The 57671-nt window shown below is 37.9% G+C and carries 55 protein-coding genes, 2 tRNA genes and 1 pseudogene (1 of these 58 running past the window's edge); 24 read left to right on the top strand and 34 right to left on the bottom strand.

What is annotated here, in order from left to right; translation table 11 throughout:
• The 10 genes from lepA to ACT4_RS01740 all read left to right on the top strand — a co-directional run.
• Window positions 1-477, top strand: the final stretch of a protein-coding gene (gene lepA, locus ACT4_RS01785; RefSeq protein WP_004878526.1) for a translation elongation factor 4. Its footprint begins 1341 nt before the window's first position; only the last 477 of its 1818 coding nucleotides appear in the window; its start codon lies beyond the left edge, outside the window; it ends in the stop codon at window positions 475-477.
• A 69-nt stretch (window positions 478-546) separates the two neighbouring features.
• Window positions 547-1410 (top strand): signal peptidase I, encoded by an 864-nt coding sequence (gene lepB / locus ACT4_RS01780; protein WP_007479311.1) that lies wholly within the window; start codon window positions 547-549, stop codon window positions 1408-1410.
• 23 nt (window positions 1411-1433) lie between these two features.
• The gene (locus ACT4_RS01775) at window positions 1434-1811 is read left to right on the top strand and encodes a DUF4845 domain-containing protein (RefSeq protein ID WP_004878528.1); all 378 of its coding nucleotides are present in this window, start codon (window positions 1434-1436) and stop codon (window positions 1809-1811) included.
• Window positions 1780-2475 (top strand): ribonuclease III, encoded by a 696-nt coding sequence (gene rnc / locus ACT4_RS01770; protein WP_004878529.1) that lies wholly within the window; start codon window positions 1780-1782, stop codon window positions 2473-2475. Before ACT4_RS01775 ends, rnc begins: the two co-directional genes overlap by 32 nt.
• 4 nt (window positions 2476-2479) lie before the next feature.
• Window positions 2480-3520: a GTPase Era gene (gene era, locus ACT4_RS01765; protein WP_004878530.1), complete on the top strand. Its 1041-nt coding sequence runs from the start codon at window positions 2480-2482 to the stop codon at window positions 3518-3520.
• Window positions 3521-3531: 11 nt separating this feature from the next.
• Entirely contained in the window at window positions 3532-3717 is a 186-nt protein-coding gene (locus tag ACT4_RS01760) for an NF038104 family lipoprotein (protein ID WP_004878531.1), read from the top strand.
• A 9-nt stretch (window positions 3718-3726) separates the two neighbouring features.
• Complete coding sequence (locus ACT4_RS01755) at window positions 3727-4434, top strand: DNA repair protein RecO (protein WP_007479307.1); 708 nt, start codon at window positions 3727-3729, stop codon at window positions 4432-4434.
• A gap of 52 nt (window positions 4435-4486) precedes the next feature.
• Window positions 4487-5215 (top strand): pyridoxine 5'-phosphate synthase, encoded by a 729-nt coding sequence (gene pdxJ / locus ACT4_RS01750; RefSeq protein ID WP_007479305.1) that lies wholly within the window; start codon window positions 4487-4489, stop codon window positions 5213-5215.
• A gap of 4 nt (window positions 5216-5219) precedes the next feature.
• A complete protein-coding gene (locus ACT4_RS01745) occupies window positions 5220-5882 on the top strand; it encodes a tRNA-(ms[2]io[6]A)-hydroxylase (RefSeq protein WP_007479303.1) in 663 nt (220 codons plus the stop codon).
• A gap of 47 nt (window positions 5883-5929) precedes the next feature.
• Window positions 5930-6586 carry a TonB C-terminal domain-containing protein gene (locus ACT4_RS01740; protein ID WP_007479301.1) on the top strand — a complete coding sequence of 219 codons (657 nt, stop codon included), beginning with the start codon at window positions 5930-5932 and terminating at the stop codon, window positions 6584-6586.
• Between the two features lie 81 nt (window positions 6587-6667).
• On the opposite strand, the gene ACT4_RS01735 is transcribed toward ACT4_RS01740, so the two are convergent.
• From ACT4_RS01735 to ACT4_RS01720, 4 genes are all read right to left on the bottom strand, one after another.
• A tRNA-Asn gene (locus ACT4_RS01735) sits at window positions 6668-6743 on the bottom strand.
• 9 nt (window positions 6744-6752) lie between these two features.
• Window positions 6753-6828 (bottom strand) — tRNA-Asn (locus tag ACT4_RS01730).
• Between the two features lie 146 nt (window positions 6829-6974).
• Window positions 6975-7601 (bottom strand): superoxide dismutase, encoded by a 627-nt coding sequence (locus tag ACT4_RS01725; RefSeq protein ID WP_007479299.1) that lies wholly within the window; start codon window positions 7599-7601, stop codon window positions 6975-6977.
• A gap of 165 nt (window positions 7602-7766) precedes the next feature.
• Window positions 7767-8525: a Nif3-like dinuclear metal center hexameric protein gene (locus tag ACT4_RS01720; RefSeq protein ID WP_007479297.1), complete on the bottom strand. Its 759-nt coding sequence runs from the start codon at window positions 8523-8525 to the stop codon at window positions 7767-7769.
• A 187-nt stretch (window positions 8526-8712) separates the two neighbouring features.
• Between ACT4_RS01720 and ACT4_RS01715 the strand changes: the two genes are divergently transcribed.
• Window positions 8713-9894 carry a trypsin-like peptidase domain-containing protein gene (locus ACT4_RS01715; protein ID WP_004878538.1) on the top strand — a complete coding sequence of 394 codons (1182 nt, stop codon included), beginning with the start codon at window positions 8713-8715 and terminating at the stop codon, window positions 9892-9894.
• 185 nt (window positions 9895-10079) lie between these two features.
• On the opposite strand, the gene ACT4_RS01710 is transcribed toward ACT4_RS01715, so the two are convergent.
• From ACT4_RS01710 to map, 4 genes are all read right to left on the bottom strand, one after another.
• Window positions 10080-11294: an alginate export family protein gene (locus tag ACT4_RS01710; RefSeq protein ID WP_007479295.1), complete on the bottom strand. Its 1215-nt coding sequence runs from the start codon at window positions 11292-11294 to the stop codon at window positions 10080-10082.
• Window positions 11295-11369: 75 nt separating this feature from the next.
• Window positions 11370-12716, bottom strand: a complete 1347-nt coding sequence (locus ACT4_RS01705; RefSeq protein WP_007479294.1) for an MFS transporter — start codon at window positions 12714-12716, stop codon at window positions 11370-11372.
• 400 nt (window positions 12717-13116) lie between these two features.
• The gene (locus ACT4_RS01700) at window positions 13117-14172 is read right to left on the bottom strand and encodes an OmpW family protein (protein ID WP_007479293.1); all 1056 of its coding nucleotides are present in this window, start codon (window positions 14170-14172) and stop codon (window positions 13117-13119) included.
• A gap of 205 nt (window positions 14173-14377) precedes the next feature.
• The gene (gene map, locus ACT4_RS01695) at window positions 14378-15202 is read right to left on the bottom strand and encodes a type I methionyl aminopeptidase (protein WP_007479292.1); all 825 of its coding nucleotides are present in this window, start codon (window positions 15200-15202) and stop codon (window positions 14378-14380) included.
• 213 nt (window positions 15203-15415) lie between these two features.
• Here map and rpsB point away from each other — a divergent pair, with 213 nt between their 5' ends.
• Entirely contained in the window at window positions 15416-16168 is a 753-nt protein-coding gene (rpsB, locus tag ACT4_RS01690; protein ID WP_004878543.1) for a 30S ribosomal protein S2, read from the top strand.
• 138 nt (window positions 16169-16306) lie between these two features.
• Window positions 16307-17188, top strand: coding sequence for a translation elongation factor Ts (tsf, locus tag ACT4_RS01685; RefSeq protein ID WP_004878544.1), 882 nt, complete (start codon window positions 16307-16309; stop codon window positions 17186-17188).
• A 76-nt stretch (window positions 17189-17264) separates the two neighbouring features.
• Here tsf and ACT4_RS01680 read toward each other — a convergent pair whose 3' ends face one another.
• The 8 genes from ACT4_RS01680 to gloB form a co-directional block, all read right to left on the bottom strand.
• Window positions 17265-18491: a multifunctional CCA addition/repair protein gene (locus ACT4_RS01680; RefSeq protein ID WP_007479289.1), complete on the bottom strand. Its 1227-nt coding sequence runs from the start codon at window positions 18489-18491 to the stop codon at window positions 17265-17267.
• Window positions 18492-18586: 95 nt separating this feature from the next.
• Window positions 18587-20857, bottom strand: a complete 2271-nt coding sequence (locus ACT4_RS01675; RefSeq protein ID WP_007479288.1) for an NADP-dependent malic enzyme — start codon at window positions 20855-20857, stop codon at window positions 18587-18589.
• 191 nt (window positions 20858-21048) lie between these two features.
• On the bottom strand, window positions 21049-23925 hold the full coding sequence (locus tag ACT4_RS01670) for an EAL domain-containing protein (RefSeq protein ID WP_007479287.1): 2877 nt from the start codon (window positions 23923-23925) through the stop codon (window positions 21049-21051).
• 112 nt (window positions 23926-24037) lie between these two features.
• Window positions 24038-24760 carry a 16S rRNA (uracil(1498)-N(3))-methyltransferase gene (locus ACT4_RS01665; protein ID WP_004878549.1) on the bottom strand — a complete coding sequence of 241 codons (723 nt, stop codon included), beginning with the start codon at window positions 24758-24760 and terminating at the stop codon, window positions 24038-24040.
• 22 nt (window positions 24761-24782) lie between these two features.
• Window positions 24783-25619, bottom strand: a complete 837-nt coding sequence (gene metF / locus ACT4_RS01660) for a methylenetetrahydrofolate reductase [NAD(P)H] (RefSeq protein WP_004878551.1) — start codon at window positions 25617-25619, stop codon at window positions 24783-24785.
• A 73-nt stretch (window positions 25620-25692) separates the two neighbouring features.
• Window positions 25693-27075: an adenosylhomocysteinase gene (gene ahcY, locus ACT4_RS01655; protein ID WP_007479284.1), complete on the bottom strand. Its 1383-nt coding sequence runs from the start codon at window positions 27073-27075 to the stop codon at window positions 25693-25695.
• Window positions 27076-27372: 297 nt separating this feature from the next.
• Window positions 27373-27579, bottom strand: a complete 207-nt coding sequence (locus ACT4_RS01650; RefSeq protein WP_004878555.1) for a hypothetical protein — start codon at window positions 27577-27579, stop codon at window positions 27373-27375.
• Between the two features lie 296 nt (window positions 27580-27875).
• Entirely contained in the window at window positions 27876-28607 is a 732-nt protein-coding gene (gloB, locus tag ACT4_RS01645) for a hydroxyacylglutathione hydrolase (protein WP_007479282.1), read from the bottom strand.
• Window positions 28608-28976: 369 nt separating this feature from the next.
• On the opposite strand from gloB, the gene ACT4_RS01640 reads away from it, so the two are divergent.
• Together ACT4_RS01640 and ACT4_RS01635 are read left to right on the top strand one after the other, a co-directional pair.
• Window positions 28977-29963, top strand: a complete 987-nt coding sequence (locus tag ACT4_RS01640) for a hypothetical protein (RefSeq protein ID WP_007479279.1) — start codon at window positions 28977-28979, stop codon at window positions 29961-29963.
• Window positions 29957-30823, top strand: a complete 867-nt coding sequence (locus ACT4_RS01635; RefSeq protein WP_007479278.1) for an acetoin utilization protein — start codon at window positions 29957-29959, stop codon at window positions 30821-30823. Before ACT4_RS01640 ends, ACT4_RS01635 begins: the two co-directional genes overlap by 7 nt.
• 53 nt (window positions 30824-30876) lie before the next feature.
• Here the strand turns inward: ACT4_RS01635 and ACT4_RS01630 are convergent, their stop codons facing one another.
• From ACT4_RS01630 to ACT4_RS01590, 9 genes are all read right to left on the bottom strand, one after another.
• Entirely contained in the window at window positions 30877-31572 is a 696-nt protein-coding gene (locus ACT4_RS01630; RefSeq protein ID WP_007479276.1) for a methionine ABC transporter permease, read from the bottom strand.
• The gene (locus ACT4_RS01625) at window positions 31569-32594 is read right to left on the bottom strand and encodes a methionine ABC transporter ATP-binding protein (protein ID WP_007479275.1); all 1026 of its coding nucleotides are present in this window, start codon (window positions 32592-32594) and stop codon (window positions 31569-31571) included. Before ACT4_RS01625 ends, ACT4_RS01630 begins: the two co-directional genes overlap by 4 nt.
• 70 nt (window positions 32595-32664) lie before the next feature.
• Window positions 32665-33540: a MetQ/NlpA family ABC transporter substrate-binding protein gene (locus ACT4_RS01620; RefSeq protein WP_007479273.1), complete on the bottom strand. Its 876-nt coding sequence runs from the start codon at window positions 33538-33540 to the stop codon at window positions 32665-32667.
• Window positions 33541-34138: 598 nt separating this feature from the next.
• Entirely contained in the window at window positions 34139-35425 is a 1287-nt protein-coding gene (gene purD / locus ACT4_RS01615; RefSeq protein WP_007479272.1) for a phosphoribosylamine--glycine ligase, read from the bottom strand.
• Between the two features lie 104 nt (window positions 35426-35529).
• Window positions 35530-37104: a bifunctional phosphoribosylaminoimidazolecarboxamide formyltransferase/IMP cyclohydrolase gene (gene purH / locus ACT4_RS01610; RefSeq protein WP_007479271.1), complete on the bottom strand. Its 1575-nt coding sequence runs from the start codon at window positions 37102-37104 to the stop codon at window positions 35530-35532.
• A 74-nt stretch (window positions 37105-37178) separates the two neighbouring features.
• Window positions 37179-37448, bottom strand: coding sequence for a DNA-binding transcriptional regulator Fis (gene fis, locus ACT4_RS01605; protein WP_001086304.1), 270 nt, complete (start codon window positions 37446-37448; stop codon window positions 37179-37181).
• 375 nt (window positions 37449-37823) lie between these two features.
• On the bottom strand, window positions 37824-38687 hold the full coding sequence (locus ACT4_RS01600) for a DUF3426 domain-containing protein (protein ID WP_007479221.1): 864 nt from the start codon (window positions 38685-38687) through the stop codon (window positions 37824-37826).
• 14 nt (window positions 38688-38701) lie between these two features.
• Window positions 38702-39607 (bottom strand): 50S ribosomal protein L11 methyltransferase, encoded by a 906-nt coding sequence (gene prmA / locus ACT4_RS01595; RefSeq protein WP_007479219.1) that lies wholly within the window; start codon window positions 39605-39607, stop codon window positions 38702-38704.
• Between the two features lie 175 nt (window positions 39608-39782).
• Window positions 39783-40175: a hypothetical protein gene (locus tag ACT4_RS01590; RefSeq protein ID WP_007479217.1), complete on the bottom strand. Its 393-nt coding sequence runs from the start codon at window positions 40173-40175 to the stop codon at window positions 39783-39785.
• Between the two features lie 252 nt (window positions 40176-40427).
• Here ACT4_RS01590 and mnmG point away from each other — a divergent pair, with 252 nt between their 5' ends.
• Window positions 40428-42308 carry a tRNA uridine-5-carboxymethylaminomethyl(34) synthesis enzyme MnmG gene (gene mnmG, locus ACT4_RS01585; protein ID WP_007479215.1) on the top strand — a complete coding sequence of 627 codons (1881 nt, stop codon included), beginning with the start codon at window positions 40428-40430 and terminating at the stop codon, window positions 42306-42308.
• Window positions 42309-42381: 73 nt separating this feature from the next.
• Here mnmG and ACT4_RS01580 read toward each other — a convergent pair whose 3' ends face one another.
• The 3 genes from ACT4_RS01580 to ACT4_RS01570 all read right to left on the bottom strand — a co-directional run bounded on the left by ACT4_RS01580 (window position 42382) and on the right by ACT4_RS01570 (window position 44484).
• Entirely contained in the window at window positions 42382-43005 is a 624-nt protein-coding gene (locus tag ACT4_RS01580) for a sterol desaturase family protein (RefSeq protein WP_007479214.1), read from the bottom strand.
• 86 nt (window positions 43006-43091) lie between these two features.
• Window positions 43092-44102, bottom strand: coding sequence for an AraC family transcriptional regulator (locus ACT4_RS01575; RefSeq protein ID WP_034604455.1), 1011 nt, complete (start codon window positions 44100-44102; stop codon window positions 43092-43094).
• A gap of 160 nt (window positions 44103-44262) precedes the next feature.
• Complete coding sequence (locus ACT4_RS01570) at window positions 44263-44484, bottom strand: DUF6500 family protein (protein WP_007479210.1); 222 nt, start codon at window positions 44482-44484, stop codon at window positions 44263-44265.
• A gap of 601 nt (window positions 44485-45085) precedes the next feature.
• Here ACT4_RS01570 and ACT4_RS01565 point away from each other — a divergent pair.
• The 4 genes from ACT4_RS01565 to ACT4_RS01550 all read left to right on the top strand — a co-directional run bounded on the left by ACT4_RS01565 (window position 45086) and on the right by ACT4_RS01550 (window position 50585).
• Window positions 45086-47293 carry a TonB-dependent siderophore receptor gene (locus ACT4_RS01565; RefSeq protein WP_007479208.1) on the top strand — a complete coding sequence of 736 codons (2208 nt, stop codon included), beginning with the start codon at window positions 45086-45088 and terminating at the stop codon, window positions 47291-47293.
• A 333-nt stretch (window positions 47294-47626) separates the two neighbouring features.
• Entirely contained in the window at window positions 47627-47827 is a 201-nt protein-coding gene (locus ACT4_RS17425; protein WP_004878590.1) for a hypothetical protein, read from the top strand.
• A gap of 325 nt (window positions 47828-48152) precedes the next feature.
• Window positions 48153-49472 carry an NCS2 family permease gene (locus tag ACT4_RS01555; RefSeq protein ID WP_004878594.1) on the top strand — a complete coding sequence of 440 codons (1320 nt, stop codon included), beginning with the start codon at window positions 48153-48155 and terminating at the stop codon, window positions 49470-49472.
• A gap of 114 nt (window positions 49473-49586) precedes the next feature.
• Window positions 49587-50585, top strand: coding sequence for an adenosine deaminase (locus ACT4_RS01550; RefSeq protein ID WP_007479205.1), 999 nt, complete (start codon window positions 49587-49589; stop codon window positions 50583-50585).
• 42 nt (window positions 50586-50627) lie between these two features.
• On the opposite strand, the gene ACT4_RS01545 is transcribed toward ACT4_RS01550, so the two are convergent.
• Window positions 50628-51182 (bottom strand): cytochrome b, encoded by a 555-nt coding sequence (locus tag ACT4_RS01545; protein WP_004878597.1) that lies wholly within the window; start codon window positions 51180-51182, stop codon window positions 50628-50630.
• Between the two features lie 212 nt (window positions 51183-51394).
• Between ACT4_RS01545 and ACT4_RS01540 the strand changes: the two genes are divergently transcribed.
• The 3 genes from ACT4_RS01540 (at window position 51395) to rnhB (ending at window position 52919) form a co-directional block, all read left to right on the top strand.
• Window positions 51395-51769 (top strand): hypothetical protein, encoded by a 375-nt coding sequence (locus ACT4_RS01540; RefSeq protein WP_007479203.1) that lies wholly within the window; start codon window positions 51395-51397, stop codon window positions 51767-51769.
• Between the two features lie 150 nt (window positions 51770-51919).
• Window positions 51920-52144: a hypothetical protein gene (locus tag ACT4_RS17420; protein ID WP_007479201.1), complete on the top strand. Its 225-nt coding sequence runs from the start codon at window positions 51920-51922 to the stop codon at window positions 52142-52144.
• A 208-nt stretch (window positions 52145-52352) separates the two neighbouring features.
• Window positions 52353-52919, top strand: a complete 567-nt coding sequence (gene rnhB, locus ACT4_RS01530) for a ribonuclease HII (protein ID WP_007479199.1) — start codon at window positions 52353-52355, stop codon at window positions 52917-52919.
• Between the two features lie 70 nt (window positions 52920-52989).
• Here rnhB and csrA read toward each other — a convergent pair whose 3' ends face one another.
• The 4 genes from csrA to ACT4_RS01510 all read right to left on the bottom strand — a co-directional run bounded on the left by csrA (window position 52990) and on the right by ACT4_RS01510 (window position 55468).
• Complete coding sequence (gene csrA / locus ACT4_RS01525) at window positions 52990-53253, bottom strand: carbon storage regulator CsrA (RefSeq protein WP_004878605.1); 264 nt, start codon at window positions 53251-53253, stop codon at window positions 52990-52992.
• Window positions 53254-53491: 238 nt separating this feature from the next.
• Window positions 53492-54772 (bottom strand): aspartate kinase, encoded by a 1281-nt coding sequence (locus tag ACT4_RS01520; RefSeq protein ID WP_007479197.1) that lies wholly within the window; start codon window positions 54770-54772, stop codon window positions 53492-53494.
• A gap of 209 nt (window positions 54773-54981) precedes the next feature.
• Window positions 54982-55161 (bottom strand): hypothetical protein, encoded by a 180-nt coding sequence (locus ACT4_RS17645; protein ID WP_007479195.1) that lies wholly within the window; start codon window positions 55159-55161, stop codon window positions 54982-54984.
• A gap of 76 nt (window positions 55162-55237) precedes the next feature.
• On the bottom strand, window positions 55238-55468 hold the full coding sequence (locus ACT4_RS01510) for a hypothetical protein (RefSeq protein WP_007479193.1): 231 nt from the start codon (window positions 55466-55468) through the stop codon (window positions 55238-55240).
• 287 nt (window positions 55469-55755) lie between these two features.
• Here ACT4_RS01510 and ACT4_RS01505 point away from each other — a divergent pair.
• Window positions 55756-56475: pseudogene (locus ACT4_RS01505) on the top strand (hypothetical protein); the annotation flags it as partial.
• A gap of 42 nt (window positions 56476-56517) precedes the next feature.
• Here the strand turns inward: ACT4_RS01505 and ACT4_RS01500 are convergent.
• Window positions 56518-57558 (bottom strand): acyltransferase, encoded by a 1041-nt coding sequence (locus ACT4_RS01500; RefSeq protein WP_007479190.1) that lies wholly within the window; start codon window positions 57556-57558, stop codon window positions 56518-56520.
• Window positions 57559-57671: the final 113 nt, after the last annotated feature.

The raw sequence follows: 57671 nt of genomic DNA, 5'->3' as shown, positions 1-57671 counted from the left end.
GTTTCAGTTACCTTTGAGATTCCGATGGCTGAAGTGGTGATGGATTTCTTTGATAAATTGAAATCTTGCTCGCGTGGTTTTGCTTCGTTGGATTACAACTTTGTACGTTTTGAGAGTTCATCTTTAGTTAAGGTGGATGTGTTAATTAATAGCGAGAAGGTGGATGCGTTGGCAATGATTTGCCATCGTCAGGATGCGCGTCATCGTGGGATCGCATTGGTTGAGAAAATGAAGGATCTCATCCCTCGTCAAATGTTTGATGTTGCAATTCAAGCCGCTATTGGTGCGCAAATTATTGCACGTTCTACTGTAAAGGCGATGCGTAAAAACGTATTGGCTAAATGTTATGGTGGTGACGTTTCGCGTAAGAAGAAACTTCTTTCTAAACAAAAAGAAGGTAAGAAACGCATGAAACAAGTGGGAAGTGTTGAAATTCCACAAGAAGCGTTCTTAGCTGTATTGAAAGTAGATCGATAAAAAATAAGGCTAGAGAATCTTATCATTCTCTAGCCGTGAGACGAGCAGCAGGGCTGCGAGTGAGGGTTTGTGGATTTTGATTTTAATTTGATTCTAGTGCCTGCTACGCTGATTTTTTTCTTGGTGTGGTTGCTTGATAAGTTTGTGTTTAAACAGCGAGCGAATAAAGGGCGTGATCAGGAAAATTTTGTTATTACTTGGGCATATGATTTTTGGCCAGTCTTAGCTGTCGTCTTAATTCTTCGATCTTTCTTGTATGAGCCTTTCAATATTCCTTCGGACTCTATGGTACCGACCTTGGAGACAGGGGATTTTATTTTAGTTAATAAGTTTGATTATGGTGTGCGTTTACCTATTGTCAATACTAAAGTGCTGAATGTTGGTGAGCCTAAACGTGGTGAAGTTATTGTATTCCGTTATCCGCCTCAACCAACAATTAGCTATATCAAGCGAGTAGTTGGTCTACCAGGTGATCATATTCAGTTTAAGGCAGGACAGTTGATTATTAATGGTAAACAAATTGCAAAAGTTGCGACTGAGTTTACGCGTGAGAAAGATCAGCTAGAAACACCTACGGTTTATTATTTTAAAGAAACTTTAGGGGAACACCAGCATTTGATTCGTTATTTAGATGGACGAAATCCTTTGGCTGAACAATTCCAGTTTGCACAATTAAAAGGTGCTGAATCTTTAGTTCCTTTTGTTGCGAAAGAAAATGATGTGTTTATTCAAAGTAATGGTCAAGATTGGGAAGTGACAGTTCCTCAAGGACAATACTTTGCAATGGGTGATAATCGAGATCAAAGTGCGGACAGTCGTTTTTGGGGTTTCGTACCAGAAGCGAATTTAACGGGTCGTGCTTTTTATGTATGGATGCATAAAGAACCTGGGTTTCATATTCCAAGTTTTAACCGAAATGGTAAGATTGACTAATAAAAATATAAAGGAAATATCAAATGCGTAAATCTCAACAAGGGGCTTCGTATATTGCAGTTTTATTTGGGGTGATTTTATTTGCGATTGCAGTTAAGGCTGCTGTAGCAATATGGCCAGTATATTGGGATGATAAAATCATTGATACGCAGATCAAAGGTTTACTCAAAGATAGTCCTGAGAATATTTCTCCAACAAAATTTTATAACCAAATGGATCAGCGTTTGGAAATGAATAATGTTCGTGAGATTCATTTTAAAGATATTGCTTTAGTAACCTATAAGAATGATTTGTTGGTAAAGAAGAAATATGAAGTGCGTAAGCCATTCATGTTTAATGTTAGTTTAGTTATGACTTTTGAGAAGACTTTTGACCAAAAATCTGCAAAGCAAGCTGAATGATTCAAGATTACAAGGGCGAATAGGGTACCAGTTTAAGCAGATTGATTTGCTAAAACTTGCCTTAACCCATCGTTCCGTGAGTCATAAGCACAATTATGAGCGCCTAGAATTTCTAGGCGATTCATTATTAGGAATGATTGTCGCCAATTATTTATATTGTACTTACCCGCAAGAAAATGAAGGGCGTTTAACGCGTATGCGTGCGACGTTAGTTCGTCAAGAAGCGCTAGGGAAAATTGCAAATGATTTACAGCTTAGTCAGTCATTAATTCTAAGTACTGGCGAGTTAAAATCAGGTGGTCACCATCGAGAATCCATTCTTGCTGATACGGTGGAAGCAATTATTGGCGCTATTTATTTAGACTGTAATGATCTGAACTTGCTACAAAGCATTGTGCTAAAATGGTATGAACCTTATTTAGATCATATCGAACCGACTGATCAACTTAAAGATCCCAAATCACGGTTGCAAGAGTATTTACAAGCACGTAAAAAACCTCTCCCAGTTTACGAGGTTGTAGATATTCAGGGTGATGCCCCAAATCAACATTTTAAAGTGGAATGTTTGATTGAGGGATTGCCAAAAATTCAAGGCGAGGGCTCAAGTCGTCGTTTTGCCGAACAAACGGCAGCGGCAGAAATTTTAAAATTATTGGAGCAATAACCTGATGTCTCATTCAAATGAAAATCCTTTACCTCAAAATCCATCTGAAGCTACTGAACAGCAAGATGGTAATGATTTAATTAATCAATTTTTTAGTTCGCAAGGAACGACTATTCCTTCTGATTTTAAAAGCGGTTTTGTTGCAATTGTTGGTCGACCTAATGTTGGAAAATCAACATTAATGAATCACCTGTTGGGCCAAAAGCTTTCTATTACATCCCGTAAGCCACAAACCACGCGTCATAAGATTGTGGGGATTGATTCGCGCGAAAAATCACAAGCAGTATTTGTAGATACGCCAGGTATGCATAAGAAAGAAGTACGTGCGATTAACAAGATGATGAATCGTGCAGCACATTCGGCGTTACGTGATGTGAATTTGGTTTTATTTGTTGTTGATGCACAAAAGTGGACTCAAAACGATGAGCTTGTTTTGGAAAAGCTGAAAAATGCAGATATGCCAGTGATTCTTGTAATTAATAAGTTAGATACTTTTGAAAACAAAAATGAAGCATTGCCGCTGATTCAAGAACGAGCGAAGTTAATGAATTTTGCTGAAATTGTTCCCGTATCCGCTTTACGCGGCGCGAATTTAGAACATTTGCGTGACACGATTGAAAAGTATTTACCTTATCAGCCACCTTTGTATTCATTGGATCAAATTACAGATCGTTCTGAGCGTTTTCTTGCGAGTGAAATTATTCGTGAGAAAATCATGCGTCAGCTGGGTGAAGAGTTACCATATGATTTAACGGTACAAATTGAATCATTTAAAACAGAAGAAGCAACTGTAAATGAAAAAACAGGACGCTTAAAACCACCATGTACTTATATCGATGCAACGATCTTTGTTGAGCGTCAAGGACAAAAAGCCATTGTGATTGGTGATAAAGGTGCAAAGCTGAAAAGTATTGGTATGGATGCACGTACAGACATGGAAAAAATGTTTGAACAAAAAATCATGCTTACGCTTTGGGTAAAAGTTAAAGGTGGCTGGTCTGACGACGAACGCGCTTTAAAAAGCTTAGGTTATAGCGATATCTAAGAGGTTCTGCGATGATTAAAGCTCTTGTAATTGTTTCTTGTGTCTTTTTGCTACAGGGCTGTATTACTAAAATAGTTACAGTCCCTGTTAAAGTTGCCTATAAAACCACAAAAGGCGTGGTAAAAGGAACTGCAGCTGTGGTTGGTGCAGTTATTCCTGATGGCGATGATGAAAAGGACGAGAAAGAAAAGGACTAGTATCGTTTTATGATGCGTAATGAAGTCCTACATGGCTATTTAATTCATCATCGTAAATATCGTGAAAAAAGCCATATTGTTCATTTATTTACTCAAGAATATGGTCGGGTGGATGGAATTTTAAGACAAATTCCTCCACCACAATATCAACCTATTCGTATTCAAGCGACGGGTAAATCTGAACTTAAAAATTTCACAAAATTAGAAATTCTCAATCAACCTGTATTTTTTCACGGTGATGCATTTTTTGCTGGTTTTTATTTGAATGAAATTCTATTGCGTCTTTGTACTTTGGAAGAGGCAATGCCACAAACATTTGAACAATATCAACTGATTTTATTGCAGTTACAGCAACTCGCTTTGCATGAGCAAGCCGCTTTATTTCTTCGGCAAATTCTTCGGCAGTTTGAACATGTTTTATTACAAGAACTAGGTTATGCAATCGATTTTTCTGTAGATGCAAATCAAACTGCAGTAGAAGCTTTGCAACATTATCAATTCCAACTCAATGATGGATTCTTACCTGTTAATCAAGCTTCACGTTCTACACTTTCTGGTGCTCAAATAACTTCAATGCAAAGCTATGAAGATGGTCGAGATTTCTCTTTAGAACAACTGCAATTGTTGGGTAAACTATATCGTCAGATGATTAGTGCTTTATTAGGCGATCGGCCATTAAAAAGCCGTCAGCTATGGATTCAAAGTACACAAACTTAATTTTCTTAAAGCATTTTTTAAATGTTTTGAGAGTAAATGTTAGGATATTTTTATGGCTGTAATTTTAGGTGTAAATATTGATCATGTTGCAACATTAAGACAAGCGCGTGGTACGACTTACCCTGATCCGGTTCAAGCTGCTTTGGTTTGTGAAGAGGCGGGTGCAGAGGGGATTACTTTACATTTACGCGAAGATCGCCGCCATATACAAGATGATGATGTACGTCGTATGCGCCCGTTATTAAAAACGCGTATGAATCTAGAGTTGGCTGTAACAGATGAAATGGTCGCATTTGCAAAAGAGATTCAGCCTCAACATGTGTGTTTTGTACCGGAACGTCGACAAGAGGTGACGACAGAAGGTGGCTTGGATGTTGTCGGTCACTTTGAAAAAGTCAAAGCAGCGACTCAAGCACTCAAAGCAATTGGTAGTGATGTGTCTTTATTTATCGATGCAGATTTGGCACAGATTGATGCCGCTGTGGCATGTGGTGCCCCAACCATTGAAATCCATACGGGTGCTTATGCAGATGCGGAAACTGATGCAGAACAGCAAATAGAATTAGTCCGTATTATTAAAGGTGCTGAATACGCAGCATCAAAAGGTTTGGTTGTGAATGCAGGGCATGGGTTAAATCTCGATAATGTTGCTGCAATTGCTGCAATTCCACAAATCCATGAATTAAATATTGGGCATTCGATTATTGCGGATAGTGTGTTTGTTGGACTCTCTCAAGCAGTCAAAGATATGAAAGCAGCGATTCAAGCTGCTGTGAGATAAGTGGATGAGTAGTTTGAATTATGATGAGCTAATGCAACCCGTTATTGCATTTTTGGGTTGTAAAACGCCACAAGCATGGTTAGATGAGGCGCTGAATAATCTCGACATCTTAATGCAAGATCATGCTAACTGTGAGAAAAAAGCAGCAAGTACGGCTATGAATTTGATGTTCCGCTATAGTTTTTTTACTGACCTACAAGTGAAATTGGCGCAATTGGTGCGTGAAGAAATGCTGCATTATGAGCAGGTTTTGGAATTCATGAACAAACGTGGCCAAGAGTGGAAGGGTTTGAGTGCAGGGCGCTATGCAGGTGGATTACGTAAAGAAATCCGTACTTATGAGCCTGAGGCTCTAATTGATGTGATGATTATTGGTGCATTTGTCGAAGCGCGCTCATGTGAACGTTTCCATGCGCTGGCACCGATTGTTGATGATGAGCTGGGGCGCTACTACCGCTACTTGCTTAAGTCTGAATCTCGCCATTTTGAGGACTATCTGGCTTTAGCGTTGGATGTTGCAAAAACAGCGAAACTGAAAGATCCAGAAGAGACTATTCAGCAACGCATTGAGCATATTCGTGAAGTGGAAAAGAACCTGATTATGAGTCCAGACGATACCTTTCGTTTCCATAGTGGTGTGCCCGCACAGGTCACTATCTCATCGTAATGAGATAGTGAATTGGGATATAAAAATAACAACTTTGAGAATTATAAATGAGATTTTTATCAAAAATAGTAGTTGTATTATTGTGCATTTGGGTAGAGGGTATTCATGCTAAGAGCATTGAATTTATTAATATTGATCTTCATGTCTTAAAATGGAAAAAAATACCGCAAATATTAGTTAATCCTTCTTTATTACAAGGTAAAAATAGGGATCTGAATATTTTGGTATATGTAAATGAGAAAGGGGAAGTAGTCGCATCAAAAATTAAGAAAAGTAGTGGTATTGTTGAGTTAGATGCTTTGGTGGTGGCTGAAATCAAGAAATCTAGTCTTTATCCGTATCAGTTTAATGGTAAATATTATCCTGTTAGAGTCGAGCAACCCTTCGAATTTTATATTAATGATAATCAGGTGGATGATCCAGCTTTAACAGAAAGTGATAGAAGTAAATCAATAGAAGAGAAAGTTCATAAAGAAATAATGAGTTTATGGGAAGTTCCTACTGGTAGTGCAAATTTAAGTAATATAGTGAAATTTAATATATCAAGAAATAACGCAATTGATTCTATACAGGTTCTTCAGAGTAGTGGGAATAGAATTTTTGATCTATCTACGAGACAAGCAGTTCGTCATTCAACAATTGTAAGTAGTTTAACGAATGCTGAGAAGAATGATTTCTTTGGTGGGTTAGAGTCAGGGTGGTAACAATAGTATTTCGATCAAACTAAATATTAATTTGTACGTATAAAAAAAGCCCCAATCAATGATCAGGGCTTTTTAGAATATTGGCTCTCCCACCTGGGCTCGAACCAGGGACCTGCGGATTAACAGTCCGTCGCTCTACCGACTGAGCTATGGGAGAATAGTAGATTGGCTCTCCAACCTGGGCTCGAACCAGGGACCTGCGGATTAACAGTCCGTCGCTCTACCGACTGAGCTATTGGAGAATCTGATGCGCATTTTAGGCATGAAAACCTATGTCGTCAACAAGAATAGTAAAGAAAATGAATTGTTTGCTTGATAAATATTCTTTTGAAGCTGTATGCATAAAAAAACTGCCCGAAGTGGGCAGTTTTTATTTAAGAAATAATAATTATTTCTCAACACCTGCTGGTTGACCTGCAAGTTTTGCATTTGCATAGTCCCAGTTCACTAAGCTTTCTAAGAAAGTAGCAATGTATTTTGGACGTAAGTTACGGAAGTCGATGTAGTAAGCATGTTCCCAAACGTCGATTGTTAATACTGCAACTTGACCATGAGCAAGTGGAGTATCTGCGTTTGCAGTTTTAGTAATTGATAATTTACCATTTACTTCGTCAGCAACTAACCAAGCCCAACCTGAACCAAATTGAGTTGTTGCAGCAGCAGTAAATTCTTCAGCAAATTTTTCGTAGCTACCAAAAGCTTCATCGATTTTAGCTGCAATCGCGCCAGTAGGCTTTCCACCACCATTTGGTTTCATGCTGTTCCAATAGAATGTGTGGTTCCATATTTGAGCAGCATTGTTAAAGATACCTGCTTTAGATGCATCACCAGCAGAAGCTTTGATGATTTCTTCTAAAGATTTACCTTCAAGGTCAGTACCTTTGATTAGGTTGTTTAAGTTAACAACGTAAGTATTGTGATGTTTGTCGTGATGGTATTCTAAAGTTTCGCGAGTAATGTGCGGAGCTAAATCATCATAGCCATATGGAAGTGCAGGTAAAGTAATGGTTGTCATGTTTCAATCCTTGCATTTGCTGGGTTTTACATTAAGTGGCTCTATTGTAAATGATTCTAAAGACAATAGGGCAGTCTTTTAAAGAACTATACACAATAAAGACTTAATTTAAATGTATAACCCAAATGGAAAAAAGATTTAACAAAATCGGATTCTTCAATTCTATTAAATCGGATTATTAAGTTCAAAATAGACGGCTTCAATCATGAATTGATTAGCAAGAGCATCGGCTAAACGCTGTACCCCATAACGTTCAGTCGCATGGTGACCACATGCAAAATAGTGTACGCCCAGTTCTTTTGCTTCATAAAAAGTACGTTCGCTCACTTCACCTGAAATATAGGCATCACAGTTTTCCGAAGCTGCTTTTGATATAAAATCTTGCGCCCCACCTGTACAAAAACCAACTTTTTGAATTGATGTTTTGTCACAAGGTAAATGGATGATGCTAAAATCAAAGATATTTTGTAACTTTGCTTTGAACTGTTCTGGGCTGAGCGGTTGATCTAGATAAGCAATATTACCGATTGGGTGCTTTTCTGATGGGTCTAACGCTTCTAGGTTTTGTAAGCCAATTAAATCAGCAATTGCTACATTATTGCCTAAACTTGGATGTGCATCTAAAGGAAGGTGGTAGGCAATCAAAGAAATGTTATTTTGAATGAGTTTCTTAATCCGGTTTCCACGCATACCTGTGATTGGGTAAGCTTCACCTTTCCAAAAATAACCATGATGAACGAGCAGCGCATCTGCTTTTTCGGCAATCGCCGCATCAATTGCATCTTCAGATGCGGTGACTGCACAAACAATCTTGTTTACTTCAGCTTTACCTTCGATTTGTAAGCCATTTGGTGCGTAATCTTTAAACTCGTTTGCTTTTAAAGTTTGATTACACCATTGCACAATGTCATGCAAATTTGCCATGCGATTCCTCAAATGTTCAACATTTTATGGGAGTAAATAAAACACATTTTTAAATGTAACTAAAGCTAGACAAAACTTTTTTAACTTTTGCATTGATTTTAAGCTATTTACTTTACAATGATGGAAATTTCCAGTTCTTCAATATATTACTGATTTATAACTTACATTTGCCAAGAGGATAATAGACGTGCGCCGTGCATTTACATGGTTACCTTGGGTATTACTCATTCTGGTTGTATTTAGTTTTCTAGCTTGGCAGAAATCACATCAACCAAAACCAACTGTGGCTTCTGATGGTGTAAAAATGCCTGCTGAAAAGGTAGAGCCATTGGTCGATACAACTCGAACTGGTGGGGTGGTCTCTTATAACGCTGCTGTTAAAGTCGCAGCTCCAGCTGTCGTGAATATATTTACCACTCAAAAAGTGAAACAGATGAATCATCCATTATTGAATGATCCTGTATTTCGCGAGTTCTTTGGCAATCAAATGCCTCAACAACAGCAAAATGAAAATAGTTTAGGTTCAGGTGTTATTGTTCGAGCTGATGGTTATATTTTAACTAATAATCATGTGATTGCTCAGGCTGAACACATTGTGGTGGCATTGCAAGATGGTCGTCGTGCTGAAGCTAAAGTGATTGGCACTGATCCCGATACAGACTTGGCTGTGATCAAAATTGAATTAGATAACCTACCTGTTCTGCCATTTAAGTTAAGTGGTAATGAAGTGGGGGATGTGGTTCTTGCAATTGGTAATCCATTTGGCGTAGGACAAACTGTAACTCAAGGGATTATTTCAGCAACTGGTCGTTCAGATTTAGGTATCAATACCTATGAAGACTTTATTCAAACCGATGCAGCCATTAATCCAGGAAACTCTGGTGGTGCATTGATTGATGTTGCGGGTAATTTAATTGGTGTAAATACTGCAATCTTTTCTCAGTCTGGTGGATCACTGGGAATTGGTTTTGCGATTCCTGCCAAAGTTTGTCAGCAAGTTTTAAACTCAATTTTGAAAGACGGACGTGTAGTACGTGGTTGGTTGGGTATTAGTCTAATTCCAAATACGTTGGATGAAGATGTAATGGCGACTAGACCAATTGGTGTTGTTGTTGCAGATGTGCTGAAAGGTGGTCCTGCAGACGAAGCAGGTGTTAAGCGTGGTGATAAAATTATTCAAGTGAATAGTGAGCAAATTACTTCGGCTTCACATTTGATTAATTATGTTGCATTACAGGCACCTGAAAGTGTGATTAACGTCGTAGTTGAGCGTGAGGGTAAACAAGAAAATGTTCAGGTGAAAGTGGGTGAGCGCAAAGTTCAACAAAATGCTCAATCACAATACATACCACTACCTAAACGCCAGTAATGTAATCAAAAATGATAAAGGCTATTAATTAATGGCCTTTTTTTAGTTAAAGAAAAAAGCTCACTGACGGTCAATCAGTGAGCTTTTCATCGTTTTTTTTAGCTGTTTTTTATTTTTTATTAAATCATCCAAATTTGATATTTTGATGACAGTTTTTTGATAATTAAATGACATTACTCCTTGAGTTAGTATTTATAATCGAGTTGTAGCCACAATTTTTGTGTGTCTACACCGAATTCTTCAGCTTGATAGTCTGAAAATTTCGCTAAAGCTGAAAGTCCTTTAATTGGTAAAGCTTGTGAGTAAGAAACAGAGTATTCTTGACCATAATCCATATTCTTTTCATCACTTCTGTATTGATGCAGCTCAGTGCCTAATTTTCCTCTACCAAAAACATTAAAGCTTGAAGAAATGTATAAATCAGTTAAGCCATTGGCTGGCGTTGCTAGGAATAAATCTGTCCATCCATTGAATTTATGCTTGGTCGCTAAAGGGGTTTGGAACGCTATTTTTCCATCGTCACTGCCAAGTACTTCATAACCAATCGCGATTTCACCGAGCGCAACTTCCTTGTTTTTAATGCTGTAACCAAGTTCTAATGCATAGTAATCCGCATCATAATCTTTGGGTTGGTCAGCATATTCACTTTGTTTTGCATATTCAGCTGCGTATTTAAAATTATCTTTTTTACCTGTTAAGCGTAGACCATAGGTTTGATTTGACCAGGCTGAAATATCTTCAAAATCCATTAAATAGCCATACACAGTCGCATTTAGCAGCGGGTTGTAATTCACTTTCGCCTGAATTAAATGAATTTTACTTTCCTGTTTACCATCTTGTGCTTGAATAAATTTAGGTTCAGGGTCTTCACTACCGAAAATAGTATTCACCTGATCAATATAAGCATAGTACAAACCAAATTCATTGCATGGCTTGATGTTGAGAGCAATTGCATCAAAAGTTTGATCGTTTTGGCGCCAAGCAACAGATCCAACAAAGCGTTGATTATCTAAATTAATGACTTGACGACCAACTGTTATGTCAAATTTAGGGTTGTACACATATTTCAAATAGGCTTGATTGAGCTGTAGGTTTTTAGCGTCAGGTACGGTGCTATAGTTTGTTTGATCGTTTCGAGTGCTATTAAATTCATCATTGATTTCTATAGTTCCTTCACCTTGTACAAAAACGCTTAGACCATGCCATGAACCTGTTTGAATTGCAGGGCGGAGTCTTAATGTCCATGCATCTGCATGATTGAGTTTGTTGTCTTGTTCTACCCATTCATAGCGAAGACGACTATCGAGTGAAAGCTTAGTTTGAGAGAAGAACTCATCAGCAGCGTTTGTTAGTGTTGAAAAACAAGCGAGCGTAATTAATGAATAGGAGAATTTATTCATCAGAATATCCTTTATAAAATTGTTTGAAATTTGGGGGAGGATGAGTGATTTACTCATCCTCTATGTGAGATGGTGTTAAGCTGCGCTATTACGCTCTAGTAATGCTTGTTCAAATAGCTCTTGTTCTTTTACTTTGTGCTCTGTTGTAAATCGGATAAGAACGACACTAAACGCTGCAATGGTTACGAGAATACCTAAGATAGATAAACATGTTTGCACATCAAGCAAGCCTTTTAGTAAGAAGCCTGCTGCAACTGCACCCACATTACCACCTGCACCAATGATGCCTGCTACACCACCTAAAGCATCACGATCAATGAATGGTACAAGAGCATAGGTTGCACCACATGCCATATGGGTAAATAAGCCGAAGATCGTCATGGCAATAATTGCGAACATTACAACGTTTACTTGAGAGAATACGAATAAGAAGATGCCTTCAAGTAGCACGAGGGCAAATAATACTTTGGTACGACCATCTAAGCCTTTTTTAAGTGCAACTTTATCTGAAACGATGCCACCCAAAGCTCGTGCAAATAATGCCAGTAGACCGAAGATACCAGCAGTCATACCAGCTTCTTTCAATCCCATGTTGAAGTGATCGACGTAGTACATTGCTGCAATGTTATGAATGAAGATTTCGATACCAAAACAAGCGGCATAAGAAGTGAATAGAATCCAAACGCGATAGTTACGAGCAGCTTGCATTAAAATTGCAGTACCACCTTTTTTAACATTACCGACTTCGACTCCTTGTGCACGTAATTCTTTAAAGTTACCTTGTGGGGAATCTTGAGTAAGCTTCCAATACATCACGCCTACAATAAGCATCATTACACCAGGGACTAGCAGGGCAACTCTCCAGCCCATTGCTTGTTCAACACCGAACATCAAGATCGCACCTAAAATTAAAGGCATAATTGCTTGTGTAGCCCCACCACCAGCATTTCCCCATCCCGCAGAAGCAGCATTTGCTGTACCAACTACATTTGGAGCGAACATCACACTTGTATGGTATTGGGTAATCACAAAACTTGCGCCAATCGCACCAATCAATAAGCGGAAAAATAAGAATGATTCATAGGTATTAGCCGCAGCTACACCAAAAACGGGAATACTGCCGAGTAGTAAAAGAGCGGTATAAGTTTTCCGTGGTCCATATTTATCGCATAGTGGACCGACAATAAGCCGAATTAAAATCGTAATTGCTACTGCGGCAATATTGATATTTGCAATTTGATCTTTTGTTAAGTTGAACTCGCCTTTGATTACTGGCATAAGTGGAGCACAGGCAAACCAAGCAAAGAAACATACAAAAAACGCGAGCCAAGTCATATGGAAAGCGCGCATAGCTGGTGTGGAAAAGCTAAATAATTTTATTTCTGTAGCTTTTTTTGCATCTAAATTCATATCTGAGGACATGGCCTTCTCCTGAACTGTACGTCATTATTTATTGCTATGCCATTACTCTGCATAAGCAAGTCGAACAGAACGGACATCGTTGGCCGTCAGAAAAATATTTTGTGAATCATCGTTGATTCATCATAATTGGTATTAAGCAAACGTCATGCCAAAAAGATGAATTAACCAAATGTAAAATTTAAGATACTAATTCACATTATTTATTTACATTAAAAAACTTAAAGATAAATATGAGTTGAAAAATTGAATTTAAAAATCAAGAAAACTAATGAAGATGATGTCAGACAATCCATAAAAAAGTGCTTAGAGTTGGTGCGCAAATTTTATGCATGATGACTTAAAACATTGCGTTTTAAACAAGAAAAGCAGCCGAAGCTGCTTTTTAGGATATTTTGTTTATTTAGAAACGATAGCCCACACCAACATATGTAATCAGTGGGTCGATATCAATTTTGGTATTTGCCTGAATTAGTTCTTTTCCTGTATTGCGATCAGTCACATATATTTTTGCTTCGTTATTCATTTTTGAATAAGACACTGAACCTACAGCAAACCAGTTTGGATTGAAATCGTAGGTTGCTCCAATGGTTACAATAGGTGCAAAGGTATCAGTTGCTTTTAACTTCACAACTGGGTCCGCTGAGGATGTTTTTCCATCCAATGCAGCACCTGCTTTTCCATCATGAATATTTTGAATCATATGACCGGCTTTGATTAAGTCAGCCTCTATTCCAGAATTCATTTCTAAATCATTGAAGTAAGCATACATAACACCAGCACCAACATATGGGCGGAACTTATTGACGCCTGACTTACCAAATTGATAATGCAGCTCTACAGCTGGTAGCCAAGCACGTGCTGATGCAGCTTTTCCTCCTTGAGTGAGGTCAGTAATATGAATGTCTTGTTTTAACCCTAAATCACCTAGAGAAGTGCTTGCAGTTCCACTTAAAGGGGCGTAAATATCACCTTTCCCTTTAATATCTACTTTTGGTGGGATACCAGCTTTAATTTCCAAGGAGAAGTTGTCTGTAAAGTGATAGTTAGCCATGATACCTACAGTATCGACATCATCTGCTTCTAACCCTGTTCCTTGAGCTTGCCAATTCGATAGTCCGTTAACTGTTGCCGTGCCTGTGAGCAGAGAAGGTAGGGTATCAGTTGGAAGGATTTTAATTGCCTCATACAATAATGGATTTGAATCACGTTCTGCTGCATCTAGTACAGCTTGTTTAGATACCTCACCAACTTTTGAAGTTGTACCTTCTGCAACGCTGGTATTAATATTTACAGGATTTGCACTTCCTTGTGGCATGGCATGCAACCAGCCAGCAGATATAGAGAAACGTTTAAATCCATCTCCATCTTTCAAACTAAAATAAGGTGAGTCAGCGAAAGCAGATGTAGGTAACGTACATAAACCAGTAATCAGACAAGCGAATGATTTCTTCATCATTTAGGGACTCCATGTCCAGAAGTTTGTTAGGATTTTTCTTGCGCCCACCATAGCGTTATTTTTAGACAAACATTGTTTAGTTAAATTTTATAATTGTTCTGCTTATGAAAATTTTTGTTTTATTTAGATAAATTGATGAAGAAAATATGAAGAAATAAAAAAAGCCACCAAAGTGACTTTTTTAGAATAATTTAAATAGAATAAATTACATAAAGCGAGATAAGTCTTCTTCAGGGCGAGCTGTCAAAACTTCGATGCCTGTTTGAGTTACTAAAATGGTATGTTCGTATTGGGCTGATAATTTATGATCTTTAGTTACTACTGTCCATTTGTCACCTAAAAGCTTAGTTTGCCAAACACCAGCATTGACCATTGGTTCGATTGTAAATGTCATGCCAGTCTCTAAGCGCATACCTGTGCCTTTTTGACCATAGTGAAGCACTTGAGGTTCATCATGGAAAACATTACCAATTCCGTGACCGCAATATTCACGAACAACACTAAATCTCTCAGATTCAACATATTGTTGAATAGCATGTCCAATGTCACCAAGATATGAACCATCTTTCACTGTTGCCATACCACGATACATCGCTTCTTGAGCTACAGAACATAAACGATTTGCAAGAATTGAAGTTTCACCACCCACGACATACATCATATTGGTATCGCCGTGATAACCATCCTTAATGACAGTGACATCTATATTAAGAATGTCACCATTTTTTAAAATTTTGTTTTCAGAAGGAATGCCGTGGCAAACCACATGGTTAACCGAAGTACAAATAGAGTGTTGGAAAGCAGGGCGGCCTGGAGCAGCACCATAACCCACACAGGCAGGAATTGCTTGTTGTACATTTTCAATATGGTTGCGACAGATTGTATCGAGTTCTAAAGTACTCACACCCGCTTTAATATGCGGTTTAATCATGTCTAAAACTTCAGCCGCCAATTTCCCTGCAACACGCATCTTCTGAATTTCTTCAGGTGTTTTGATTAATCGACGAGGAGCTGTATAAGTCGTATTCATGATCTCTAAAAACTTTTGGTAATTTGCAAGCGTCTATGGTATAAATAGCCGCCTATTTTATCAAATGCTTTTCGTGAATATATTTTACGAAAATATCTGATAATAATAGTCGTAAAAAATCCGCACATATATCGACACATTACTCTGGGTGCCTAGCAATAGGTGGAGAATGCGGATATATGGAGGCCTAACCCAAACTTTAAGGTAAAGAAAATGGCAGATTACAACGTAAGCATGCGCGACCTTCTTCAAGCAGGCGCTCACTTCGGTCACCAAACACGTTTCTGGAACCCAAAGATGCGTCAATACATCTTTGGTGCGCGTAACAAAATTCACATCATCAACCTTGAGCATACTGTTCCTGCGTTAAATGATGCTTTGAACTTTGTTAACAACCTTGCTAGCAAAAAGAATAAAGTATTATTTGTTGGTACAAAACGTGCTGCTTCTAACATCATCCGTGAACAAGCTCAACGCGCTGGTCAACCATATGTAGATCACCGTTGGTTAGGTGGTATGTTGACGAACTGGAAAACACTTCGCCAATCTATCAACCGTTTAAAAGATCTTCAAACTCAATCTCAAGACGGTACTTTTGCTAAGCTTACTAAACGTGAAGCTTTAGAGCGTACTCGTGAGATGGACAAACTTGAACGTGCTTTAGGCGGCGTTAAGAACATGGGTGGTTTACCTGACGCATTATTTGTAATCGACGTTGATCACGAAGCGATTGCAATCAAAGAAGCGAAAAACTTAGGTATTCCTGTAATCGGTATCGTTGATACAAACTCTAACCCTGACAACGTTGATTACGTTATTCCAGGTAACGACGATGCGATCCGTGCAGTAACTTTATATGCTTCTGCTATGGCTGATGCGATTCTTGCTGGTAAAGAATATGCTCAATCACAAGCAAATGCACAAGCGAAAGGCGACGACGCTGCTAAAGACGCTTCTGAGGCTTAATGCGTTTTGACGCAAGCTTGTCATTTTTGCGACATGTAATGGTGGCAAATTAAAGCGTCGAGATTGCAAACGGCCCAGAGATTCTTTGGGCCGTTTTTGTTGAACAGATTTATTTTCTACCGATTTTAGGAGATCAACATGACTGCAGTTACTGCGAGCATGGTAAAAGAATTACGTGACCGTACTGGTCTTGCAATGATGGAATGCAAAAAAGCATTAACAGAAGCAGGCGGTGACATCGAACTTGCAATTGATAACCTTCGTAAATCAGGTCAAGCAAAAGCTGCTAAAAAAGCAGGTAACATTGCTGCTGATGGCGCGATCACTATTATTCAAAACGGTAACAAAGCAATTCTTGTTGAAGTTAACTGTCAAACTGACTTCGTTGCTAAAGACGAAAACTTCAAAAGCTTCTCTGATAAAGTTGCTACTGCTGCACTTGCTGCAAATGAAACTGATGCTGCGAAAATTGCTGAACTTAAGCTTGAAGACGGCGCAACTGTAGAAGAAGCTCGTGTTGCATTGGTTCAAAAAATTGGTGAAAACATTCAAGTTCGTCGTGCTCAAATTGTTGAAGGCGAAAACTTGGCTGTTTACAAGCACGGTTTAAAAATCGGTGTTGTTGTTTCTTACACAGGTGATGCTGACACTGGTAAAGGTATTGCAATGCACGTTGCTGCATTCAACCCAGTTGCAGTAAATGCTGAAGCTGTTCCAGCTGACTTAATCGCTAAAGAGAAAGAAATTGCTGAAGCGAAAGCATTAGAATCTGGTAAGCCAGCGAACATCGTTGAGAAAATGGTTACTGGTTCAGTTGAAAAATACTTGAACGAAGTTGCTCTTGATCGTCAAATGTATGTTATCGATAACGACAAGAAAGTTGCTGATGTATTAAAAGCAACTGGTACTGTTGTAGCTCAATTCGTTCGCTTCGAAGTGGGTGAAGGTATTGAGAAAAAAGCTGAAATGAGCTTTGCTGATGAAGTTGCTGCTGCTCAAGCCGCTGCTGCTGCACAATAATTTTTACTGATTTAGTAAAAGTTAAAAAACCCAGTCTTTGACTGGGTTTTTTATTTTAATAAGATCAAAAAGAAAATTATTCGCCGTATTGTTCTTTGTATTTAGCTAAAGCTTCAATTCGATATTGAATAAGCATTTCACCTATTTCAGCACCTTGAATGTCAGATGGTAGATCTTGTGCACGAATATTTCTGACGATTTCCATTGCATCAAGAATGTATTTAGCCTGAGGATAGGGGCGAGTCTCTAATCCTAAGCGACCTCTTGCATCACATTCACATGCTTGCACAAAAGCTTCAACTTTCTCAGGTTTACGAAGAACATCCAAACGTTGTAGTAGCCGCCATAGTGTACCTGGTTTTAGGTTTTTAGCTTGGTGGCATTTTAGATGTTCTTTACACACAATTAGTGCAAGATTTTTTAACAGAGTTGGAACTTTCAAGCGATCACATACATCTGTAACTGGCTTCAAGCCGCGTTCTTCATGCATGATATGTCTTGGTAATTCTTCCACTGGAGTCAACGCTTTACCTAAGTCATGTACAAGTACAGCAAAGCGGACTTCTAATGCATAGTTTGCTTTACATGCTTCTTTCAATGCCATCAAAGTGTGTATACCACAATCAATCTCAGGGTGATATTCAGGGCGCTGTGGAACGCCAAACAGGGCATCAATTTCAGGAAATAATATTTTTAAGGCATCGCATTCTTTTAGCGTTTGAAAATAGACATCAGCTTGGTCTTCCATCAATGCACGAGATGTTTCTTTCCATACACGTTCAGGAGTAAGTGCGTCTAGCTCACCGGTCTTTGCAATATTCTTCATCAACTGGATAGTCTCATCAGCAATTTTGAAGCCATAAGCTGCATAGCGTGCTGCAAAACGTGCAACACGAAGCACGCGCAATGGATCTTCTATAAAGGCATCAGAGACATGGCGTAAGATTTTCCGTTCAAGGTCTTGTTGACCACCGTAAGGGTCATAGACAGTGCCATTTTCATCCATCGCCATTGCATTAATCGTGAGATCTCGACGAATCAGATCCTCTTCAAGTTTAACAGTGGTATCTGTAAAAAATTGAAAACCATGATAACCCACACCTGACTTACGCTCAGTGCGGGCAAGTGCGTATTCTTCTTTTGTTTTGGGATGTAAGAAAACGGGAAAATCTTTTCCAACAGGTTGGTAGCCTTCAGCTAATAATTGTTCTGGGGTAGCACCAACAACTACATAATCTTTTTCGTGATAGGGATGGCCGAGTAAATGATCTCGAACAGCACCGCCTACTAAATAAACTTGCATGAAAAAACCTCTATTCTTCACACAATCATGCTACAGAATAGAGGTTTTCTCAAGCATTAAGCGAGGCTTTTCTCGAAAAGCTTCGCTTAAGATAATTAGTTTTGACTTTGTTGGATTTCAGCAACAGTCAACGCAGTCATATTCACTAAACGACGTGTTGTTGTCGTTGGTGTAAGGATATGAACAGGTTTTGCTGCGCCTAAAAGGATTGGACCGATTGTTACGTTATTACCAGATGTTGCTTTCAACAAGTTGAATGAAATGTTTGCAGCATCTAAGTTAGGCATAATCAATAGGTTTGCAGAACCTTTGAAGCGTGAATTAGGGAAGGCAAAGTGACGAATGCTTTCATCTAATGCTGCATCACCATGCATTTCACCTTCAACTTCAAGTTCTGGAGCTTGTTCAGTAAGAAGACGGTGAACTTCACGCATTTTCTGAGCGCTTGGATCAAATTGATCACTACCAAAGCTAGAGTGAGAAAGTAGCGCAACGCGCGGTGTAATACCGAAACGGCGAACTTCTTCAGCAGCTAAGATAGTCATTTCAGCAAGCTGCTCAGCAGTTGGATTCGTATTTACATAGGTGTCTGCAATGAATAAATTACGATCTTCAAGCATCAATGCATTCAGAGTGAAGAAAGTGCTACGACCTGCTTTTAAACCAATTACATTACGTACGAAATCTAAATGAATGTCATAACTACTGTACGTACCACAAAGCATACCGTCAGCTTTACCGAATTTTACCAATAATGCAGCAATCAGTGTTGAACGACGACGAGCTTCACGTTGAGCGTATTCGACAGTTACACCTTTGCGTTGCATTGTTTGATAATAGTCTTTCCAGAACTCTTCGTATAACGGATTTTGTTCTTGATCAACGATTTCAATATTCACACCGTGTTGCAAACGTAAGCCTAATTTTTTGATATTGGCTTCAATTACCGTTGTGCGACCTACTAAGATTGGTTTAGCAAGACCTTCATCAACTGCAATTTGTACAGCACGTAATACACGCTCATCTTCACCTTCAGCATAAGCGATACGTTTAGGATCAGTTTTTGCTTGAGAGAAAATAGGCTTCATCAAGAATGCAGAGTTATAAACAAACTCTGAAAGTCTTTGACGATATGCTGCAAAATCTTCGATTGGACGTGATGCAACACCAGAATCCATGGCTGCTTTAGCAACTGCTGGTGCAATTTCTAAAATCAAGCGTTGATCAAGTGGACGTGGAATTAAGTAATCACGTCCAAATGAAGCAGATTTCTCACCATATGTTGCTGCATCAGCTTCAACGTGCGCCATACGTGCAATTGCGTGAACACAAGCAATTTTCATTTCTTCGTTAATCGTTGTTGCACCCACATCAAGTGCACCACGGAAGATGTATGGGAAGCAAAGTGCATTGTTTACTTGGTTCGGGTAATCTGAACGACCTGTTGCCATAATTACATCAGGACGAACTTCATGTGCATGCTCAGGAAGAATTTCTGGATCTGGGTTTGCAAGAGCAAAAATAATTGGATTTTCTGCCATTTCTTTAACCATTTCTTTGGTTAAGATACCTGCAGCAGATAAGCCTAAGAACATATCAGCACCAGCCATTACTTCGTGTAATTGCTTCGCTTGAATATCTTGAACATAACGTTTTTTAGAGTCGTCAAGTCCTTCGCGTGAAGTTGTAAGTAGACCACGAGAGTCCGCAACCACGATGTTCTTTTTATTAACGCCCAAAGCACAAAGTAAATCTAAACAAGAAAGGGCAGCAGCACCTGCACCAGAAGCAACGATTTTGATTTCGTCAATTTTCTTATTCACGATTTGCAAAGCATTTAATAACGCAGAACCTACAATGATACTTGTACCGTGTTGGTCATCATGGAACACAGGAATTTTCATGCGTTCACGTAATTTTTTCTCAATGTAGAAACATTCGGGTGCTTTGATGTCTTCAAGGTTGATACCACCAAAAGTTGGTTCTAACGAAGCAACGATATCAACAATTTTATCTGGATCATTTTCAGCAATTTCGATATCAAAAACATCTACGCCAGCAAATTTCTTGAAAAGTACACCTTTTCCTTCCATTACAGGTTTAGATGCTAGTGGACCAATATTTCCTAAACCAAGCACAGCAGTACCATTACTTACGACGGCGACCAGATTGCCACGTGCTGTATATTTCGCAGCAGTTGAAGGGTCACGTTCGATTTCCAAACATGGAGCAGCAACACCAGGGGAATATGCAAGCGCTAAATCTCGTTGGTTAACGAGCTGCTTGCTAGGTGTCACACTGATTTTTCCTGGAGTTGGAAATTCATGGTAATACAAAGCGGCTTGTTTTAAAGATTGATCGTCCATCTGAGTCTCGATTGTTCCGATAATAATCAGGCATATATATGTCTAATTATTATATTAAGATAAGTGCACAAGAATATAGCACTAGTTCATGCTTTCGCACAGTCAAAAAAGCTTATTTTCAGTGAACTAGATGCGTATTGACAATCTATAATCAGCTTAAAATAAACTGTCAAAATGCTCTAAATTTACTTTTAAATGGAATATCTTGCGGTTGACAGTTGCATATGTTTTTGAAGAAATTCTGTTGCATGTGCAGCAGTTAATGGCTTCGCAAATAAGTAACCCTGTAATATGTCACAATTTTGTCGTTTCAGATAATCTCTTTGTTGCTCAGTTTCAACACCTTCCGCTACGACTTTTAAGCCAATCGTTCTTCCCATTGCAATCATGGCATTAACTATCGCATCCTGTTTTGGATTGCCAATTTTTGAAATAAACGCGCGGTCAATTTTTAAAATGTCAATTGGATATTCGGTTAAGTAAGCGAGTGATGAATAACCTGTTCCAAAGTCATCCAGTGCAATGGAAATATGACGTTCTTTAATGGCACATAAAACTGTTTTAACACTTTCAGTATTTTCTAAAAACGCTGACTCAGTGATTTCTAGTTCTAAGTTTTGACCAGATATTGCATATTGTTCGAGTACGTCATCAATATCATGTAGTAATTGGCCACGTAAAATCTGTTGTGCAACGATATTTACTGCAACGTGAATATCAGCAAAACCTAAGTTTTTCCATATCTGAAGTTGCTTAGCCGCTTCATATAAGACAAATCGGCCAATATCAGAAATTAAACTGGTACTTTCCGCTAATGGGATGAAAATATCAGGCATGATCAAACCTTTAGTTGGATGGTTCCAACGAATTAAGGCTTCAAAACCACTGATATGAGAGGATTGTGCTGTAATTTTTGGCTGATAATAGACAACTAACTCATTATTCTGAATTGCTTTTCTAAGGTCTAACTCTAAATCTGTATGTTTAGCAACAAAATTGGTTCGTTCAGTTGAATAGTATCGAATTGTGTTGCCACCTAAACGCTTTGCCTCAGTGAGTGCTTGTTCTGCATGAGTATTTAAATTATCAACTTGTCTACCATGTTCTGGGTAGATTGCAACACCAATAGAGATACTGACAACGTACTCTTGATCAGCAATATAAAACGGTTTGCTGAATGCTTCGACAATATTGTTGCAGAGTTGGTGAATTGGCGGATGAATCGGCGACATTTCATAAATGATAGCAAAGTCATCTGCACTTAAGTGTGCAACCAGCAATGCATCAATATTACTGATACGCAAACGCTGTGCCACTTGTTTTAATAGCTCATTACCTGCCTGATTGCTGAGCAATTCATTCAGTGCTCTGAAGCGGTCAATATTGAGACGAATGACGGCAAGATGTTGGATTGAAGCTTCATTTACCAAGTACTGATGCAGTTGTTGGTGATAATAAAAACGATTTGGTAGATCGGTGAGAGTATCGTAATTGGTTAAATAAGATAGGCGTTGTTCCTGATGCTTACGTTCAGTTTGATCTGAAACAATACCGATATAATTAATAACACGATCTGCCTCATCTTTAACTGCGTTGATATGCATCCACAAGAAACATGATTTTTCTGAAACATAGGTTTCTTGATATTCACCTTCATACTCATGCTCTTCAAATAATGTATCAAGGATCGAAAGATGAAAATTAAGGTGGTGCTGCTTACTTTGCTTAGTAATTTCAAAAATATGTTTATTTAAAATAAATTGTTTATCTAAACCAGTCAGTTGTTCGTATTTGGGGTTGATTTCTAAATAGTGGAAATTGTCATCTAAAATGAAAATACCTTCAGAGGCTTGTTCAAATACACTTGCTGCAAGTTTAAGTCTTTCTTGATCTTTTTTCTCTTGATTAATATCACGATGAATACCAACCATACGAAGTGGAGTCCCATCTTTAGGATTTCTTTGGATGACTTGTCCTACATCATGAATCCAAGACCATTCACCATTTGGACGCTTGATACGAAAGGTTTCCTCATAACGATCATTTAAACCGCATAAGTGATTGTAGAGCGTATTTTTAACACGATCTGCATCATCAGGATGAACAATTTTTTCGAGTAGTGAATAATGATTTTCTGAATTTCGAGTTACTTCTTTGAGATGTGAGTTGGTAATGCCGACAGTGTGATTCTCTAAATTCCAATCCCATGGGCGGATGCCTGCTGTTTCATGGGCAAAAGCTAAGTTTTGTCGATGTTCTTGCAGGCTCTCGTTCATTTCAGTGAGATCAAATGTCCGCTCACGTACCTTTTGTTCTAATAGATGATTATTAAATTGTAATTGCGCTTCGATGTCTTTGGATTTGTTAACTTCACGTTGCAACTGCTGACATAACTCTTCTGTCCATTGATTGTGCTGTTCTGCTACATCAATCAGTTGTTTATTTTTCTCTAGAACTTGGAATAGACGTTTATGGATTTTGAATGTCGCCTGAGCGCATAGCAAAGTTGCGAAAAATGAGAGGTAGTAAGCTATATAGAAAAGAGTGTGTTCTTGATCTTTATGTAACAGTTGTGAAATAACTAAGGGGCTGATACTTGGAATAAAAAATAAGAAGAAATAGCGGATATGCTGCGTTAAAAAAGTAAGTGCAATGATATGAGACGATGTCAGTAGAAAGGCGGTTAACGTTAAAAGATGAGGGCTTGAAATGTTTGGAACATCTTTGGCTAAAAAGTAATTAATGATGATTGCGCCCAAGCCTAGAAGTAAGCCCGTTACGAAACAAATGACCTGAAAAATTAAATTGGTTTTTTTTGCATAGCGGACAGAAGAATATTGTTTTAAAGAAACATGGCAGACAGTGTAAAAAACAAGTAGAAGAACAAGCGTTAGAACTGTCCAAATTGAAAAAACGTTTAGATCAAATGAGTAGAAAAAGCCAAATAAAACATAATCTAATAGAGTGAGGCAAAACACGCTTATGACAAATAAACGTACATGATTAGGATAGTTAATTTGATCCGTATAGATAAATTGTGGCAAATTTTTTTCCTGAGCCCCTAACATATAAAGAATAGTCCTTTTAATTTTTTATCTATGTTCACAGTCTATGTTTTTTTGTAAACACAATAGCGTTTTATTTTAAATTACAGCTAAACCAAATCGAAAGCAATGCCAATCATGCTTTGATGCTGAAGTGATAATTTAAAATAGACAAAGCAACGACTGGAGCGGTTTCAGTCCTTAAAACACGATCTCCAATACACCAGTTTTGAAAATTGTTTTGGTTGGCAGTTTCAATTTCTACTTCACTTAAACCGCCTTCTGGACCAATAAGTAAAGCAAGATGATTGTCACTTTTTAGCAAGACATTTTCTTGATTTTTATTTGGTGCAAGCACAAAACGAGATGTAGGTAATTCAGATTTTACCCAATCATTCAGCGCAATCGGCGGAAGAATTTGGGGAACTTTATTTAATCCACATTGTTCGCAGGCCGCGATAGCAACAGATTGCCAATGGTCTAATTTTTTTTGATCTCGATCATATTTTAGACGCATTTCGCAGCGGTCACTGGTTAAGAGTTGAATCGTCGTAACACCAAGTTCAGTTGCTTTCTGAATCGCATAATCCATGCGATCACCTTTGCTCATGACTTGACCTAAAATTACGTTAAATGGTGCAGTTCGATCTAACTCATTAAATTGATCAACCGAAACAAAGGCATTTTTCTTATTAATTTCAGTGAGTGTTACGAGGTATTCACCACCTTTTCCATTGAAAAAGATGGCTTGTTCTTGCTCTTTTGCTCGAAGCACACGTACCCAATGATGAAATACTGATTCTGTTAATTCGATTGTATTTCCAGTATTTAATTCAGTTTCGATATAAAAACGATTCATGCTTAGGTACGGCTCTTACAAATTAGTTCAAACCAAGATCAACAACGAGTTGTCGAGTTGGTTCTGTTTGGTTCATTGAGTAGAAGTGAAGTGTTGGTGCACCACCAGCAATTAAACGTTCACAAAGCTTAACAATCACTTCATGACCGAAAGCCTTAATGCTTGCGCTGTCATCACCATAGGCTGCAAGTTGCTTACGAATCCAGCGTGGGATCTCTGCACCTGTACCATCAGCAAAGCGAATTAAGTTGCTTGCATTTGTAATTGGCATGATGCCTGGTGCAACTGGAATATTCACTCCAGCTTTTTCTAGACGGTCAATGAAATAGAAATAAGCATCTGGATTGAAGAAGAATTGAGTAATTCCCGCATTTGCACCTGCTTGAACTTTTTCTACAAAACGCTTGATGTCTGCATCGAAGCTTTCTGCTTGTGGATGCATTTCTGGATAAGCTGCCACTTCGATATGGAAGTGATCGCCAGAATGCTCACGAATAAAACGTACCAGGTCTTGTGCATAAGGGAGTTCGCCAAGACCAACTTGTCCTGATGGTAAATCACCACGCAACGCAACGATACGGTCAATACCTTGAGATTTATACAAATCGAGTAACTCAGCGATACGAGCTTTATCATCACCAATACAAGACAAGTGAGGTGCAACAGGCGTGCCTTTACCATTAAAGTCATCAATTGCAGCTAAAGTTCGTTCACGAGTAGAACCACCAGCACCATAAGTGATCGAGAAGAACTCAGGGTTGAGTAATTGTAGCTCTTGATGAACGACTCGTAATTTTTCTGCACCAGCGTCAGTTTTTGGTGGGAAAAATTCAAAAGAAATAGGAACACGTTTCGTCATTTCAAATCCTTTTTAAAATTGCTTAGAAATTTTAGAAAAAAGGGCAGTCCGTAAAACGTCTGCCCTCTATTTCTTAGTACTTGTAAGCGTCAGATTTGAATGGACCTTCTACAGGAACACCGAGGTAATCTGCTTGAACTTGAGTTAATTGTGTCAACACACCGCCAAAACCAACAACCATTGCAGCAGCAACTTCTTCATCTAATTTCTTAGGAAGAACTTCTACGCGAATCGCAGCTTGTTTTTGGTCAGCAGGCAAATCAGCAAATTTTTCAGCGAACAAATGCATTTGACCTAAGACTTGGTTCGCAAAAGAACCATCCATAATACGAGATGGATGACCTGTTGCATTACCGAGATTCACTAAACGCCCTTCAGAAAGAAGGATTAGATAATTGCTTTCATCTTCTGAACGATACACTTGGTGTACTTGAGGTTTTACTTCAACCCATTTGTAACCACGTAAATATGCTGTGTCAATTTCAGTGTCAAAGTGACCGATGTTACAAACAACTGCACCAGCTTTTAAGCTATCCAACATTGCTGAGTCACAAACATGGTAGTTACCCGTTGTGGTCACAACAAGATCAGTGTTACCTAATAGATCGTGATTGATATCTTCTTTCTTACCAGTTTGTACGCCATTTTTGTACGGAGAAACAACTTCGTAACCATCCATACATGCTTGCATTGCACAGATTGGATCAACTTCAGTCACACGAACGATCATGCCTTCTTGGCGTAAAGATTGAGCAGAACCTTTACCAACGTCACCGTAACCAATCACAAGCGCACGACGACCAGAAAGCAACATATCGGTCGCGCGTTTGATTGCATCATTTAATGAATGACGGCAGCCGTATTTGTTGTCGTTCTTAGATTTTGTGATTGAATCGTTGACATTGATTGCTGGAACTTTAAGTGAACCATCTTTCCACATTTCTAACAGACGTTGAACACCTGTCGTGGTTTCTTCAGTAATACCGTGAATACGTTCTAAAAGCACAGGATATTTTTCATGAACAAGTGCAGTTAAGTCACCGCCATCATCCAAGATCATGTTGGCATCCCAAGGCTGACCATTAACATTGATCTGTTGTTCTAAACACCAAACGTATTCTTCTTCAGTTTCGCCTTTCCAAGCAAATACTGGAACACCACTTGCAGCGATCGCAGCAGCAGCATGATCTTGAGTAGAGAAGATGTTGCAAGATGTCCAACGAACTTCTGCACCAAGCTCAACTAATGTTTCAATTAAAACAGCAGTTTGGATTGTCATGTGGATACAACCCAAGATTTTTGCGCCCGCAAGAGGTTTAGCAGCTGAATAACGCTTACGTAAGCCGATCAAAGCTGGCATTTCTGCTTCAGCAAGTTTGATCTCTTTACGACCGTAGTCAGCAAGGGAAATATCAGCAACTTTATAATCTGTAAATGAAGCATTCACCGCGTTCATCAGGATCTCCTAGAAAAAATAGTATGGATCATTCTGTTCGCGGATGCCGTTGTTGGTTAAAGCGAATGTTTAACCGATCGTCGAGCCTGGCAAATTGATCTTTAGTACCGATCACTTGTCGCAGCATCCCTCGACTAGGGCAATATAATACTTGGAAATCACTTTTGTTCCAATGTTATTTTTATGACAGATGGTCAGAAAATGAGAGATTGAGGAAGGGGAAAGATAAAAGAAAAATTGTTAATCGTATTTTAGGGTTCCTTATCCTTTTGAAACCCTAATCAGCAAAATTTATCATTATGCTTTTAAATGATCTTCGAATTCTTCGCCAAGTTGCATGGCTAAAGCATTACCAGAAAGATCACAAGTCACCAAACCATATTCTTTTTTAAAACTAAAAGTAAAGCCACGATTGTCTGCTAAGTTTTTAACTGAATATCCTAATTTCTCTAACCAAATACGAAAAGCGACTAAATTTTTTGCTTTAACAACTCTGTTTTTCATAGCAGAACTCCTTGTGAACTTGTAATTATTAATAAGGGTGTCTTGAAAATTTTTAAAGGGGTGATGCATATATTTATTTTTCGGCTTGTAAATATTGTAAAACTGAAGTAATCAAAAAAGATTGGATTAAAAATTAGATTTTATATGTACTTGTATTTTAATTATAAAATTAACGTTGGTCGCAAAATAAGCAATTGCTATTGTTAAGTTTTTCGTATTTTAAGATGTAAAAAATAATTTCATTTTTCACTTTATTGCTAAAGTGAAAAATGAGTACCCAGCGAGGAAGTTCTTGTTTAGAACTGATCTTTTAAACTGCGAATTCGAGCAAAGTCTTCAGCACTTTCTGTACGCAGGAAAGGGTTAGTTTCTAGCTCTAATTCAATTGTACTTGGCAGTGTGATTTGCCCCGCATCTCTCAGTGCTTGAACTTCTCTAAAGCGTTCTTGCAACGCGACATTATGTGGTTCAACGGTTAAGGCAAACTCGGCATTCGCTAATGTATATTCATGTGTACAGTACACTTTGGTTTGAATAGGCAAAGCTGCGAGCCGATTGAGTGAATGATACATTTGCTCGGCAGTCCCTTCGAATAAACGACCACAACCCATCGCAAATAGTGTATCTCCACAGAATAAGCTGTCGATTTCTTCAATAAAATAGGTGATATGACCGAGAGTATGACCAGGAGTTGCAATAATCTCAATTTTGAGATGATTAAAGTGGAAATGATCATTGTTTTGTAATGGATTGGAAATTAAAGATATTTTACTTAGCTCATCACGAGGGCCATAAACAGGAATATTTTGATCTGCCAATAAGCCTGAAACTCCATCCGTATGATCGCGATGCCAATGCGTCAGCCATATTTGCTTTAATTGTAATTGATGCTCTGCGCAGAACTGTGTCACAAGATGTGCCTCAGTAGGATCAATGACGACGACTTCTTTGGTATGTGTATCTTCCAATAACCAAATATAATTTTTTAAGGCGTTTTTAACGTCAATTGCATGAATTTTATAATGCATAGCCGAATCCTAAATCTTTGTTTCAAGAGGTTATTGTGCGGCCAATTGTGAAATTTAACCGATTGTATTAGTTTAAGTGTAAAAGATTCATAGTGCAAAAGCTGTAGGAGTTCGATGTGTTTTACTGACTTTTTAGGGCAGTATATGACGACTGAAATCAGCCATTATCTTTATAGTTGACAAGTGTAGTATTTTGAATAAAGATGATATAAAAGGTTTATAAGTTAATGATTTACATTCATCTTGACTCGAATAACAGATATTTAATTTAAGCTAAATAATTTAAAAGATTACAGTGAATAAGATAAGTATAGAGTGAATGCATAAGATCGAATGTAGGGAAATCATAAGAAGAAAGTGAGGGAAGTTATGTCTGATTTGGTAGATCATGAAGTTGTTGTTATCTTCAAAAAATATTTACACCCTTTGTCTGCCAAGCTTACCGAAATGTTGAATGAGCACTTTAGTCACCAAACTGAGCGTCGGGGCTGTGGTTATACTCAAGCAACACGGGTGATTGCAGAATTTGTTTCTCAACCGCGTGATCTGATCGGTTTTCAAGACTTTAGAATTTTTGAAGAATATGAAACCAAGGGTTTAAAGAATATTTTAAATCAAGCTTCTTTATATGGTTTGGAGCTAGGAACTTGGCGCAATTTGGACACGAATCCAGATGTGGAAACTTGCCTAGGAAAACTCAATCCGCAAGAAACATTTACACAAAATTTAAGACAGGAAGTTGATTTTCAAGCGACTTTAAGAACCTTGTATCAATATGCTGAGCTTGAAGAAAGTATTTTAATTTGTCAGTTACTCGCGGATATTATTCTCCCGCAAGATGCTAAAAATTTAGAAATGATTGAGTGTGAGTCTTTGGAGGAAAAGCCAAAAGTAGGCTCATGTCCAATGGCGGAAAAATTCTTCTTACGTATTGCACATCATCGGTTACTCAGACAAGGTGAAATCAATATCTTTGTAGATGAGCAAGACCAGCCTATTATGATGGAAAAGATGAATATGGGTGACAATCACTCCTGTATCAGCTTAGTGCCGTTAATGATGAATGGGGTAAGGTTACCTGCAGGGAGTCTATTTTCTGCAAATTATGATTTAGATCACTTGGACAAACATCAGAATCAGCAATACAAAGGTTATGTCATTCCTATTTCACAAATGAACGGTTTTTGGTTTTTACGGTTAACCACTTTAGCTGTTTCTCCGCAAAATCGTGCGCGTGCATTTGGTTATCATTTTAAACAGCAAGTGGATAATGGGCTGTTCCGACCAGATACAACTGAGTTGAGCCAACTCATGGAAATTGCTCAAGATCAAATATGCGTAGGACATCCATGCTAAAAGCTTGTTATTCTCCGCGCTATTATGCTCAAACGCATACCAACAGCATGGAAAAATTGACCGCAGTTGCGGATGTACTGTATGAAAATAAAATGGTTGAGCTCATTGATCCTGGACTGATTGATGTTGAAATTTTAAAGAAATTGCACAATCCACAATATGTTGAAGCTTTTATCTCAGGTGAATCTGCTTTTGCGACAGTACAAGGGTTTAAACCTTGGAATACGCAATTACGTGATGCGATTTTATCCGTTCAGGCGGGGCAGTTATTGGGTGCAGAAATCGCATTAAATGAGGGTATTGCTGCAAATATTGCACAAGGTTTTCATCATGCAAGTTATGAGTCTGGTGCAGCATATTGCACATTCAATGGTTTAGCGCTGGTTGCAAAGCAATTCCCTGAAAAAAGAATCTTTATTTTGGATTGCGATCAGCATGGTGGTGATGGTACAGCAATATTTACCAACCGAATGACCAATCTAGTCAACTTTGGGATTTTTGGTATCCGTTTCGGCTGTAAAGCGAATGAACGCAGTCTGACCCGATATATTCATCCAAAACAAGGTAATTTTGATCTCTATCGAGAAGCGATCTTTGAAGCGTTTAATTATGCTTCCCGTTGGGAGGCGGATCTTATAATTTATCAAGCAGGTATGGATTGTCATCAACTGGATAAATATGGTTCTAAATGGTTTACTACAGAATTATTGTTTGAACGAGATCGATTGGTTTTTGAAATGGCAAAAAAAATGAAAATTCCGATGTTGTTTGTATTGGCGGGGGGATATCAGGAGCTTGAGGATTTAGTTCCATTGCATGTCAATACATTCAAGGCTGCGAACGAAATCTACTTTCCATAGGAAATTAAAATGTAAAAAGCACTCAAACAAGAGTGCTTTTTGATTGAGCTTGATTAACGTAATTTGGCTAACCAATCTCCAAGCATTTGAACCATCTGGACCAAAAGTAATAAAACAATAACTGTTAAAATCACAACACTAGTATCAAAGCGTTGATAGCCATAAGAAATTGCCAAATCACCAATACCACCTGCACCGACTGCTCCCGCCATCGCTGTTGCGCCGATAAGAGAAATCGTACCAGTCGTTAAGTTCAGGATCAGAGAACTACGAGCTTCAGGGATAATAAACTTAAAAATGATTTGCCAAGGCGATGCACCCATCGCTTGAGCGGATTCAACAATACCTTCATTCACTTCGAGTAATGAGGTTTCAATCAAACGACCGAGATAAGGGCCAACATAAATCGTTAACGGTACAATCGCGGCCCATGTTCCAATCGATGTGCCTACAATCATTTTGGTTAATGGAATAACCGCAATCAGTAAAATAATGAAAGGCAATGAACGCAGCGCATTCACAATTGGATTAAGAAAATAATAAACCGCGCGATTCTGTAAAATACCACCATTGCGTGTTACGACTAATGTAATGCCTTGGATCAATCCCCAAATACAACCAAACAACAATGAGAAGAACACCATTTGAAAGGTTTCTTGTAAAGCTGTTACGAATTGATCTATTGACAGTGAGCTATGCCAAAATGGTGCTGTGACTTCTGTTAGCCATTGTACGATGAAGTCTCTCATTGGCTTACTCCAGATTGTTCAACTTTAACGCCTTGCTGTTCAAGGAATTTAATTGCTTCCTGAATAATATTTGGATCACCTAAGAGCTGAATAAACATCTGACCAATAACAGTTCCGTTAATTTCAGTCATATTGGCAAAAAGAATATTGAGGCTTAAATCAAAGTGTTTAATCACCGCTTGAATAACGGTTTCTTGAGCTGAAGTCCCTAAGAACTGGAGGTTATAGATACTCTTATGATGCTTATGCTCAAGGTTATTTAGAATATTGACAGGGAGTTGTTGCTGTAACACGGTCTGAATAAATGTTTTAGTCGTTGGATGTTGGGGCTGGCTAAAGATATCGAGTGTTGAACCTGTTTCAATCACATGACCTGATTCCATCACCGCAACATAATCACACACTGACTCGATTACATCCATTTCATGTGTCACCATGACAATGGTGATGTTTTGCTCTTGGTTGATCTTTTTTAATAAGGCTAAAACAGATTTGGTCGTTTGTGGGTCAAGCGCAGATGTTGCTTCATCACAGAGTAGAATTTTAGGATGATTGGCAAGCGCACGAGCAATACCTACACGTTGCTTTTGACCTCCTGATAATTCATCAGGGTAGGCATCTTTCTTATGTTTTAAATCGATAAAATCTAATAATTCTGCTAAGCGCTTTTCACGCTCAATCATACTATGCCCAAGTAATTTAAGCGGCATTTCAATATTTTCAGAGACAGTCTTTGTTTGCAATAAATTGAAGTGCTGAAAGATCATGCCGATATTTGCACGTTCTTGACGAAGTGTACGCGCATCCATTGCAGTAAAGTCTTTTTGATTAATAATTACTTGTCCCTGTGATGGACGCTCTAGCAAATTAATCAAACGAATTAACGTACTTTTACCTGCACCACTATAGCCAATAATCCCAAAGATACTACCTTCAGGAATTTCTAAATTAATTTGGTCTAACGCATTAATCGTCTGACCCTTTAGCTGATAGTGTTTCGAAATGTTTTTAAATTGGATCATGTTCGTCAATACTAAGCAAAAAAGAAAAAACAGGCAAAGTCACTTTGCCTGTTTCGTTGAGAAGATTATATTACGAATTTGCTTCTGTGAGATAGCTTGTTGGTTTGTTCACGTCAACCTTGGTACCAGCAAAATGTTCTTGTACATATTGCTTAACAGCTTCGGTGTGATACAACGCACCAACTTTTTGCAATATAGCATCATCTTTACGTGATTCTGCCGTTGCTAAAACGTTCACATTTAATTTCGTGCTTTGATCGATTGGTTCGTAGAAGATTGCATCTTTAAGAACGTTTAATCCACCTTCCATTGCAAGCGTATTACCTAACAAAATCGCATCCACTTCGTCTTTAACACGAACAGCAGTTGCCATTTGAATTGGTTTAATTACGATTTTCTTGCTATTTTCAATGATGTCAGCAGGTGTGCCTTTTACAGGGTCGAAATCAGCTTTTAATTTGATTAAGCCAGCACTTTGTAAAAGTAATAAAGCACGTGATTCATTCGCACCATCATTTGGAATTGCAATTGTTGCGCCTTCAGCAAACTCTTCAACTTTTTTCACTTTGCTTGAGTAGATACCCATTGGCTCTAAGTAAGTTGTTGAAACAGGTGCAATCTTATCTTTATTTGCCGCATTGAAAGCAACAAGATATGCATATGATTGGAATGCATTTAAATCAACTTCTTTGTTTGCAACCGCGGTATTCATTGCAACATAGTCTGTGAAGTTTTTAATTTCTAATTTAACGCCAGCAGCTTTGGTTTCAGGTAATGTTGCGATATAGCGCCAAATGTCTGCATCAGAACCAGTAGAAGCAATTACAACAGTTTGCAACGCGCCAGCATCACCTTTTTGTTCAGTCGATGCTGTATCTGGTTGTTTGCTGCACGCTGCAAGCAATAACACAGATACACTTAAAAAAAGACCAATCAGCTTTTTCATGTATAAATCCTAATCGAAATAATGTTGAGAAGGTTCGTATTTCTCTAGCATTAGTGATTGCAATAATTTTGTATGTTGCAAATTAGCATCATGCATAAACATTCATGTGAATTGCTTTTAAAATCTGCGTCTTGCAACATTATAAAAATAGATGAATATTCATGTTCAAATTTAATACAACTTATTTGAACAATAGAAACTTCATATTATTTTTATCATCAAATTTGGATCTAGCTGTAATTCAATCCCTAAACTACAATGTCTTAATTATTTGAAATAAATGAAAAAGATCATCGGTTTAACAAAAAAACAACATCTAAAATTTGGGCAATGATACCAACAATTTACATAAGGTTATAGGGGCGTAAATTGAACTAAAGCGTATAAGAGTATGATTATTTGAGGGAAATTACATTCATAGTAAACATAAATGGATGATAGTTTTATAAATTTTTCAGAAAAGATATTGAGCTGAATCAGTGGAATAATGAATATATATTTTTCTGAATTTTATATCTAAATAATGAATATAGAATTTATTTTTATGCATTTTCAGGAATAAAAAAGCCTTCCGAAGAAGGCCTCTTTAGAGAATGGCTTATTCAGCTTTTTCACGTGCAATTGCACGATAGCCGATGTCGCTACGGTATTGCATACCCGTGAATGTCACTTGACCACATACTTCTAGCGCATTAATTTGGGCTTCTAGCACAGTATCACCTAATGCTGTGACGCAAAGTACACGTCCACCCGCAGTAATGATATGACCATCTTCGGTGGTTGCTGTGCCAGCATGGAAGATTTTTGTATCTTCAGGAGATTGTCCGATACCAGAAATCACATCACCTTTACGTACAGTTTCAGGATAACCTTCAGCTGCAAGTACAATACCAATTGACTTACGTTCATCCCATTCAGCTTCGCTTGGTAAGTTACCATCAATACCAGCTTCAACTAAATCAACAAGAGATGATTTTAAACGCATCATAATCGGTTGGGTTTCTGGATCACCAAAACGACAGTTGAACTCGATCACACGAGGTTGACCTTGTTCATCAATCATTAAGCCTGCGTATAAGAAACCAGTGTAAACATGACCATCAGCAGCCATGCCTTCAACAGTTGGACGCATAACTTCATTCATAACACGTTCGAAAACGTCAGCAGTTACAACAGGAGCAGGGGAATAAGCACCCATACCACCTGTATTTGGACCCTGATCACCTTCAAAGATACGCTTGTGATCTTGTGAGGTTGCCATTGGAAGAATGTTTTTACCATCAATCATGCAGATAAAACTTGCTTCTTCACCAGCTAGGAACTGTTCGATCACAACACGAGAACCCGCATCACCAAATTTGTTACCTGCAAGCATGTCATCAATTGCAGCAAAAGCTTCTTCGTTGGTCATTGCAACGATAACGCCTTTACCTGCCGCAAGACCATCAGCTTTAATAACAATTGGCGCACCATTTTGTTCTACATAGGCTTTAGCTGCATCTACTTCTGTAAATACATCATAAAAAGCGGTTGGAATGTTATGGCGTTTTAAGAAATGCTTAGCAAATGCTTTTGAACCCTCAAGTTGCGCAGCATATTGAGTTGGACCCCAAATTTTAACACCCGCTTCACGAGCAGCATCAACAACGCCATTGACTAGCGGTGCTTCTGGACCAACAACCACCAGTGCAACATCATTGGCTTTAGCAAAATCAATGATCGCTGGGTTGTTTAAAATATCAAGGTCAACATTTTCACATTTGTCTTCAGTTGCTGTGCCTGCATTACCCGGTGCAACAAAAATTTTAGCCACTTTCTGATCTTGTGCGATTTTCCATGCAAGTGCATGTTCACGGCCACCGCTACCCAAAACTAAAATATTCATTATTAAGTTATTTCCCTTTTCCGTATTTAAGAATATACCTGTTAAGAATAAAAAAGTCCCTCTAATGCGACTAAGGCATCGCAGAAAAGAGGGACTTCGGGGTATTAATGACGGAAGTGACGCATACCCGTGAATACCATTGCAATACCAGCTTCGTCAGCTGCTGCAATCGTTTCTTCGTCACGCATAGAACCACCCGGTTGGATGATACATTTGATACCTGCTTTTGCAGCATTATCAATACCATCACGGAATGGGAAGAATGCGTCAGATGCCATTACTGCACCTTCAACCACTAAACCAGCATGTTCTGCTTTGATTGCTGCAATACGAGCAGAATTCACGCGGCTCATTTGACCTGCACCAACACCGATTGTTTGACGGTTTTTCGCATAAACAATTGCATTGGATTTCACGTATTTTGCAACTTTCCAAGCAAAGATAAGGTCATCAATTTCTTGTTCAGTTGGCGCACGCTTAGTTACAACCTTGAGGTCATCTTTCGTGATCATGCCTAAGTCTTGGTCTTGAACCAACAAACCACCGTTTACACGTTTATAGTCGAGTTGTGGAGCACGAGCATCAATCGCTGGAAGTTCACCACACACCATCACACGGACATTCTTTTTCGCGCCTGTGATTTCAAGTACGCCATCAGCAATGCTTGGTGCGATGATCACTTCAACGAATTGACGATCGACAATGGCTTGTGCAGTTGCAGTATCTAATTCGCGGTTAAATGCAATGATGCCACCAAATGCAGATTCTGGATCAGTTGCATAAGCAAGATCGTAAGCAGCTTTAATGCCATCTAATGAAACTGCGACACCACAAGGGTTTGCATGTTTTACAATCACACAAGCAGGTTTTGCAAAAGATTTAACACATTCAAGTGCTGCATCAGTATCTGCAATATTGTTATAAGAGAGTTCTTTACCTTGTAATTGCTTCGCAGTAGAAACAGATGCTTCTTTTGCATTTTCTTCTACATAGAATGCTGCATTTTGGTGAGGATTTTCACCGTAACGTAAATCTTGTGCTTTATTCAATTGAGTATTGAAAGTACGAGGGAATAAGTCAGCTTCACCTTCAACTTTACCAACACGTGCACCTAGGTAAGACGCAATCATGCCATCGTATTGAGCAGTGTGTTCAAATGCTTTAACAGCTAAATCGAAACGCGTTTCGTATGACAATGAACCATTTGCTTTTAATTCAGCAATGACGCTGTCATAGTCAGATGCATTTACGATAATACCAACTGAAGCATGGTTTTTCGCGGCTGCACGAACCATTGTTGGGCCACCGATATCAATATTTTCGATTGCATCAGCAAGAGAGCAGTTTGGTTTTGCAACAGTTGCAGCAAATGGATAAAGATTCACAATCACAAGATCAATCGGATCAATGTTGTGTTCTTGCATCACAGCTTCGTCCAGACCACGACGAGCTAAGATGCCACCATGAATTTTGGGATGAAGTGTTTTTACACGACCATCCATCATTTCTGGGAAACCTGTATGTTCTGAAACTTCTACTACGGCGATGTTGTTGTCTTTAAGCAACTTATATGTGCCGCCTGTAGATAGGATTTCCACCCCAAGAGCTACAAGGTTTTGAGCAAATTCAACGATTCCAGTTTTGTCGGAGACAGAGATTAAAGCACGTTTGATAGTCATGATTTTAGTCAACAATTTGAAGTCTACAGATTAAGCATAAAAAAATGCCCACGAGAACGTGAGCATTTTATCAATTATTCACTCATTAAACCGTGAGCTTTTAACTTTTTACGTAAAGTTCCACGGTTAAGGCCTAAAATCTCAGCGGCACGTGTTTGGTTGCCACGAGTATATTCTAAGACCACAGATAAAAGAGGTTTCTCCATTTCTGCTAAAACCATGTCATAAACTTGAGATGGTTGCTCACCTTGCAATTGTGCAAAATAATGACGAACTGCGCGATCTACATGGATGCGAAGAGCGACATCAGATTGAGCCGTAAAAATAGGAGATTTGCTATTCATGCGTGTTAATCCGAAAAATCAAATATCGCTTGGGTAAAGCGATATATAAATGTGGTCTAAATTACTGAGCCCTGTTTTAGATCCTAAAACAGTGACTCTAAAACAAAAGGACTATTAGCTTGCCACAATTCCTCGATTTGTGTAAAAAATAAGCGTAACAATAGTTAAATATTTGTTACTGCCTACTTTCAAAAACAAAAAAACCAACAATGCGCTTATGGGATAGAAGCACAGTTCGTTTAACGATTTTATTGTCTATAAATAACGAGGAGTATGTAGGTCAAAGCATTCGTGGCGCGTATCATACCACTGTCTGTGAAAAAGTGAGCAAATTAACTGCACTTTTTTTTGTTTTTTTGTCACTTTTTTATGCTTTTAGGGCTGTACAATTTCTAAACTATAGTCATCAAAGCTATTTTTGCTTTTTGGAATGGTAAATTCGAATCTAAAAGGACTGTTTGATGGAATACGTTGAATCATTTTTAGACTGTCTACAAGATAGTCTTGTGGCTTCAATGTGATGTCGGTGATGGTTTCCCCCTTTTCTTTTAGAACAACTTTAATAGAAGGAATCAAAATGCTGTTTTCATGGTGATTGATTAGCACGCCAGAAAACTTGGTTTCATCTTTGCTGATACGTTTTACTTTCACTTTTTCAAAACTGAGATACTTATATTGTTCGTCTAAAGTTTTGCAGGTCAAAATACCGCATGCATAATTGAAAATTCGATTCAATGCTGGGCTTTCATGCATAAGCTTTGGATTGAACCACAATATTTGAAAAGCAAATACAAGAATTAAAACAATATTGCCGATTCCCCATAAAGAGTAATAAAGCCATCCGTGTTGTTTGGTATTTGGCTCGTGCTCTATTAATAAGGCATCTTCCGAAAGATTTAGGCTGGGAAGGGCTGTAACGGGTTCGGTATTAAAGTAATTTAAGTTATTTAAATAAGTCAGTAAGTCGATATTTGAGTTTTCAATTTTTTGTTCAAAAATACTCAATATCTGCATTTGTTTTTCTGCAAATGAGCTGTCTGGTTGTATTGATGAAAAGAGTGAACGGTTCGTAGTGCTAGGAACCGTTTCATTCGCCTCTGAATCTAAAAGATTGGTCAATGCATTGAAGTTGATCATGCATTTTGGGCAACAAACCATACCCTGAGCAACGCTGAGTTGTGAAAGGGTCACTTTGTACACAGTTGAACATTTGGGGCAGCGGGTCTGTTTTTCACTCATAAGAAAAAGTATTCTCAAATTGTTGTTTTGCGTTTTCCTGAAATGCGACACCAGTTTTCTTCACGCTTTTCGATGTCTAATATATCAAAAAACTCAGAGTAAACACTAGAAACATCAGCAACTTGCTCTTCGATTACACCTGCAAGTGCGAACTCCCCCTCACTTTTGATTAAAGTTGAGAATTCAGGCGCTAGTGCCATTAGTGGTGCAGCTAAAATATTTGCTACTAACACATCAGCTTGTTGTTGATTGAACTCCTGATCAAACTCTTCAGGGAGACCAACATAAAGGCGATCAAGTACGCCATTTAATTCTGCATTTTGTTTTGTTGCCAACACAGCTTGTGGATCAATATCGGTTGCATAAACTTTTTTAGCACCAAGTAACAATGCTGCAACACCCAAAATACCTGAACCACAGCCATAATCGATGACAATTTTGTCTTTAACATCGGTTTTGCCTAACCATTGTAAGCATAAGAAGGTGCTTGCATGGTTACCTGTACCAAATGCTAAACCTGGATCAAGTTTGATGTTTGTCGCGTCTGCCTCAGGTGGTTCTAACCATTCTGGCACGATCCAGTATTTTTCGCCGATTTGGATTGGCTCGTAATAATCCATCCAAGCACGTTCCCATACTTGGTTTTCCAAATACTCATGGCGCATTGGAATATCTGGAAGTTGAGCTTTTAAAAAAGCTTCTAATGTATCAACATCGATTGGATCTTCTTCGTCTTGTTGATAGATCCCTGTAACGATAACTTTATTCCAAAGAGGGGTTTCGCCTGGTAGTGGTTCAAGTAAAGCCTGATCTTCTGCATCGTCTAAAGTCACACTGACAGCACCTAAAGAAAGAAGCAATGTTTCGGTGAGTTCAACTTGATTTTGATCAACAGTAATATGAATTTGTAGCCAGTTCACAGGAAAACCTAAGAAAATATATTTGCGATTATTGTAATAGATTCATGACCATGAAAGGGACAATAAAATAAGCTGATTACAATTTTAAGTCTATTTTTTTAGAAATTAAGCTATCTATGTATTCAAAATCCATAAAAAAGGATGCATTTAAGCATCCTTTTTTGAAAATATAAGTTTATGGAGCAGTTTGATCCATATCACCAGATGGTGCCATCATTGCTGGTGGTTGCTGCATCATTTGATGTTGCATTGGTGCCTGCATCGGCGCACTTACTGGGCGAGGTGCGGATTGTGTTTCTGAAATCTTGCTTTGCGTTTCAGGCATTGCATTGTTTGCGGGCATTGGTGGTTGGAATACTAATTTACCTGCGTCATTTGGTTCACAAACACCATTGAAAATTACACCTTTTTGAGCAAAAGAAACCATATCACCTTGTTTTTTGCTCTTACATACTTGCACATACTTTTGAGCGAGTTGGTCTGTGTTTGATTTGGTATTTGCATGTGCCGCTACTGTTGTGAAACATAAGCCACAAATTAGCGATGATAATAAAAGCTTAGTGTTCATATCATTTTCCTAAAGTATTTGTTATGCATTATCTAGAATAAGAAATTCCTTAAATAAAACAGTGGTGTTCAAGTTACCGATTATGGGGCGCTATGTTAACAGTAGGGTTGAATTGCAACATAACGTTACTTTTTGTGTATTTTGCAGCCATTTCAACGGATTGCTAAAAACAAGAATATTGACCATTTTTGTCAATTTAATGGAAAACTCCTGTATAATACTCTGTCATTTTTTGAATACACATTTACCACTATGCACTATCCTAAGGTTTACGACGTTATCGTAATTGGTGGCGGTCACGCTGGTACGGAAGCGGCACTTGCTGCTGCTCGTATGGGAAGACAAACATTATTGTTAACGCATAATATTGAAACTTTGGGGCAGATGAGCTGTAACCCAGCGATCGGTGGTATTGGTAAGTCACATTTAGTACGTGAAATTGATGCGTTGGGCGGCGCAATGGCATTGGCTGCTGATAAAGGTGGTATTCAGTTTCGTATCCTAAATTCACGTAAGGGTGCTGCTGTACGTGCAACACGTGCACAAGCAGATCGTGTCCGTTATAAAGCTGCGATTCGTAAAACCTTAGAAAACCAAGCAAACTTGGATATTTTTCAACAAGCGGCTGATGACCTGATTGTTGAAGGCGATACGGTTAAAGGTGTTGTAACACAAATGGGTATTCGTTTTGATACCAAAACAGTTGTGTTGACGACAGGTACGTTCTTGGGTGGTGTGATTCATATCGGTTTACAAAACTCAAGTGGTGGTCGTGCAGGTGATCCGCCTTCGATTGCGCTTGCTCACCGTTTACGTGAACTCAAACTTCCTGTGGGACGTTTGAAAACTGGTACACCACCACGTATTGATGCGCGTTCAGTTGATTTCTCAGTCATGACGCCACAACCAGGTGATTTCCCATCGCCGGTGATGTCATTTATGGGTGATGTCTCTATGCACCCAGAACAAGTCAATTGCTATATTACCCATACAAGTGAAAAAACCCATGAAATCATTCGTGGTGGTTTAGATCGTTCACCAATGTACACAGGCGTGATCGAAGGTGTTGGCCCTCGTTATTGCCCATCGATTGAAGATAAAATTCATCGTTTTGCAGATAAAGATTCACATCAAGTTTTCCTTGAACCTGAAGGTTTGGATACGCATGAGCTTTATCCAAACGGAATTTCGACTTCTTTACCATTTGACGTACAGTTTAATTTAGTTCGTTCGATCCGTGGTATGGAAAATGCGCATATCCTACGTCCCGGCTATGCGATTGAATACGATTATTTTAACCCACAAGCATTAAAATTCACGCTCGAAACTAAAGCCATTCAAAACTTATATTTCGCTGGCCAGATTAATGGTACGACGGGTTATGAAGAAGCGGGTGCACAAGGTTTACTTGCTGGTTTAAATGCTGCGCGCCGTGCGTGGGAGCAAGAAGAATGGACGCCGAAACGTGATCAAGCTTATATGGGCGTACTCGTTGATGACTTGATTACATTAGGAACGAAAGAACCATATCGTATGTTTACCTCACGCGCGGAATATCGTTTGATGTTGCGTGAAGACAATGCAGATCAGCGTTTAACTGAAATTGGTCGTGAGCTTGGTTTAGTTGATGACGAACGTTGGGCTGCTTATAGTGAAAAAATGGAAGCAGTTGAGCGTGAAACTTCGCGTCTACAACATTTATGGGCAGCACCAAACAACCCAATGGGTAAAAAGTTTGTTGAAATGACAGGTGCTGATTTAAGTAAAGAATGTAGTGCAATTGATTTGCTTAAGCGTCCAAACATTAACTTCACTCAAATTGCTGAATTAACAGGCTCTGAGGTATCTCAGCAAGTTGGTGAGCAGATTGAGATTGCTGTGAAATATGAAGGGTATATCAACCGTCAGCACGAAGATGTCGCTCAATTAAAGCGTCTTGAGGAAACCCGAATCCCTGCTGATTTTGAATATGATGGTATTTCAGGTTTGTCTCGTGAAATCACATTGAAACTAAAAACAGTACGTCCAGAAACGTTAGCACAAGCAAGCCGTATTCCTGGTGTGACGCCAGCAGCAGTTCAATTGCTGATGATTACGATTCGTAAAAATAATATGGCGAAGAAAACAGCTTAATTTTTATTGAATAAGTTGGTTTTGCTAAAAAGCCTAATCTTTATGATTAGGCTTTTTTATAGCTTAAACTTCTCTAAAGTGCGACTTCAATGCCTTGGCTTAAATTGAATTGATCTGTTTGTGTATTCTTATCAATTTTAGCAAATGCTTTCGGAAGTAGACGTCGTGCAGTGCGATTTACTCTTTTTTCTAACCATAATGGCATTTTAATCGCTAAAGGATTTGTTTCGGTATCCGATACATCAGTTAAAACACGAGTCCCCATGATGTAATCAAACCAAGGCTTAGTTACACACCAGTTTGCATTTTGATTGCTAGTCATGTGGTGATCATAATGCCATGGGATGCGCTTTTTGGCATATTCTGGATCAAGATGAGATTTGGCATGAACTTTCCAATAATTCCAAATGCCATAGTACAAACCCGCTGTAAAAAAAGGCGCTACTGGTAGAAACACTGTTGATGCAACGGTTAAACCAATTAAAGCTGATTTTTCATTATACATTTCTGAATTTTTAAACATAGATTCAGCATAGCCTTCATCATGAAAGTCATTTAGACGTGCACGTTTGTGATGGGCAATATGGGTAAAGAAAGGGCTATTTCTATTTTTGCTTGGGAACTCATGTAACCACACTTTATGAAAATACCATTCCATGCCATTTGCAACGAATATACCTACTGGAAAACCAATCATGTAAAAAACCTCTTAAAACATGAGTTGGATTTTAGAAAAATAATTAGGTTTCCTTTTGACTGAACTGACAGCTTTATATTGCCGACTTAATCAAATGCAGATTGCTTACGTTGTCTATATGCAGTAGGTGTTTCTCCCGTCCAGCGCTTGAATGCTCTAGAAAAGGCAGAGGGTTCAGAAAATCCTGTTAAATATACGATTTGATCAATTGTTTCTTGGGTTTGTGATAAAAGTCGTCGAGAAAGGCGTTCTCTATATTGTGCAATCACTTTTTCATAGCTGGTATTAATCAGTTGTAAATCTGCTCTGAGGCTTCTAGCACTTCGATTTAAATGTTGAGCTACACAATTTTGATCGAATTCACCTGACTCCAATAAGCCACTTGCTAAAATTCTTTCTATTTCGGTAATTAGTTGATGTTTATCTAAAAGCTCAAGTTGTGATTTAGCATGATGCTCATGAATTTTTAATAATTCAGGTTCATAAGCAGGTGAGGGTTGATCCAATAGTTTTCGATCAAAACAGATTGCACCATCAGTTTGTGCCAGTTGAACCTTACATTTCCATATTTTTTGATATTCTTCAGAACAAGCACCCTCATTGTAGGGCAGCCAAATTTCTAAAGGCGAAAAAGCATCTTGACTAATATATTTGAAAAAATTTAAAAAAATTCCAATCGCACATTCAAGGTAATGCCTTACAGAGTGTGTTAAACCTGAGATGATCATATAGTCGCTATTCGATTCATCCAGTTTGAAGGACATTGCATCCGTAAGTAAGGCTTGATAACGAACAGTTCGTTTTAATCCCTCACCAAATGTTGGGCTGCTCAAAAAAAGATATTCAATTACTTGACCGCGAAAGGCGGGTACATTTGCGCCTACATGTAACCCAATATCTTGATCTTGACTGATTTGTTCAGCCGCTTGCCAAAAACGTTGTTGGGTTGAGTTATCGCGTCGAACAAATTTATCTGGGGGGTGATCAGGTAAATGCACACTAGCAAAAATTGCTGCTGCATCTAAATCCATTTTTTGCATGGTTTGATACACCATCCACAAAAAGATGCCTGCATCGCTGGTTTTTCTTGAGTGCATAAAAGAACATAAATACGAGTTTTAAAATCAATATACTATGCTCTTTTCATAATGGAAATGAATTGCCTTTTACTTAAATATGGCTATTAAGCTATTCATTGAAAATATTTTTGTTTGAGTTCAAGCAACACAAGTTAAAACAATCAGTCTTTATTACGAGTCAGTTTGATTGTTCCAAGATGAGTGTTTTAATTTTGGTTGCTTTTTCAAAATGATTTAATTGATGTTCCATAATCCACCAATGTGCTGCTTCCATAAGCTGCTCAGGATCATCATTTTTATTGGCAAAAAATGCATAAAAAGATAAACCAACATTACTGCCTTTTTTGGCAATTTTATCATCACATACTTCTATGATTTTAGTTTTCAATTCTGCTCGCATTTAACTCTTCAAATCTTTATTGGTGGATAATTGCATCATAATATACATAAAGCGGAACATGAATGAATGTGAAGTTTAGGGAGGGAAGTATTTCGTATAAGTGATGATTTAACCGTTAAATTGTAGTAGCTAACCGATCATACATAATATTTAAGTCTCTAAAATTAGAGTTTCTTTTCAAGCGTTAACTCCAACGATGGAATCCCCCTCATTCATTACTTTGGAAGTTGGAGAAGGGGAAGGTCAATCGTCTTGTTAGCGGCAAGGGGTAGAAAATTTATGCTGAGCGATAAGGAACTAAGGACACTCAATCTTCCATATTAGAGTGGATGTTTCATTAGAACCCTAAAAAAGATTGAATTATTTTGTGTGTAGCCGAATGTAAAATTGTTTAAAAAGAATAACACATGGATGTTAAAAATATTTTTGGCAATTTTTTACTCACTGTATACGCTCTATCTATCTCATCTGGGCGATATATAAGCACTAAAAGCAAAAAATAGACTTAAAGATGATGAAAATGAGAATTATTTTTATTAAAATTGTATCGTTTTTATATTTTTAAGCTTTTTTTAATTTTTATTTGAGTTTGGATATTTTTATGAGTCTCTCGATACTTAGTACACATACTAAGCCTGTTTTTAAGTTCAGTTTACTTACGGTGATGCTGATCCAAGCGCAATATGCGATTGCGAACGAAGAAAATACGCAAACAGCTGTCATGCCTACAATTAAAATCGAGGCGATGAGTGAGCTTGATCCAATCAAAAGTTATATTGATTATGAACAGGCAAGTGTGACTCGTAACGGTCTCAAGAAGAAAGATATCCCCCAGACAATTGATACCATTGATGTTCAAAAATATAAAATCTATGGAGCCAATGATCTGAGCGTCATGTTGCAAGGAACACCGGGTGTTTCTACGAGTTATGACATGCGTGGAGATGGGATTAGCCTAAGAGGATTTAATGCAGATACTGGTGATATCTATCGTGATGGTATTCGCGAAAGTGGGCAGGTGCGCCGTAGTACTGCTAATGTTGAGCGAATTGAGATTTTAAAAGGTCCTGCCTCAGTACTTTATGGACGTAGTTCTGGTGGTGGTGTGATCAATATGGTCAGTAAAGTTGCCAATTTTAATTCTAAAAGTTCTGTTGGTATTTATGGCGGATCATATGATAACTATGGTTCAACAGTTGATCTAAACCAAGTATTAACGGATAACGTGGCTGTACGTTTGACTGGCGAATATGGAGAATCAAACAGTTTCCGTTCAGGCATTGAAAATAAAATCGAAATGTTGTCTCCAAGTTTTACTTATAAGAATGATGATGGACTCACTTGGACAATGCAATACACCTATGACAAATTGCATCGCGTTCCAGATCGCGGACCTGAATTTTCTGAGCTTCCAAAAGGAACCTCGATCAAAACAGGATTTGCGCAAAAAGGTGATTATGTCAATGACGTATTACAGATAGCCCGTTCAGACTTGAATTATGAATTTGCGCCAAATTGGAACTTTCACTGGGCTTTAAGTCATCGTCAAGCTGAACAAAACTTTGATCACTTTTATTCTGGTACGTATTGTCAGACTGATCAGACGGTAGCTAAAAACATTGGTTCTTGTGATGGGCATGCAGGGGAAATCTCTCAAATTTATTATTGGCAACAAACAAGTAATAAGACGACCAGTAATAGCTTTGATATTCGTGGTGAATTTGATACAGGTCGCTTAAAGCATAACCTTCTAGTGGGTGCAGATTGGACCTATGAGCAACGTGAACCAAAACTCGCAAATAAAAATCAAGATGGTTCAATTCTGTGGGGATATGTCAATCCATTGACAGGTGAGCGTTCTAACTCACGAGACGGCAGTGATTTAAAGCTTAATACGCATAACTATAATCAAAGTGAAGCTTATGGATTATTTATTCAGGATTTAATTAGCTTTAATGATTATTTCAAAGTTATGCTCGGTGGGCGTTATGATTATTTCTATTCGAAGACAACCAACCGTTTGAAAGACAGTAATGATCCTGATTATCAACGTAGTATTGATGGTGAAAGTTTTAGCCCGAACATCGGTTTAATTTGGCAACCAATTGAAAGTCAAAGTTTCTATGCGTCTTATAGTAAAAGTTTTGCACCATTTGGGGGGAGTGTTGGTGTAAATGTAGTGTCTGCAAATACAAACTTAGATGCTTTTGATGCAGAGCCACAATACAACGAACAATATGAAGTGGGTGTTAAAAGTGATTGGATCAATGATCGTTTAAATACTCAACTTTCTGTATTTGATATTCGTAAAAACAATATTCGCTATAAGCCTAATCCAGATGATGAGCCAAATGTCTGGGCTGTCGGTGGGCAACATCGTTCTCGTGGTGTTGAATTTAGCTTCATTGGGCGTGTGTTGGATAATTTATTTGTTCGTGGTGGTTATGGATATAACGAAGCCGAAGTTACAAAGGATAAGGAGAAACCTCAGAATATTGGTAAAGTACTGAATAACGTGCCAAAACATACAGGTAACTTATTTGTACGCTATTTGCCGACAGATAAAATCTATACAGAGGTTGGTGCAACTTATGTAGGTGATGCAACAGTCTATGCACGCGGTAATTTGGATAATGATCCTATATCATTTGATGGTTTTACTCGAGTAGATGCGGCAATTGGTTACAGTGCTGATCCTTGGAATGTAACGATAGCAGTGAATAATTTAACGAATAAAGAATATTGGCGCTCAGCATCAATGCCAGGAACACCGCGTAATTTCTTAGTTCGTTTAAACTATCAATTCTAAATATCTAAATTATTGCAATACAGAACATCTTTGCTCATTGAGCAAAGATGTTTTTTTAACTAAATGTAACAGCTTTATATATTGATAAATCAACCAATTGGTAAAATTGAGCTATACAAAAACTTGCTATCTAATTGAATTATATAAAATGCTATTGCTTTAAAAAATAGATTATTCTAGTATTTATTTGGATATAAAATGTACAGAACCAATTTGTGAAAGGTTATATAATTGTGACTTATTGCTAATTAGTGGTTGTTAAATGTTAAGTGGTTCTCATTTTTGTTCTATTTTGTTAGTATTAAAGAAAAGCATACAATTGAGATAATAATAATGAAGATATTACTTGCACTATTAGTTGTTTGTTCCGTCTTTGTTTTGGGATATGCATCGTATGCGGATGCCCAAAACAAAAAGCGGGAAGAGCTTATAAAGATTGTCAATGATGCTGAGCATAGTTTAAATGAGATCCAACATAATCCTAACTATGTAAAGCACAATACGCATTTGTCTTCTTATAAGCAAAAAAGTTGAATTTTGCTTGATCATCTAATCAAAAATTAGGTGACTCAGGATGAATGGATTGTTTATGCTTTTTTTATGCTGTGATACTCAAGTTTTGATGAGAATCTGTTAAAATATTTACCATTAAATAAAAAGCTGCATCTCGTTATGCAGCTTTTTACGTTTTGATATCGGAATCAAATTTATACCTATCGTCTGCGTAGCAAGTGCAATATTGGCATATAGATTGCTTTATTGTCTTGTATACCTTTTTGTGTACATTCAAAAAACTATTTGAAACACAAGCGTATAGATTTCAAATTCTACGATCTTAGATTTTAACAGGTGCTATGTTATGACAACGCCTAATGCTTCGGCTGGTTTGTTAGAACGCTTATTTAAGTTGAGCGATAATAAAACCAACTTTAGAACAGAAGTTCTAGCTGGTGTAACTACATTTTTGACCATGTGTTACATCATCATTGTAAACCCACTCATTCTTTCTGAAACAGGAATGGATCATGGCGCTGTCTTTGTAGCGACCTGTTTGGCAGCTGCAATTGGCTGCTTGGTCATGGGGATTGTTGCAAATTATCCAATCGCACTTGCACCAGGTATGGGCTTAAATGCTTACTTTACCTATTCAGTGTGTTTAGGCATGGGAGTGCCTTGGCAAACGGCTTTGGCGGCTGTGTTCGTTTCAGGTTTGGTTTTCTTAGCGATTAGCTTTTTCAAAATTCGTGAAGCAATCGTGAATGCAATTCCTATGTCGTTAAAGTTTGCAATCGGTGGTGGTATTGGTTTATTCCTTGCTTTGATTGCACTTAAAAATGCTGGAATCATTGTAGATAATCCTGCAACTTTAGTGGGTTTGGGTGATATTAAACAGCCTACAGTTCTATTGGCATTATTTGGCTTTTTAATGATTGTTGTATTGCACCAATTTAAAGTGCGTGGCGCAATTATTATTAGTATCTTGGTTGTAACAGCAATTGCAACAGCAATGGGCTTAAACGAATTCAAGGGTGTTGTTGGTCAAGTTCCTTCTTTAGCGCCTACCTTTATGCAAATGGACTTTGAAGGATTATTTACTGCAAGTATGGTTGGGGTAATTTTTGTCTTCTTTATCGTAGATTTGTTTGATAGTACAGGGACTTTGGTTGGTGTTTCACATCGTGCAGGCCTACTTCAAGATGGCAAATTACCTCGTTTAAAGAAAGCATTATTTGCTGACTCTACTGCTATTGTTGCAGGTGCTGCCTTAGGTACATCATCTACCACACCATATATCGAGTCTGCTTCGGGTGTTGCAGCGGGTGGACGTACAGGTTTAACAGCGGTTGTGGTTGCATTCTTATTTATTGGATGCTTATTCCTTGCACCATTGGCTCAATCTGTACCAGGTTTTGCGACTGCACCAGCTTTGTTATTCATCGGTGTGTTGATGATACAAGGGATTACGCATATTGATTGGGATGATATTACCGAAGCTGTTCCTGCATTTCTAACCATCGTATTCATGCCATTTACTTATTCAATTGCAGATGGTATTGCAATGGGCTTTATTAGCTATGCGCTAGTTAAATTACTGACAGGCAAAGCAAAAACCGTTCCATATATGGTTTGGATTATTGCTGCTTTGTGGGTATTCAAATTCATCGCATTTGGTGGCTAAGCAAATCGTTGCTATTCATTTATTATTCTCTTTGTGAAATATTTTCTCAAAGAGAACCCTAAAAGGGTGTACTCGTTCAGGTAACACCCTTTTTTATTTAGACGCGGAGTTTATATGAATCAAATCGAGCTGATTCGTGCTTTACCAAAAGCCGAATTGCATGTGCATATTGAAGGGACTTTTGAACCAGAACTGATGTTTGCAATTGCACAGCGTAATCAGATTCAGATTCCTTATCAATCAGTTGAAGAAGTGAAACAAGCTTATAACTTTCACAATCTTCAATCATTTCTAGACATTTACTATGCAGGTGCAAATGTACTTGTTCATGAACAAGACTTTTATGATCTAGCTTGGGCATATTTTGAAAAATGTGCTGAAGATCGAGTTGTTCATACAGAAATGTTCTTTGACCCACAGACGCATACTGAGCGTGGAGTTGAATTTGCAACAGTATTGGCGGGTCTAAAACGTGCTTGCACAGATGCAAAAGAAAAATTAGGGATTAGCTCTCAGTTGATCATGTGCTTCTTGCGTCATTTAAGTGAAGAAAAAGCATTTGAAACACTTGAGCAAGCATTGCCATTTAAAGATGACATTATTGCAATTGGACTGGATTCAAGTGAAGTTGGTCATCCACCATCAAAGTTTGAACGTGTTTTCGCTAAAGCCCGTGAAGCAGGATTTTTGATTGTTGCACATGCTGGTGAGGAAGGTCCTCCAGAATATATCTGGGAAGCACTGGATTTACTCAAAGTGAATCGTATCGATCATGGTGTACGTTCAGAAGAAGATGAGCGTTTGATGACACGTTTAATTTCTGAAAAGATGCCGTTAACGGTTTGTCCGCTGAGTAATTTAAAGCTTTGTGTTGTAAAAGACATGGGCGAACATAATATTCGTCGTCTATTACAGAAAGGTGTACATGTTACGGTCAATTCAGATGACCCATCATATTTTGGTGGTTATATGAATGATAACTTTATTGCGATTCAAGAGGCGTTAGCACTGAGTCATGATGAATTAAAGCAGCTTGCGATCAACTCTTTTGAAGCTTCGTTTATTTCTGATGAAGAAAAGCAAAAGTGGATTGAAGAAATTAAAGCCATTTAAAATAAAAAAACCGCATTATGCGGTTTTTTTATGCCTTTATATTTATTTAGGTTGACGTAACATACTCAGCAAGACGTTATCTTTATCAATCACATGGTGTTTAATCGCAGCCAAAATATGTCCAGCAACTAGTAGACCTGCAAACCAAGATAAATAAATATGCAGCGGTTTGACAATTGCCAGTAGATCGGGATTATCTTGTACTAAACGAGGGATCTCAAATAAATATAAAACAGGTGCAGGATGACCAGCACTCCAACTAAACAAACAACCCGTAATTGGTAGAGCTAATAACATTAAATAAAGGAATAAATGCCCTATATGCGCTAAGCCTTTCATCATTGGTGACATCGTTGCTGGTAGCTTTGGTGCAGGATGTGTGTAGCGCCAAAAAATACGAATAACAACCAAGAAAATAATTGTTGTTGCTATATTTTTATGTAGGGTAATGACAGTTCCCTTAAATCCACCATCGACTTCATAGCTTAAAAAGTTTCCGCTATAGAATCCGATCAGCCATGCGGTAATAAAAATAGCAGCCATGAGCCAATGCAAAACTTGCGCCGTGCGTGTGTAATATTGTGCTGAGGTTGACATCGCAACATCCTAGCTGTGATATGAGTGATTTGATTTTAATTAGCTCTTTTTATTGCTTATACAGTGTATACGTAACAGAGCGTTTTATGCATGCAACGTTCAATGAAATTTGCCTATTGTTATATTATGTAATATGTCTACAGAGTCAATTGATTAAATCTTTTATTTCGTCAAAATACGCCTGCCAAAATTTTGGATATAGGTCGAAGGTCGTGAAAAAATTATTACTTGTATTGCCAGCACTATTTGCGCTTAATGCTTGTGTAGCACCAAATGCGAATAACACTACAGCTACCACATCTCAACAGTTAGGCATGACAGCATTGAAAGTTGCTGTGAATGCGAAATGTATCAATGAAATAAATACTTTACCAGCTTGGAAAACAGCGACACGTTTGATGACGACTGAACAACGTGAAAACATTCAAACGAATGTTTGTGGTTGCGTAAGTGAGAAAGCTCCAAATAGCGTTACAACAGTAGAATTAGCGACTGCTGCGATTGATCCAACTGCTCGTGCAACAATCGTAAGCCAAGTGGTATCTGAAACGGTAAATGCATGTGTTGCTGAAGCATTGAATAAATAATTAATTCAGTACATAACTAGCAAAGTTGGATATTTCGGCTTTGCTTTTTTTATAAAAAGTAAAATTAATACCATTTTTCAATTTTAAATCACGCTTAGATCATTTAATTTGAACACTTAAAACTTTAATCACATAATTAGTCTATAAATAATGAAAAAGAATCATTTGTTATTCATTCTATCAACATCCTTAACTCTATTGGTATGTAGCAGTGCTCAAAGTGCAGAACAGAGCAAATTAAAATTAGGTACATCTGCTATTGAGTTTGCAGCGCAAACAAAGTGTAGTCATGATATAGATGATTTTGCTGCGTGGAAGGTGGCGAGTCGATTAATGAGCAGTGAATTAAAGAAGCAAAAGAAAAAAAATATGTAAATGTGTTGGAAAGAATGCACCAACTGTTCTGTCTCCATCTGAACTTGCTTTAGCTGCCGTCGATTCAAAAGCTAGAACAGCGTTAACAGGTGTTGCTGTTGCAAAAACGATGAATGCTTGTGTGTCAGAAGTGATAAAATAATAAATTAATTAATTAATAATGTTTAGTTAGCTGCGATCAAGGCAGCTAATTTTTTGTGGAAAAGATATGTTTGTTGCTGGTGTAGATGAGGCAGGGCGTGGGCCATTGGTAGGCTCAGTGGTTGCGGCGGCTGTAATTTTAGATCCGAATAATCCGATTGAAGGATTAAATGACTCTAAAAAATTAACTGAGAAGAAACGAGAAAAACTCTTTTTAGAAATTAAAGAAAAAGCATTGGCATGGTCAATTGCAGAAGCAACTCATGCTGAAATTGATGAATTCAATATCTTACAAGCGACATTCTTGGCAATGCGTAGAGCAGTAGAGGGTTTACAAACTCAACCAGAAAAAGTCATCGTGGATGGTAATCAAATCCCTAAAGGAATAACTATTCCTTGTGAAGCGATTGTTGGGGGGGATGCGAGTCATGCTGAAATTAGTGCTGCGAGTATTTTAGCGAAAGTAACTCGAGATCATCAGATGAAAGCTTTAGATTTACAGTATCCTGACTTTGGATTTGCAAAACATAAAGGCTACCCTACAAAAGCGCATTTTGAGGCGATTGCTACTCATGGTGTGATAGATGAGCATCGACGTAGTTATGCACCAGTGAGAAAAGCATTAGGGTTATAAAATGCTTTGCCCAAAATAATTAAAGCGACTGTAAAAAGTCGCTTTAATTATTGGAGAAAAATTCTGTGCATTAACGATTGAAGTTATTATTTCGAGTAAAATCGGTATTATCTTCTTCATAAGAAAGTTGATAATCTTGATCAAGATGTTGTAGATGCTCATGCATGGCACGTTCATGTTGGATACGTTGGTAAATTTCCTCACGATGCACAGAAACTTCTTTTGGAGCATTTACACCAATACGCACCTGATTGCCTTTTACGCCAAGCACAGTAACACTGACTTGATCCCCAATCATTAATGTTTCTCCGACACGACGGGTCAGAATCAGCATGTTTATCTCCTTGCTAAACGCTTAAACTTGCGACAGGGAATTCATTTTAGAAAGCACAGCCTTAATATACAGAAAATTCTAACAGAAATATGTAAAAAACATTCTTTTTCGTAAGTTCTGTTGGAACATCCTGAAAAACCTCACGGATTAATATAACAGAGCCACTGTAGGAAAAACTATAGTGGCTCTGTTTTTTTTGCTATTTACTTGAAAGTAAATATGTTTAAGCAGCTATTAATTAAGCACGCGCACTGCTTTCGCCGTGTTCACGGTCTAAGCCAAATGCAGTGTGTAAACAACGAACAGCAAGCTCTAAATAGTTTTCTTCGATCAATACAGAAATTTTAATTTCTGAGGTAGAGATCATCAAAATATTGATACTTTCATCAGCTAACGCAGTGAACATTTTGCTCGCAACACCTGCATGTGAACGCATACCAACACCAACGATAGATACTTTAACGATGTCATCACGAGTTACAACTTCACATCCTTCGATGCTGCTTGCAGTTTGCTCTAGGATAGCTTTTGCTTTAGCTAAATCAGTGCGATTAACTGTGAAAGTAAAATCAGTCGTGCCATCTTCTTCAACATTTTGGATAATCATATCCACTTCAATGTTGGCATTGCTGATTGGTGACAAGATTTTAGATGCAATACCTGGCTCATCAGGAACACCCAAAATAGTGAGTTTTGCTTCGTCACGGTTAAATGCAATACCTGCAATGATTGGTTGTTCCATATCGTCCTCTGCCTCAGTCGTAATTAGTGTGCCTACGTTTTGTTTGAAATCATCATCAAATGCGCCATCATCATCATTATCAAAACTTGATAATACACGCAGTGGAACTTGATATTTACCTGCGAATTCAACAGAGCGGATTTGTAAAACTTTTGAGCCTAAAGATGCCATTTCGAGCATTTCTTCAAAAGAGATACGGTCAACCTTCTTCGCTTTTGGTGCAACACGCGGATCAGTCGTGTATACGCCATCCACATCAGTATAAATCTGACATTCATCTGCTTTAAGCGCTGCTGCAAGTGCTACACCAGAAGTATCCGAGCCACCACGACCAAGTGTTGTTGTATTACCTTCAGCGTCAAAGCCTTGGAAACCTGCAACGACGAGTACGCGACCAGCATCTAAGTCCTTTGTCATCACATCAGTATTAATAGATTCAATACGTGCTTTAGTGAACGCACTATCCGTTTTAATACCGACTTGGCGACCTGTATAAGATTTAGCTTCTACACCAATTGAGTTCAGTGCCATAGCTAACATGGAAATCGTTACTTGTTCACCCGTTGACACCATTTGATCTAATTCACGTGGGTCAGGGGTGGTGGTAATGGCTTTAGCAAGCGCAAGTAAGCGGTTTGTTTCACCACTCATTGCAGACACGACAACGACCACCTTGTGACCATGATCATGCCAACGCTTGACACGACGAGCAACATTTAAAATGCGCTCAGGAGTACCCATAGAAGTACCGCCATATTTTTGAACGATTAATGCCATATTTCTTAAACCCTTGTAATAAAACAGGTTAAGTTTATTCTTGCTTCCTGAGATTTCTATTATGTACACGCTTATGTACACAAATTAAAAGACTGAGTTCTTAGCAAGGTACGAATTCGGGTCACAAGTATATAGTAAGGGTTATACGCTAACAATCATAGAAACGGTGGAAAACTATCAAGTTTACTGATTGTTAGCTTTTATTCTACTTATATAGCTTTTTGACTCATTTCCAAATTACTGCACTTTTGTTCCCATTCCATTACATCAGTTGAAAGATAACGTTTCATAGTTCCGCCGTCGGATTTCAAAACTGGGGCGGGGAATGGGAGTTCCCAGAGGCTTTTAATTTCCCAGCGGTTTAGTGTGCGTTTGGTTATTTTAAACATCTCTCACACACTATTAGATGTTATGTATTTATCCATCTAAAGCCTCCGTATCCGCTTTTGTTTCTTCAACAATTTCCTACTCCCCAAAATCACCCAAATAACCAGATTTAGAAATTGAAGTAGTAATAACTTGACCATCATTACAAACAACCTTCATCTGGTCATTGTTAATGCGAGTGGCTTGATATACAGCATTAGTTTTTAAATTTGAAGGTAAGCCAATTCCACCATTGACTGTTTTAATTCTTACTTTCATGCTGCCGAATACGGTGAGTATTCGCGTGAGGGTTGAATATTTAAATCTCATTTCAATTACCTCCGAGCTTGTTGGGCTGTCTCAATAATGAAAGCTTTAACATCATTAAACCGCGATGAATCAATTGCTAATAAACTGTCGATACCTTGATCTTCGCAAAAGGACATAACATCCTAATTCGCTTGATGTAGTAGCTCTTGAATTTCATCCCTTTGCTGATTGGTGATGCCATTAAATTCTTGGGGGTTATTCCATTAAATTCTTGGGGGTTATTCCATTTACCTTTCTGCTTATCAAATTTGCAGCCAAGTTCTTTCGATCGTTTCAATAAGATTTGACGAATTGATCGGCCTATCTTTGAATATCCTTACAATGAAAATTTGGTGGATAAACAGATCTTCTTAAAGTTCACTAGCTTTAATGGTTTGGAACGCAAAGAACTGACATTGGATGAGGTAACAGCTTATAGTTATACATTATCAGGTGGACGTCCTGCGGATGTAAAGGGGTTATCACTTCAATCGCCATTTGTAGGTACCACGTTCAAAGTTCAATGGCAAAGCTCAACCAGTGCTGATGGCTATCGAGTGCAAGTCTGGTCGAACGGTGCAATGATCTGTGAAGTGGATACAACTAATACGGATTACAGCTATTCGATAGAAGAAGCTAAAACAGATGGTATCGGCCGAGCTTATACAATTCGTGTGGCAAGTAAGAACGGTGACCAGATCAGCACCTATGCTGAATTAAGTATTAGCAATCCGGTACCGCCCGTGCTCCTAAATGTTTATACGACTGCAACAGTAGATTCTATTACAGTGAATTGGGTACCTAGTGAAGTACCTGACCTAAAAGATTATGCGGTATGGCTCAGCACTACTTCTAATTTTGATCCTACACAAATGTCGCCAACATGGACCGGCACGGATCTAACAATTACTTTAGGAGGTTTACAACCAACAACCCCATATTACATTCGTGTTGCTGTACGTGATGTATGGGAAAACACAGTTTGGAACTATACAAATCAGATTACTCAAAGTACTTTGGATTCTTAAGTTTATTAAAAAGCCCCTAAAGATTAGGGGCTACATATTTTTTTAAAACTTATTTTTCAACTTTAGCGCATTTTTTTCAATTAAGATCCAGCTTAAATAACCTAAAAGTAAAGTAATGAAAAATACAGCGAAAAAGTATAGATTATCATTTGTATAACCTAAATATACTAGAGTATTAATTACCAACATATGGTAGATGTAAACCCCATACGAAATGTCGTTATGGTTAAGTATTTTATTGCTTAAGTTATTAAAACTAAAAGCAAAGGATATGGTCGTTAAGCTAAGTAGGATAGGTGTAATTAATTGAAAAATATTATTAATTTGATAATTTTTTATTTCATATCCTAGATAATTTCCAAATAAATTGAAGTAAATTAAATAAGCTATGAACCAAAACAAAAACTTTCCTTCAAACAAAAATTTTAGTTTATTCCAATATAAATAAATAGTTGATCCTATAATAAAATTAAACAGATAAGGTGCGATACTTATGAAACTAAGTTGCTTAATTATACTTGGCTCAAGCGTAGTTAAAGCAAAATTCAATATGACTGAAATTAAGAAAAGTGTTATAAGTATAATTGCGCCATTAAATTTTTTAATTAAGAAATAAATAATTGGAACAATCACATAAAATTGAACTTCAACGGCAATAGTCCAAAGGCTACCATTAGGAGTGCCGACTCCCCAGAATCTTAAAATATCTGGCGTATAAAATTGCAAAAAAGTAGCTTGTGTAATTAACCACACATAAAAACTGAGCTGATTTAAAAGTTCATACGAAGAGCTTAGTATTAAAAGAAGAATAGTCACTGCTAAACATACATATAATGCAGGATATAGTCTCAATATTCTGTTTTTAATATATTGTTTTAATTTAGGTTTTCTATCAAACGACCAGAAAATAAGAAAACCACTGACTGTAAAAAAAATTGGAACACCTGGAAAATATTGAATAAATTTTTCAAAAATAGAAAAAATAGGCCCTTCAATTCTCAAATGGTGAATTCCATGTGTATATACGACCTGGCAAGCTGCTAAAAACCTAATTAGATCAAAATTATTAATCTGATGAACCATAAGAACGCCACTTTTTTTAAATTTCGCGAATTATAGATCAGTGTTCTTATAAAAACGATATGTAATAGAGAGGGTCCGATGAAACGGCTATATATTTTTATAAGGCGCAAAGG

Source organism: Acinetobacter sp. NBRC 100985, from assembly GCF_000241225.1.
In the GTDB taxonomy this organism is placed as follows: domain Bacteria; phylum Pseudomonadota; class Gammaproteobacteria; order Pseudomonadales; family Moraxellaceae; genus Acinetobacter; species Acinetobacter venetianus.
This window is presented reverse-complemented; position numbering and strand designations above follow the sequence as displayed.

Coding starts and splice junctions, on each gene's coding strand:
- ACT4_RS01775 (WP_004878528.1), top strand. CDS start 1,434: ATGCGTAAATCTCAACAAGGGGCTTCGTATATTGCAGTTTTATTTGGG.
- era (WP_004878530.1), top strand. CDS start 2,480: ATGTCTCATTCAAATGAAAATCCTTTACCTCAAAATCCATCTGAAGCT.
- ACT4_RS01760 (WP_004878531.1), top strand. CDS start 3,532: ATGATTAAAGCTCTTGTAATTGTTTCTTGTGTCTTTTTGCTACAGGGC.
- ACT4_RS01755 (WP_007479307.1), top strand. CDS start 3,727: ATGATGCGTAATGAAGTCCTACATGGCTATTTAATTCATCATCGTAAA.
- pdxJ (WP_007479305.1), top strand. CDS start 4,487: ATGGCTGTAATTTTAGGTGTAAATATTGATCATGTTGCAACATTAAGA.
- ACT4_RS01745 (WP_007479303.1), top strand. CDS start 5,220: ATGAGTAGTTTGAATTATGATGAGCTAATGCAACCCGTTATTGCATTT.
- ACT4_RS01740 (WP_007479301.1), top strand. CDS start 5,930: ATGAGATTTTTATCAAAAATAGTAGTTGTATTATTGTGCATTTGGGTA.
- ACT4_RS01725 (WP_007479299.1), bottom strand. CDS start 7,601: ATGACAACCATTACTTTACCTGCACTTCCATATGGCTATGATGATTTA.
- ACT4_RS01720 (WP_007479297.1), bottom strand. CDS start 8,525: ATGGCAAATTTGCATGACATTGTGCAATGGTGTAATCAAACTTTAAAA.
- ACT4_RS01710 (WP_007479295.1), bottom strand. CDS start 11,294: ATGAATAAATTCTCCTATTCATTAATTACGCTCGCTTGTTTTTCAACA.
- ACT4_RS01705 (WP_007479294.1), bottom strand. CDS start 12,716: ATGTCCTCAGATATGAATTTAGATGCAAAAAAAGCTACAGAAATAAAA.
- ACT4_RS01700 (WP_007479293.1), bottom strand. CDS start 14,172: ATGATGAAGAAATCATTCGCTTGTCTGATTACTGGTTTATGTACGTTA.
- map (WP_007479292.1), bottom strand. CDS start 15,202: ATGAATACGACTTATACAGCTCCTCGTCGATTAATCAAAACACCTGAA.
- rpsB (WP_004878543.1), top strand. CDS start 15,416: ATGGCAGATTACAACGTAAGCATGCGCGACCTTCTTCAAGCAGGCGCT.
- tsf (WP_004878544.1), top strand. CDS start 16,307: ATGACTGCAGTTACTGCGAGCATGGTAAAAGAATTACGTGACCGTACT.
- ACT4_RS01680 (WP_007479289.1), bottom strand. CDS start 18,491: ATGCAAGTTTATTTAGTAGGCGGTGCTGTTCGAGATCATTTACTCGGC.
- ACT4_RS01675 (WP_007479288.1), bottom strand. CDS start 20,857: ATGGACGATCAATCTTTAAAACAAGCCGCTTTGTATTACCATGAATTT.
- ACT4_RS01670 (WP_007479287.1), bottom strand. CDS start 23,925: ATGTTAGGGGCTCAGGAAAAAAATTTGCCACAATTTATCTATACGGAT.
- ACT4_RS01665 (WP_004878549.1), bottom strand. CDS start 24,760: ATGAATCGTTTTTATATCGAAACTGAATTAAATACTGGAAATACAATC.
- metF (WP_004878551.1), bottom strand. CDS start 25,619: ATGACGAAACGTGTTCCTATTTCTTTTGAATTTTTCCCACCAAAAACT.
- ahcY (WP_007479284.1), bottom strand. CDS start 27,075: ATGAACGCGGTGAATGCTTCATTTACAGATTATAAAGTTGCTGATATT.
- ACT4_RS01650 (WP_004878555.1), bottom strand. CDS start 27,579: ATGAAAAACAGAGTTGTTAAAGCAAAAAATTTAGTCGCTTTTCGTATT.
- gloB (WP_007479282.1), bottom strand. CDS start 28,607: ATGCATTATAAAATTCATGCAATTGACGTTAAAAACGCCTTAAAAAAT.
- ACT4_RS01640 (WP_007479279.1), top strand. CDS start 28,977: ATGTCTGATTTGGTAGATCATGAAGTTGTTGTTATCTTCAAAAAATAT.
- ACT4_RS01635 (WP_007479278.1), top strand. CDS start 29,957: ATGCTAAAAGCTTGTTATTCTCCGCGCTATTATGCTCAAACGCATACC.
- ACT4_RS01630 (WP_007479276.1), bottom strand. CDS start 31,572: ATGAGAGACTTCATCGTACAATGGCTAACAGAAGTCACAGCACCATTT.
- ACT4_RS01625 (WP_007479275.1), bottom strand. CDS start 32,594: ATGATCCAATTTAAAAACATTTCGAAACACTATCAGCTAAAGGGTCAG.
- ACT4_RS01620 (WP_007479273.1), bottom strand. CDS start 33,540: ATGAAAAAGCTGATTGGTCTTTTTTTAAGTGTATCTGTGTTATTGCTT.
- purD (WP_007479272.1), bottom strand. CDS start 35,425: ATGAATATTTTAGTTTTGGGTAGCGGTGGCCGTGAACATGCACTTGCA.
- purH (WP_007479271.1), bottom strand. CDS start 37,104: ATGACTATCAAACGTGCTTTAATCTCTGTCTCCGACAAAACTGGAATC.
- fis (WP_001086304.1), bottom strand. CDS start 37,448: ATGAATAGCAAATCTCCTATTTTTACGGCTCAATCTGATGTCGCTCTT.
- ACT4_RS01600 (WP_007479221.1), bottom strand. CDS start 38,687: ATGAGTGAAAAACAGACCCGCTGCCCCAAATGTTCAACTGTGTACAAA.
- ACT4_RS01590 (WP_007479217.1), bottom strand. CDS start 40,175: ATGAACACTAAGCTTTTATTATCATCGCTAATTTGTGGCTTATGTTTC.
- mnmG (WP_007479215.1), top strand. CDS start 40,428: ATGCACTATCCTAAGGTTTACGACGTTATCGTAATTGGTGGCGGTCAC.
- ACT4_RS01580 (WP_007479214.1), bottom strand. CDS start 43,005: ATGATTGGTTTTCCAGTAGGTATATTCGTTGCAAATGGCATGGAATGG.
- ACT4_RS01575 (WP_034604455.1), bottom strand. CDS start 44,102: ATGCACTCAAGAAAAACCAGCGATGCAGGCATCTTTTTGTGGATGGTG.
- ACT4_RS01570 (WP_007479210.1), bottom strand. CDS start 44,484: ATGCGAGCAGAATTGAAAACTAAAATCATAGAAGTATGTGATGATAAA.
- ACT4_RS01565 (WP_007479208.1), top strand. CDS start 45,086: ATGAGTCTCTCGATACTTAGTACACATACTAAGCCTGTTTTTAAGTTC.
- ACT4_RS17425 (WP_004878590.1), top strand. CDS start 47,627: ATGAAGATATTACTTGCACTATTAGTTGTTTGTTCCGTCTTTGTTTTG.
- ACT4_RS01555 (WP_004878594.1), top strand. CDS start 48,153: ATGACAACGCCTAATGCTTCGGCTGGTTTGTTAGAACGCTTATTTAAG.
- ACT4_RS01550 (WP_007479205.1), top strand. CDS start 49,587: ATGAATCAAATCGAGCTGATTCGTGCTTTACCAAAAGCCGAATTGCAT.
- ACT4_RS01545 (WP_004878597.1), bottom strand. CDS start 51,182: ATGTCAACCTCAGCACAATATTACACACGCACGGCGCAAGTTTTGCAT.
- ACT4_RS17420 (WP_007479201.1), top strand. CDS start 51,920: ATGAAAAAGAATCATTTGTTATTCATTCTATCAACATCCTTAACTCTA.
- rnhB (WP_007479199.1), top strand. CDS start 52,353: ATGTTTGTTGCTGGTGTAGATGAGGCAGGGCGTGGGCCATTGGTAGGC.
- csrA (WP_004878605.1), bottom strand. CDS start 53,253: ATGCTGATTCTGACCCGTCGTGTCGGAGAAACATTAATGATTGGGGAT.
- ACT4_RS01520 (WP_007479197.1), bottom strand. CDS start 54,772: ATGGCATTAATCGTTCAAAAATATGGCGGTACTTCTATGGGTACTCCT.
- ACT4_RS17645 (WP_007479195.1), bottom strand. CDS start 55,161: ATGTTTAAAATAACCAAACGCACACTAAACCGCTGGGAAATTAAAAGC.
- ACT4_RS01510 (WP_007479193.1), bottom strand. CDS start 55,468: ATGAGATTTAAATATTCAACCCTCACGCGAATACTCACCGTATTCGGC.
- ACT4_RS01500 (WP_007479190.1), bottom strand. CDS start 57,558: ATGGTTCATCAGATTAATAATTTTGATCTAATTAGGTTTTTAGCAGCT.